Origin of the sequence: Acrocarpospora phusangensis (genome assembly GCF_016862995.1) — a bacterium.
Taxonomy (GTDB): Bacteria; Actinomycetota; Actinomycetes; order Streptosporangiales; family Streptosporangiaceae; genus Acrocarpospora; species Acrocarpospora phusangensis.
This window is the reverse complement of the sequence record NZ_BOOA01000015.1, coordinates 1-57,671: the sequence shown is the minus strand read 5'-3', so window position 1 is coordinate 57,671 and position 57,671 is coordinate 1. Positions and strand designations below refer to the sequence as shown.

The 57,671-nt window shown below is 70.4% G+C and carries 40 protein-coding genes and 1 pseudogene; 18 read left to right on the top strand and 23 right to left on the bottom strand.

Translation table 11 applies throughout. The annotated features are described in order from the left end of the window. Positions 1-435: 435 nt before the first annotated feature. Both Aph01nite_RS11620 and Aph01nite_RS11615 read left to right on the top strand, forming a co-directional pair. A complete protein-coding gene (locus tag Aph01nite_RS11620; protein WP_239161595.1) occupies positions 436-3,483 on the top strand; it encodes a coiled-coil domain-containing protein in 3,048 nt (1,015 codons plus the stop codon). 42 nt (positions 3,484-3,525) lie between these two features. Then, a complete protein-coding gene (locus Aph01nite_RS11615) occupies positions 3,526-4,692 on the top strand; it encodes a helix-turn-helix domain-containing protein (RefSeq protein WP_204040830.1) in 1,167 nt (388 codons plus the stop codon). A gap of 754 nt (positions 4,693-5,446) precedes the next feature. Here the strand turns inward: Aph01nite_RS11615 and Aph01nite_RS11610 are convergent. Both Aph01nite_RS11610 and Aph01nite_RS41345 read right to left on the bottom strand, forming a co-directional pair. Further along, entirely contained in the window at positions 5,447-5,824 is a 378-nt protein-coding gene (locus tag Aph01nite_RS11610) for a nuclear transport factor 2 family protein (protein WP_204040829.1), read from the bottom strand. Positions 5,825-5,843: 19 nt separating this feature from the next. Then, positions 5,844-8,912 (bottom strand): SbcC/MukB-like Walker B domain-containing protein, encoded by a 3,069-nt coding sequence (locus Aph01nite_RS41345; RefSeq protein ID WP_507762530.1) that lies wholly within the window; start codon positions 8,910-8,912, stop codon positions 5,844-5,846. Between the two features lie 291 nt (positions 8,913-9,203). Here Aph01nite_RS41345 and Aph01nite_RS41340 point away from each other — a divergent pair, with 291 nt between their 5' ends. Beyond that, a complete protein-coding gene (locus Aph01nite_RS41340) occupies positions 9,204-9,668 on the top strand; it encodes a hypothetical protein (protein WP_239161608.1) in 465 nt (154 codons plus the stop codon). 168 nt (positions 9,669-9,836) lie between these two features. On the opposite strand, the pseudogene Aph01nite_RS41335 reads toward Aph01nite_RS41340, so the two are convergent. Continuing rightward, positions 9,837-10,313 (bottom strand): annotated as a pseudogene (locus tag Aph01nite_RS41335) (AAA family ATPase); the annotation flags it as partial. Positions 10,314-10,405: 92 nt separating this feature from the next. Further along, entirely contained in the window at positions 10,406-11,497 is a 1,092-nt protein-coding gene (locus Aph01nite_RS11600; protein ID WP_204040827.1) for an exonuclease SbcCD subunit D, read from the bottom strand. 147 nt (positions 11,498-11,644) lie between these two features. Here Aph01nite_RS11600 and Aph01nite_RS11595 point away from each other — a divergent pair, with 147 nt between their 5' ends. Continuing rightward, entirely contained in the window at positions 11,645-13,123 is a 1,479-nt protein-coding gene (locus Aph01nite_RS11595; RefSeq protein WP_204040826.1) for an alpha/beta hydrolase family protein, read from the top strand. Positions 13,124-13,296: 173 nt separating this feature from the next. After that, the gene (locus Aph01nite_RS11590) at positions 13,297-14,682 is read left to right on the top strand and encodes an LCP family protein (RefSeq protein ID WP_239161594.1); all 1,386 of its coding nucleotides are present in this window, start codon (positions 13,297-13,299) and stop codon (positions 14,680-14,682) included. Between the two features lie 5 nt (positions 14,683-14,687). On the opposite strand, the gene Aph01nite_RS11585 is transcribed toward Aph01nite_RS11590, so the two are convergent. From Aph01nite_RS11585 to Aph01nite_RS11555, 7 genes are all read right to left on the bottom strand, one after another. After that, the gene (locus tag Aph01nite_RS11585; protein ID WP_204040824.1) at positions 14,688-15,695 is read right to left on the bottom strand and encodes an enolase C-terminal domain-like protein; all 1,008 of its coding nucleotides are present in this window, start codon (positions 15,693-15,695) and stop codon (positions 14,688-14,690) included. Positions 15,696-15,710: 15 nt separating this feature from the next. Further along, positions 15,711-17,033, bottom strand: a complete 1,323-nt coding sequence (locus tag Aph01nite_RS11580) for an MFS transporter (RefSeq protein WP_204040823.1) — start codon at positions 17,031-17,033, stop codon at positions 15,711-15,713. Between the two features lie 99 nt (positions 17,034-17,132). After that, on the bottom strand, positions 17,133-18,290 hold the full coding sequence (locus tag Aph01nite_RS11575; protein ID WP_204040822.1) for a VWA domain-containing protein: 1,158 nt from the start codon (positions 18,288-18,290) through the stop codon (positions 17,133-17,135). Continuing rightward, positions 18,290-20,860, bottom strand: a complete 2,571-nt coding sequence (locus Aph01nite_RS41330) for a DUF5682 family protein (protein WP_239161593.1) — start codon at positions 20,858-20,860, stop codon at positions 18,290-18,292. The genes Aph01nite_RS11575 and Aph01nite_RS41330 overlap by 1 nt, the downstream gene beginning before the upstream one ends. Before the next feature lie 253 nt (positions 20,861-21,113). Further along, positions 21,114-22,193 (bottom strand): ATP-binding protein, encoded by a 1,080-nt coding sequence (locus Aph01nite_RS11565; protein WP_204040821.1) that lies wholly within the window; start codon positions 22,191-22,193, stop codon positions 21,114-21,116. After that, positions 22,190-23,761 carry a DUF5691 domain-containing protein gene (locus tag Aph01nite_RS11560; protein WP_204040820.1) on the bottom strand — a complete coding sequence of 524 codons (1,572 nt, stop codon included), beginning with the start codon at positions 23,759-23,761 and terminating at the stop codon, positions 22,190-22,192. Before Aph01nite_RS11560 ends, Aph01nite_RS11565 begins: the two co-directional genes overlap by 4 nt. Continuing rightward, positions 23,758-25,356, bottom strand: coding sequence for an SWIM zinc finger family protein (locus Aph01nite_RS11555; protein WP_239161592.1), 1,599 nt, complete (start codon positions 25,354-25,356; stop codon positions 23,758-23,760). The genes Aph01nite_RS11560 and Aph01nite_RS11555 overlap by 4 nt, the downstream gene beginning before the upstream one ends. 157 nt (positions 25,357-25,513) lie before the next feature. Here Aph01nite_RS11555 and Aph01nite_RS42115 point away from each other — a divergent pair, with 157 nt between their 5' ends. Both Aph01nite_RS42115 and Aph01nite_RS11545 read left to right on the top strand, forming a co-directional pair. Next, positions 25,514-28,399 carry a helix-turn-helix transcriptional regulator gene (locus Aph01nite_RS42115; protein WP_204040819.1) on the top strand — a complete coding sequence of 962 codons (2,886 nt, stop codon included), beginning with the start codon at positions 25,514-25,516 and terminating at the stop codon, positions 28,397-28,399. Positions 28,400-28,452: 53 nt separating this feature from the next. Further along, positions 28,453-29,988, top strand: coding sequence for an aldehyde dehydrogenase family protein (locus Aph01nite_RS11545; protein WP_204040818.1), 1,536 nt, complete (start codon positions 28,453-28,455; stop codon positions 29,986-29,988). Between the two features lie 466 nt (positions 29,989-30,454). On the opposite strand, the gene Aph01nite_RS11540 is transcribed toward Aph01nite_RS11545, so the two are convergent. The 5 genes from Aph01nite_RS11540 to Aph01nite_RS11520 form a co-directional block, all read right to left on the bottom strand. Next, entirely contained in the window at positions 30,455-31,882 is a 1,428-nt protein-coding gene (locus tag Aph01nite_RS11540; protein ID WP_239161591.1) for a S8 family peptidase, read from the bottom strand. A gap of 252 nt (positions 31,883-32,134) precedes the next feature. Next, on the bottom strand, positions 32,135-32,563 hold the full coding sequence (locus Aph01nite_RS11535; protein WP_204040816.1) for a hypothetical protein: 429 nt from the start codon (positions 32,561-32,563) through the stop codon (positions 32,135-32,137). A 36-nt stretch (positions 32,564-32,599) separates the two neighbouring features. Then, on the bottom strand, positions 32,600-34,420 hold the full coding sequence (locus Aph01nite_RS11530; RefSeq protein ID WP_204040815.1) for a M14 family metallopeptidase: 1,821 nt from the start codon (positions 34,418-34,420) through the stop codon (positions 32,600-32,602). A gap of 222 nt (positions 34,421-34,642) precedes the next feature. Beyond that, positions 34,643-37,663 (bottom strand): AAA family ATPase, encoded by a 3,021-nt coding sequence (locus Aph01nite_RS11525; RefSeq protein WP_204040814.1) that lies wholly within the window; start codon positions 37,661-37,663, stop codon positions 34,643-34,645. 47 nt (positions 37,664-37,710) lie between these two features. After that, a complete protein-coding gene (locus Aph01nite_RS11520; protein ID WP_204040813.1) occupies positions 37,711-38,373 on the bottom strand; it encodes a hypothetical protein in 663 nt (220 codons plus the stop codon). A gap of 295 nt (positions 38,374-38,668) precedes the next feature. Here Aph01nite_RS11520 and Aph01nite_RS11515 point away from each other — a divergent pair, with 295 nt between their 5' ends. Continuing rightward, on the top strand, positions 38,669-39,061 hold the full coding sequence (locus Aph01nite_RS11515; protein ID WP_204040812.1) for a carboxymuconolactone decarboxylase family protein: 393 nt from the start codon (positions 38,669-38,671) through the stop codon (positions 39,059-39,061). 16 nt (positions 39,062-39,077) lie between these two features. Next, positions 39,078-39,836 carry an SDR family NAD(P)-dependent oxidoreductase gene (locus tag Aph01nite_RS11510; protein ID WP_204040811.1) on the top strand — a complete coding sequence of 253 codons (759 nt, stop codon included), beginning with the start codon at positions 39,078-39,080 and terminating at the stop codon, positions 39,834-39,836. Positions 39,837-39,891: 55 nt separating this feature from the next. On the opposite strand, the gene Aph01nite_RS11505 is transcribed toward Aph01nite_RS11510, so the two are convergent. The 5 genes from Aph01nite_RS11505 to Aph01nite_RS11485 all read right to left on the bottom strand — a co-directional run bounded on the left by Aph01nite_RS11505 (position 39,892) and on the right by Aph01nite_RS11485 (position 46,487). Next, positions 39,892-41,607, bottom strand: a complete 1,716-nt coding sequence (locus tag Aph01nite_RS11505) for an L-type lectin family protein (RefSeq protein WP_204040810.1) — start codon at positions 41,605-41,607, stop codon at positions 39,892-39,894. 205 nt (positions 41,608-41,812) lie between these two features. Then, the gene (locus Aph01nite_RS11500; RefSeq protein WP_204040809.1) at positions 41,813-43,060 is read right to left on the bottom strand and encodes a nucleotide sugar dehydrogenase; all 1,248 of its coding nucleotides are present in this window, start codon (positions 43,058-43,060) and stop codon (positions 41,813-41,815) included. 1 nt (position 43,061) lies between these two features. Further along, a complete protein-coding gene (locus tag Aph01nite_RS11495) occupies positions 43,062-44,009 on the bottom strand; it encodes an NAD-dependent epimerase/dehydratase family protein (RefSeq protein ID WP_204040808.1) in 948 nt (315 codons plus the stop codon). A 107-nt stretch (positions 44,010-44,116) separates the two neighbouring features. Then, positions 44,117-45,250, bottom strand: a complete 1,134-nt coding sequence (locus Aph01nite_RS11490) for a glycosyltransferase (protein ID WP_239161590.1) — start codon at positions 45,248-45,250, stop codon at positions 44,117-44,119. Between the two features lie 13 nt (positions 45,251-45,263). Then, the gene (locus tag Aph01nite_RS11485) at positions 45,264-46,487 is read right to left on the bottom strand and encodes a hypothetical protein (protein WP_204040806.1); all 1,224 of its coding nucleotides are present in this window, start codon (positions 46,485-46,487) and stop codon (positions 45,264-45,266) included. A gap of 44 nt (positions 46,488-46,531) precedes the next feature. On the opposite strand from Aph01nite_RS11485, the gene Aph01nite_RS11480 reads away from it, so the two are divergent. From Aph01nite_RS11480 to Aph01nite_RS11450, 7 genes are all read left to right on the top strand, one after another. Beyond that, positions 46,532-47,665, top strand: coding sequence for a glycosyltransferase (locus tag Aph01nite_RS11480; protein WP_204040805.1), 1,134 nt, complete (start codon positions 46,532-46,534; stop codon positions 47,663-47,665). 47 nt (positions 47,666-47,712) lie between these two features. Further along, positions 47,713-48,849: a glycosyltransferase gene (locus Aph01nite_RS11475; RefSeq protein ID WP_204040804.1), complete on the top strand. Its 1,137-nt coding sequence runs from the start codon at positions 47,713-47,715 to the stop codon at positions 48,847-48,849. Further along, a complete protein-coding gene (gene asnB / locus Aph01nite_RS11470; RefSeq protein ID WP_204040803.1) occupies positions 48,837-50,705 on the top strand; it encodes an asparagine synthase (glutamine-hydrolyzing) in 1,869 nt (622 codons plus the stop codon). Before Aph01nite_RS11475 ends, asnB begins: the two co-directional genes overlap by 13 nt. Continuing rightward, positions 50,702-51,979 (top strand): lipopolysaccharide biosynthesis protein, encoded by a 1,278-nt coding sequence (locus tag Aph01nite_RS11465; protein ID WP_204040802.1) that lies wholly within the window; start codon positions 50,702-50,704, stop codon positions 51,977-51,979. Before asnB ends, Aph01nite_RS11465 begins: the two co-directional genes overlap by 4 nt. Before the next feature lie 157 nt (positions 51,980-52,136). Next, on the top strand, positions 52,137-53,144 hold the full coding sequence (locus Aph01nite_RS11460; protein ID WP_204040801.1) for an NAD-dependent epimerase/dehydratase family protein: 1,008 nt from the start codon (positions 52,137-52,139) through the stop codon (positions 53,142-53,144). Continuing rightward, positions 53,141-54,154 (top strand): glycosyltransferase family 4 protein, encoded by a 1,014-nt coding sequence (locus Aph01nite_RS11455; RefSeq protein WP_204040800.1) that lies wholly within the window; start codon positions 53,141-53,143, stop codon positions 54,152-54,154. The genes Aph01nite_RS11460 and Aph01nite_RS11455 overlap by 4 nt, the downstream gene beginning before the upstream one ends. Positions 54,155-54,158: 4 nt before the next feature. Further along, the gene (locus Aph01nite_RS11450; RefSeq protein WP_204040799.1) at positions 54,159-55,526 is read left to right on the top strand and encodes a tyrosine-protein kinase domain-containing protein; all 1,368 of its coding nucleotides are present in this window, start codon (positions 54,159-54,161) and stop codon (positions 55,524-55,526) included. Here the strand turns inward: Aph01nite_RS11450 and Aph01nite_RS11445 are convergent. Next, complete coding sequence (locus Aph01nite_RS11445; protein WP_204040798.1) at positions 55,523-56,104, bottom strand: arsenate reductase/protein-tyrosine-phosphatase family protein; 582 nt, start codon at positions 56,102-56,104, stop codon at positions 55,523-55,525. The two genes, Aph01nite_RS11450 and Aph01nite_RS11445, sit on opposite strands and share 4 nt — an antisense overlap. Positions 56,105-56,201: 97 nt before the next feature. On the opposite strand from Aph01nite_RS11445, the gene Aph01nite_RS11440 reads away from it, so the two are divergent. Both Aph01nite_RS11440 and Aph01nite_RS11435 read left to right on the top strand, forming a co-directional pair. Next, a complete protein-coding gene (locus Aph01nite_RS11440; RefSeq protein WP_204040797.1) occupies positions 56,202-56,579 on the top strand; it encodes a hypothetical protein in 378 nt (125 codons plus the stop codon). Then, entirely contained in the window at positions 56,576-57,004 is a 429-nt protein-coding gene (locus Aph01nite_RS11435) for a GNAT family N-acetyltransferase (RefSeq protein WP_204040796.1), read from the top strand. The genes Aph01nite_RS11440 and Aph01nite_RS11435 overlap by 4 nt, the downstream gene beginning before the upstream one ends. A 4-nt stretch (positions 57,005-57,008) precedes the next feature. Here the strand turns inward: Aph01nite_RS11435 and Aph01nite_RS11430 are convergent, their stop codons facing one another. After that, complete coding sequence (locus Aph01nite_RS11430) at positions 57,009-57,575, bottom strand: GNAT family N-acetyltransferase (protein ID WP_204040795.1); 567 nt, start codon at positions 57,573-57,575, stop codon at positions 57,009-57,011. Positions 57,576-57,671 lie beyond the last annotated feature (96 nt).

Below are 57,671 nucleotides of genomic sequence, written 5' to 3'. Positions count from 1 at the left end.
GCGACCCCCATCGGACAAGACATCACCCCCGCGAACAACGCGACCATGACCGGACAGGACACCACCGCCCCGAGCAAGAGAACCACGGTCGAACTGAGTACCGCCGCGGCCAAGGAAACCGCAGCCGACCAGAGCGACACCGCCACAGGCGAGACGGACACGGTCAAACTGAGCACCACCGCGACCAAGGAAACCGCAGCCGACCAGAGCGACATCGCCACAGGCAAGACGGATACCGTCGAGCTGAGCACCACCGGGACCGAGGAAGTCTCGGTTAACCAGGGCGCTACCGCCGTCGGCGAGGCGGACGCGGTTGAGCGGGAGAGCATCCCTGCGAAGGAAGTAAATGCGTCGCGGGGTAGTGGGGCAGTCGTTCCTGCCCGAACCATGGCTGCGGGGAGCACACGGGCGGTTTCCTCCGTTCTCACTCCTCAGGTGACGGAGAACGTGGTCGGGGACCGGGTGCTGGTCGCCGTCCAGGCGATCAACATTTCGCGGTTGTCGACGCATCCGGTGCCCACGGTGCCGGGGACGTTGATCGTGGTGGCGGGGGCGGGGCCCAAGGACTCGAACGGCGCGGGGAAGTCGTCGTTCATCGCGGCGATCACGGCCTTGCTCGGAGACGAGCAGTGGCGGTTCGCGTCGGGCGCCAAAGCCGTCTCCGAGCTGTTGTTCAACGCCGAACTGGCGGCACAGGGCGACCAGCAGTGGGCCAGCGCCGATCACGGCTACATCATCGGCGTCTTCGACGTGCCCTCGGCCGGTCTGCCCATCACGGTCTGGGTACGTGTGAACCAGGAGGCTCCCCATCTCGAAGTCCGCTGGACGGATGGCGTATGCCTCGCAAGGGCCGCATCCGAGGCCGACCGAGTCAGCCGAGCCGACGAACTCTGGGCGGAACTGCCGAAGAGCGCGGGCCGCCGCGACGTCGTCGCCCGGGACCTCACCCGGGTGCTCTACGGCGACCGCGTCCGCTGCGTGTCGTTCCTCTCCACCTCCGTACGGAGCAAGGTCGCCACGAACCTCCTCTCCCAACCCCTGAACGAGATCTCCCCAGAACGCATCTTCGAGGCCATCGCCGCCCTGACCGGCCTGGACGCGGAACTCGACCAGGAACGCGAAGCCCGCCGCGACGAACACGCCAAACGGGTACGCGCCGCCCAGGCCGAGGAACGCCTGCGCGAATTCGAATCCGACTCGGCGGCCCTGCTCACCACGTTCGACCGCCGCGACCAGGCCAGAGACCGTCTGGCCGAAGCGCTGCGCTTCTGGCGCGGCAGACTCGCCCGCCGCCTGGTCGACGCCGCGGACCGAGACGCCGACCTCGCCACGGAACTCGCGGCCCACCAGGACACCGCCGACACCACCGCCGACGCCATCGCGGCCGTCAGAACCGAGATCAGCGGCCTGAAGGACGACTCGCTCGACCGAGCCCTGGCCTCCGCCCGCCGCGAACTCGCCTCAACCCAAGTCCGCGCGAACAAGCTCGAAACCGAACGCGCCGTCATCCAGAACACCGCCGACGAACTACGCGCCCAGATCCCGGCACTCGAAGACCTGCAACGACAGGCCGACGGCCTCGACGTCCCGACCGCCAACGCCGAACTCGCCGACGCCCGGCGTGTCCTCAACGAGGCGCTCAAAGCGCAGGGCGTGGCCGACCGAGAAGCCCAGACCGCCGAGACCGCCCTCCAGGAAGCCGAGAGCGGCCCCGCCTCCGCCCAGCTCAACGCCCTGGCCGCCGCCGGTCTCCCGGCAGCCGGCCTCCTCGACGCGCTGGACGTCGCCGAACATGCCCACGACACGCTGGCGACCCCCGGCGGCTGGCCACACGACCTCGCCGTGATCGTCGACTCCGGCGACATGCGCGCCGCCGCCCACGCCCTCGCGGACCTGCCCGGCTCAGTCCTGGTCAGTTCGGCGGGCGTGACGGTCGTGGGAGCCTTCGAAGAGGCGGTGACCGGCCGTGACGCCCGCATCAAGGCCGCCGAGCAACGCCTGGTCCGCGCCCGCGACACCCAGGAACGCGCCCTCCGCACCGTACGCCAAGCCGAGGACGGCGTGGCCGCAGCCGAGCGCCGAGTAGAAGGCGCCGACGCGGCCGTCCGCCTCGCCGAAATCCACCAGCGCCTGACGAACCAACGCGACCAGCTCACCATCCTGCAAACCACGATCACCGAACTCACCCCCGCCCTCGACACCGCCGAGCAGGAGGTGAGCGCGCTCGACTTCCGCGCCAGAACCCGCAACATGGAGGTCGAACGCCTCGACGGCCGCCGCCAGCGCCTCGAATCCGAACGCGACCAGGCCAGAACCCGAGCCGCCCAGGTAACCGCCGAACGCCAAGCCCTCGACCTACCGGCCCTGGCCAGCGAATGGTCCGCCCACTGGCCGCCCATGTCACCCAACAGGCTGGGCAACCCTCCCGCTCCGAAGGCGGCTGCAACCTCGGCGAACCCCGTCGGATCGCATACCCCGGCGTCCCACGTCCCCGTATCCCTCACTCCGGAGACCCACGCTCTGGAGGCCCACGCTCTGGAGAAGGCACGCGCCTGGCTGGCCGACGCCGACCACCTGACCGCCGACGAATGGTGGCGGGCCGCCGAGCGCCATCTCGACGCCGCTCTTCGCGCCACCTTCTCCGAAACCGACGAAACCCCCGAGGAACTCGACTTCCTCATCAAGGAGCGCCGAAGCGGCCGATCGGCGCAGGAACTGGCGACGTTTCCCGCCCTCTGCGCCTCACTCGCGTCGTACCTCCGCAGCCAGGAAGAATTCGAACGCCACCAGCGCCACCAGATCGAATCCCAGGTGACCTCCCGCCGCCGCGACCTCTCGGCCGCGACCAAAGGCGCCGAAGAGGCCGCCCAGTCCACCGCTGTCCACCGCGCCGCCCTGACCGAGGCGATCAAAGCCAGACTCACCCGCGTGGCCGAGGAGTTCGGCAAGCTGGACACCGGCTACGGCGGCTACGGCGCCACCCTCGACTTCCCCGTCCCCGCCGCCCCCGCCGACCCGGAACAGCGCTGGTCCTGGCGCGTGATCCCCAAATGGCGCCGCGGCGAAGCCCAGACCTACGTCCCGTACAACCGCCGCGCCAACACCGCCCTGATGGACGAAAAGGCCGTGAAACTCGTCTGCGCGGCCGCCATCGCCTCCTCCGGCGGCACCCACCTGACCCTCGTCCTGGACGAACTCGGCCGCAACCTGGGCAAAGAACACCGCCGAGAAGCCGTCTCCCTATTCCGCCGAATAGGCGAAACCCACGGCATCACCGTAATCGGCGCCCTCCAGGACGACATGGAGCCCTACGCCATCGACGCCTGCGGCCAATACATCAAACTCCGCCGCTCCTCCGACGCAACCCCGTACAACGACCCCCCGATCATCATCGCCCACGACCGCCACCCCGAACGCGTCCACACCCTCGCTCCCTGGATAACCCGCCCAACCCCCGACCAGGCCGCGGGAAACCCCGCATAATCCTAGTTGCCAAATTAGAAACTATCAGGCAGAGTCAGTTGCATGGAGGAGGAGTCGATAGGTGCGCGTATCGCGGCGTTGCGGGCGGTGCGAGGCATCACGGGAGGGGAGCTGGGCCAGGCACTTGGGCTGACGAAGTCCCAAGTGTCGAAGATCGAGAATGGCACCCGGAAGCTCGATGTCAGCGAGGTGGCACTCGTCGCCGAGATACTCGGCGTCACATTGGCGGAGGTACTCGGCGTAACTCGTAAGGGCACCCTGGCACTTGCCGCACGCGTGATGAGCGCGCCGGGCCAGGACGAGACCCGTCCGGCTCGGCGCCGCGTCAGGCAACTCCTGGAGTCCGAGGCCGCACTGAGCGACGCCGTCGGCCTGCGGCCGGCTTCACTGTCGGCAGCCGGCGCCGCCGTCATGCGCCGGGCCGGAGCCGAACTTCCAGCGGAGGGTTCGCCGGTACGTGCGGGGACCGACCTCGCAGCCATCGTCCGTGAAGAGCTTGGCCTGGGTCGCGCGCCGATCGCGGACCTGTCCGCCCTCTGCGAGCGACACTTCGGGTTGAACGCAGTGGTTTGGCCGATAGGCAAGGCGGTCAGCGGCCTCTGCGCACACGGCGCAGATATCGCGATCATGTTGGTGAGTTCTTCGTATCCGCGAGGACACCAGCGTTTCACCGGCGCGCACGAGCTCGCTCATCACATCCTTGGCGACCCTCGTGAGGTCATCGTCGAAGCTGACGTGTTCATGGTGAAATCCCCCGCGGAGCAGCGCGCGAACGCCTTCGCTGCCGCATTGCTCATGCCCTCCGACGGGCTCCAGGAGGTAGTCGCCGGGCGCCCACTCGACGAGTACGTGCTCGGTGAACTCATACGGGAGTTCGATGTCAGCTATCGTGCGCTGATCTACCGGCTCGCCGACCGTTCCGTCCGTCTGCTCAGCGACACTCAGCGAGACGCCTGGCTGGCGCAGACTCCTACGAATGTGCTCCGCGCCGCAGGCGACCTCACCCCACATGATCTGACCGACCCCGACGAGACCCGACGCCTTCCACCCCGCCTGTGGATGGCCGCCCAGCATGGCTACCAGAACGGCCGCGTGGGGCTCGGGGTGCTCAGCTCATTGCTCGACGAGGATCCGGACATTCTTTTCTCGCATCTCGCCGACGCCGGCATAAAACCTCCTGCCGTTCAGGACGACCTGGCTGACCTATGACCCGGACTTCGGCGGCCTTCCTCTTCGACACTTGCGCGATCATCAATCTGTCGTACTGCGCACCGGTCGCCACGCTGTTCAGAGAACGGTACGCCGGACGCGGCGCGTGGACGCGTGCGGTACAGACAGAACTGACCAGGCAGCGCACGCGGAAGCCTCCCCATCCGCAGGCGGGGCGTACATGCAACTAGGCGATAGCTTGGCTGGGCCAGCCGATCGAGATCACTGACGAAGCCGACCATGTCGCGATCGAGAGTATTCGTGCCGCGATCGCTGTCGGCTGCGATGACGACAGCCTCGACCATCTCGGGGAGGCTGCAAGCATCCACCTGCTGACTCAGGTCGGCAGCGGCCGACTCATCAGCGACGACCACGGTGCCCGAGCGGTCGCCCGTGACCGCCGATACAACATGCGCGACTCCTCCACGGTCGGGGTTCTCGGCGAACTGCTAGCCCGTGGTGTCTCCAGCTCAGAGAGCGTCGATCACTACCCTGACACGTTGCGTGCTCACAATCGCATGCGCGTGAAACTCACCTCGGCCGATCTGCTTGCCGGCGATCTCGGCCCCTGGTCCTAACGGAAACCGACGTTCCACGACCGCCTGCCCCCGCGAAGCACGACGGGTGGCCACGCCGTGGCCTAGGTCGTACACCGGCAACTTCGAGCCCGGCCTCAGCCTCTAAACGAATGGCTGGACAAGGTTTACGGCATCGCACCGGGCATGAGCGGCAGCCAACCCCGGCCAGAACCGGGTCAGGCGGGGCTGGCGTGGGCCGCTATTACGCGCCAGCCGGAGTCCGGGGTGTAGAGCCAGGTTCGGGTGAAGTTGAGGCGGGCGGAGAACGGGGTGCCGGCGAAGGTGCCCTGGAGGGTGCCGAGGAACCAGGTGACGCCGGTGTGGCCTTCGACGAAGACGATGAGGTCTTCCTCTTCGACCTTGGTGAGGCGTTGTCTGCGGGATCGCTGGATTTCTAGGTCGTCCTGTTTGGTGTAGCGGGCGCCGTCGGGTCCGCCGGTGTAGATGAGGCGGTCGTCGAGCAGGTCGTCGAGGGCGTCGGCGTCGCCGGCGAGTTGGGCTGCTTGGAGGCGGCGTTCAGCCTCGCGTAGGGAGGTGGTGAGTTCCTCGGTCATGTGTCCCTCGTCCGTGGGTTCATGATCTGCGGGTTTTGATCGTGGAGCCGGTGCGGGTCTTCTGGACGTGGAGCTGGGTGGGGATCCGGGTACGGAGCTCGGGGACGTGGCTGACGATGCCCACGGCTCGGCCGCCTTCGCGGAGGGAGTCGAGGATGTCCAGGACGTCGTCGAGAGTGTCCTCGTCGAGGGTGCCGAAGCCTTCGTCGACGAAGAGGGTGCCGATTTCGGTGCCGCCGGCTTCCGCGGTGACGACGTCGGCCAGGCCGAGGGCGAGGGCCAGCGAGGTGATGAAGGTTTCGCCGCCGGAGAGGGTGGCGGGGTCGCGGTCGATTCCGGTCCAGGCGTCGAGGACGCGGAGGCCCAGTCCGCCGCCGGATCGGGTTCGGGAGCCGGCGCTGCGGCGTTTGTCGTACTGGAGGAGGTAGCGGCCGTCGGACATGTGGGTGAGGCGCTCGTTGGCCGCGTCGACGACCTGGCGGAGACGCTCGCCCAGTACGTACGCGGAGAGGGCCATGTCCCACTGGTTGTCGGTGGATGTGCCGTTGGCGAGTTCGGCCATGCGGCGGGCGAGGCGGTGGGCCGCCTCGGCGGGGGCGCGGCGGGCCACCGCGGCGGAGAGGTCAGCGGAGAGCGCGGTGAGGTGGTCGTGGCGGTCGCGGGCCTGGTCGCGGGCGGAGATGCGGTCTTCGTGTTCGCGTTCGGCCTGATCACGTGCTTCGGTCAGGCCGGTGAGGTCGGGGGCGGGTTCCGCGGCGGCGGCGAGGAGTTCGGGGTCGGACAGGAGGGCGGCGACTGCGGCGTGCTCGTCGCGGAGGGCGTTCAGACGGGCGGTCAGAGTCGCTCTTTCGCCCTCGGTGCGAACGGCGGCGCGCGCGTCCTCGATGCCGCGGAATCCCGCGTCGAGCGCGGCGCGCATGGCGGCCTCGCGGGCGGTCTCCCGTTCCGCTTCGGCGGACGCGGCGGCGCGCTGAGCGTTCGACGCGTCGCGCAGAAGGTCGGCCTCGGCGGTGAGGCGGGCGGCGCGCGCGTCCAAATTCGGGTCGTCGCCGCAGGCCGCCGCGATGACCCGGGCCAGCCGGTTCTCGTCCTCCGCCAACTGCTCCGCTCTGGTACGGGCTGACGCCAGATCGACGGCGTTCTGCCGCGCCTGTTCGCCGAGTTCCGATAATTCGGCGGTCAGCCGGGCGACCTCGAGTGCGTCCGCCGGTTCGCGCGAGGCGGTCATGCGAAGCTGCGCCAGTTCGGCCCCTGCCTCCGCACGCGCCTGTACGGCGGCCGCCTCCGTGAGCTCCTCGGGAACCGTGTCACGGACGGCGACATATTCGGCCCGAGCACCGGCGACTTCCACGACGGCTCTCGCCGCGGCAGCGATCAGGTCGGCTTCGCGGACGATCCGGGCTCGCCGGTCGGACACGGAGGCGTCGTCGCCGCTGGCCTCGCCGAGCCGTGCGACGATGCGTGCCTGTTCGGCAAGGAGTGCGCTCTCCTCGGCTCGGAGCTCCGCGAGCGCCCGGCCCGACGATTCCGCCCGCTCACGGGCCGAGTCCAGTTCAGCCCGCAGCGTGTCGACCCGGGCCGTCAAGTCGCCTTCCGTGGCGGCCAGGGTCCGCAACTCCGTGAGCGTCTCTTCTTCCGCGGTCCAGGTCGCTTCCGCGTCTCCAACGGATATCCCATCCGCGAGATCGGCCGCCGACTCCAGCCGCGAAGCGACAGCGGCCACCTGGGATTCCGCAGCCTCCCGTGCGCTCTGGGCGCGATCCGAATCCGCCTGGGCAGCCTCTTCGTCCTCTGCGTCATGGGCGTCCTCGGCGGGTTCCGCCGGATCTGGATGCGTCTCGGACCCGCAGACCGCACAGGCTTCCCCCGCGACCAATCCGGCCGCGAGCTCTGCCGCCATACCGTCGATACGCGCCTGCCGGACCGCCAGCAACCGGTCCAGCGTCACTTGCGCCTCGTCGGTCGCGGCCCGGCGGACCTCCTCCGCCTCGGCCAGCTCCGCCGCGAGCTCATCCCGCCGCAGCGCCGCCTCGAACCGGCCCTTCGCCGCCCGGCTCCGCGCCTCGACTGCGGGAATCTCCGCCACCTGAGCCCGTAACTCGTCGAACTCGGCCGTCACCCGCGCGAGCTCCCCGGGCAACTCGGCCAGCACCACCCCGACCTCGGCCCCAGCGCCCTCGCAACGCTCGACCTCGCTTCGCAACCGCCACAGCTCATCTCGTACCACCCCCAGCCGGGCCTCCTCGGCACCCAGCTCCAGCAATCGGGCTGCCTCCTCCCGGCAACTCCTCTCCCACGCGGCGAGAGTCCTTTCCCCCGGCCACATCTCGTGCCCAAGACCGGGAGAGGACAGCCCACCCGACTCCCCAGCGATACCCCGAATATCCAGTTCATCCCCAACAGGGGATCTATCCGACACCCCCTCCTGGTCTCCCACATTCCGAGGGAAAGCACCTCCGCTTCGACCTTCCGGCTCACTCTGGACCGGAGTAGAAGGCCCACCCGACATGCCTGCCGGACCCGCACCTTCCGACTCACCCCGAACAACGGCAGGAAGCCCAGCGGGCCCTCTGGCCTCATCCCGGCCTTCCGGACCGTCTTGCACGGATCGAGAAGGTCCAGCCAGTCCCTCCCACACATCCCGAACGGGGGCAGAAAGCCCGCCGGGCGCTCCGGCCTCATCTCGGCCTTCCGAACTGTCTTGCACGGATTGAGAAGGTCCAGCCAGGCTTTCCCGCTCATCCCGAATAGGGGCAGAAAGCCCGCCCGGTACTCCGGCCTCATCCCGACTTTCCAAACCTTCTTGCACAGATGGAAAAGGTCCAGTCAGGCCCTCCCGCACATCCCGAACGGGGGCAGAAAGCCCGCCGGGCGCTCCGGCCTCATCCCGGCCTTCCGGACCGTCTTGCACGGATTGAGAAGGACCAGCCAGTCCCTCCCACACATCCCGAACGGGGGCAGAAAGCTCACCCTTTGTTGGGGCGGGTGAGGTCGGAGTGCGATTCGCCTCGTCGTTGAAGGAGTGGGCGGGCTGACCGTTTGGGGTGTCGGTGAAGAGGTGGGGGGCCGTTTGTTTGAGGGTGGTCAGGAGGGTGTGGCGGGTTGTCTGGGCTTGGGCGAGGGCTTGGGCGAGGGAGTCGCGGCGGCGGACGGTGGTGAGGGTGGATTCGGCTGCTTGGTGGGTGGATTCGGCGAGGGGGAGGGTGGTTGTGGCGTGGCGGGAGGTGGTGAGGCGGTGGGTGGCCTCCTGGAGGTCGTCGGGGAGGACGGCCAGGCGGTCGGCGATCTCCTGGTCCGTCTTCTCGAGGGTGAGGAGTTCCTGGGCGGACTCGGCCTGAGTGACGCGTAGCACGATTAGGCGGGTTTCGTCTGGTTTTAGTTGGTCGAGGCGGACGAGTTCGTTTCGGTGGGTCTGTTCGAGGACGGCCAGCTGGTCCGGGGGGACGTCGGCGACTTGGCCGAGAGCGGCTTCGAGGCGGGTTGCGGCAGCGTGAGCCAGGGTGGTGCGCTGGTCGTGCTGGAGGATCAGAGGGAGGACGCGGTCGGCGGCGGTTGCCTCGGCGAGCAGGGTTTCCAGGTCGGCGCGTTCCTCCGCGGTGGATTCGAGTTCGTCGCGGCGGAGCAGGGCGTCGGCGTGCCGGCCGCGTCGCTCCGCCAGGGTGCGCGCCTGGTCGAGGCGCGCACGGGCGGAAGCGAGGATGGATTCGCTCGCCAAACTGCCGGCGGCGCTCGAGCGGGCGGCGGAATCGGCAGCAGCGAGGAGGGCGGCGCTCCACTCCAGGGGGTCGGATTCGGGGTCGAGGGAGGTCTCGGCGAGGAGGGTGGCACCGGCCGCGCCGCGTAGCTGGTTGACGGCGGCGTGCACCTGGGCACGCAGGGACTCCTCCTGGCGGCCGGTTTCGCGGCGGCGTTCGGCGAGCCATTTCTCGACTTCGGTGAAGAGACGTACCGAGAAGAGGCGTTCCAGGAGTTTGCGGCGGTCTTCGCCGTCGGCGCGCAGGAAGCGGGCGAACTCGCCCTGGGGCAGCATGGCGACCTGGGCGAACTGGTCGAGGTTCATGCCGAGCAGGCCGCCGATGAGGTCTCCGGCCTCGTCGAGACGTGTGGTGAGAGCGACCCAATCGCCCTTGAGCTCTTCGACGACGACTTTGGCGTTCTCGGTCACCAGGCCCTGACCGCGGAGTTTGGGCCGCAGCCACGCGGGCGAACGGCGGATGCGCAGCCGCCTCCCCCGGATCGTCACCTCCAGCAGGACCTCGGGACCCCGATCCGGCGGAGCGTGGTCGCACCGCAACGTACGGGCGCTGTTGCGCAAGCCGGGGACCATTCCGTACAGAGCGCAGCAGACGGCGTCGAGGACGGTGGTCTTGCCCGCGCCGGTGGGACCGTGGATGAGGAACAGGCCCGCCTCACCGAGGGTGTCGAAATCGACCTCCTCGACGCCGGGAAACGACCCGAAGGCCGAAATGCGCAGCCGGTGCAGCCTCATCTACGCGTTGTCTCCTCGATCCACGCCAACCCTGTCCGGGACTCCCTGCCGGGCCGGCCTTCCTCGATCCGGCCGACCATATCCGCTACCTCCTACGCACTCGCCTCCTTGATCCGGTAAGCCGTGATCGCGTCCTGCAGCAGCCGGCGTTCGTCGGCGTCGGCGGGCTCGCCCCGGACCTCGCGGACGAAGTCGAGGGCCACGTCGATCTCCGGACGGCCGGAGATGCGGGCGACGCGGGCGATCGGCTCGATTCCGCCTTCCGGGTCGAAATGCAGGTCCACCGTATGGGGGAACCGGGCGCGGAGTCGTTCCATCGCGGCCTTGGGCCGTACCGGATCGGTGAGGGTGGCTTGGATCCAGTGGTCGGAGGGGTCGAGGGTGAGCAGGTCGGCGAGGTGGCCGCGGAGTTTGCGGAGGGGGCGGGGCACGGGGGCCGGGATGAACTCGGTGGTGCCGGTGTCGAGGTCGATCAGCCAGGAGCCTTTGACGTGGTCGGTCTCGGAGAAGGAGTAGGCGATGGGGGAACCGGAGTAACGGACGGTGTCGCTCATGCGCTGACGGCCGTGCAGGTGGCCTAGGGCGACGTAGTCGACGCCGTCGAACGCCGCCAGCGGCACATGAGCGACGCCGCCGACGGTGATGTCGCGCTCGCTGTCGCTGGCCGCGCCGCCGGCCACGAACGCGTGCGCCAGCACCACCTTGCGCCGGGCCTGATCGGCGCGGATCCGGTCCATGGCATGGGTGATGGCCGCGGTATGGGTACGCTCCGCCAGCTCCCAAAGCCCCTTGACCAGCTCGGGCTCCAAGTACGGAATGCCGAAAAATCCGACATCGTTGATAAGCACCGGAACCCAGGACCGCCCCGGATCGGTACGCAGATGCACCCGATCCATCAGATCCGCCCCGAACCCGAGCCGCACCGGAGAGTCGTGGTTGCCGCTGATCAGCACCGTGTGCACACCGAGGTCGCGTAACCTGGCCAGAGCCTCGCCGCACAGGGCCACCGCGTCCACCGGCGGAAGGGCGCGATCGTACACATCCCCCGACACGAGCACCACGTCCACCCGCTCCTCGCGGACCGTGGTCACGAGGTGGTCGACGAAGGCCTCCTGCGCGCGCAGCAGGCTCTCCCGGTGGAACGACCGGCCCAGATGCCAGTCCGACGTGTGCAGCAAGCGCATGTCGCGAGAAGTTAACAGGTCCCTCCGACAATTGCGGGCCCCCTGCCACGCCGGTAGCAACACGTAATGTCTTAATCTTGTGATCAGTGGGCAAGTAAGGAGGAGGGCACGGCTCGGAATGTGGATAGTCCCTCGGGGAGCGGCCTGATGATGGTTGGCCGAGGCACGGTCAGTGTCGTGGCGGGCGTGTTTGTGGCCACGCTCGCGATACTGGGCTACCTGCTGCCGCCGCCCGCCTTCGATCCGCCTCCGCTGGCCAACCGGCCCGCGTTCCAGGAGCTGCCCGCGCAGCCCGCCGCCGAGTACGGTGCGGTCGACACCAGCGCGCCCTTCCAGGTGCAGCGGGTCGCCGTACAGGCGCGGGGTGAAGTGCTGAACGCCACGATCCGCTCCCCCAAGACGCCGGGCCGGCACCCGGCCATGGTCTTCGTGCAGGGCTCCGGATCGGGCTCCGGCGACGAGTTCACCTCACAGGCCGAATGGCTGGCCAAATCCGGCATCGTCACGCTCGCGTACGACAAGCGCACGATCGGGTACTCCTTCCGGAGCCGCGACTTCGGCCTGCTGGCCGAGGACGCGCTGCACATGATCGACGTGCTGCGCGCCCGTCCCGACGTGAACCCGGCCAAAACCGGTCTGTGGGGGGTGAGCGAGGGCGGCTGGGTGGTGCCGATCGCCGCCGCCAAGAGCCGCGACGTCGCCTATGCCGTGCTCGTCTCCTCGCCCAACGTCTCGCCCATGCGGCAGGTCGCGTTCGCGCTGAACGAGCAACTGGAGCGCCTGCACGCGCCGACCGGCGTACGCGACCTGCTCACCCGCGCGATGGGCGGCGTCGGCTTCGACTTCCTGCGGTACGACAGCGTCCCCGCGCTCAGCAAGATCACCCAGCCCACGCTGGCCCTGTACGGCACGATGGACCCCTCCATCCCCTTCGTGCAGAGCACCGAGACGCTGATCAACTCCCTGCCCACCAGCGACTACACGATCCGCTTCCTGGCCGGCGCCGACCACGCCATGCGCATCAACGGCGGCCGGTTCGTGCCCGGCTACCTGCCGACGCTGGCGAACTGGATCCAGGGCCTGCCCCACCTGCCGCAGCTGAAGATGGCGGGCGCCACGCCGGTGCAGCGTTTCCAGGCCAGCGACGTGCCGGCCGCGCCCTGGTACGGCGGCTCCACCTTCCTCACCCTCACCCTCATGCTGGCGGCGGTCGGCTACGTGGCCGCGCCCGTGACCGAGATGGTGGTCCGGCTGCGCGGCCGTGACCTGCGCCATCAGACGAACACGCAGCTGTGGCCGGTGCTCAGGCGCAGGCTCAGGCGGATGGCCTGGACCGGGCTCGGCCTGCTGGCCGCGGTGCTGGCGTTCATCACGCTGATCGTGCTGTTCTCGGTCAACCAGGCGGGGGCGTGGCCTGCCGTACAGTCCGGGTGGCTGGTGATCCGGCTGCTGGCGGTACTGATCCTCGCGCAGGAGGTCGGCGCGGCCGGGGCGCTGATCGTCGGGCTGCGGAACGGGTGGCGGCCGTCCCGGTGGCAGCAGATCACGCTGATCGGCGTGCTGGGCGGCACCGGGCTGCTGCTGGTGACGGCCGCCTACTACGGCCTGTTCGCCTTCCCCTGGTAGGGAAATGCCCCGATTAGGGGGCATCGGCGTGGTCAAACCTGCCGATGAACTCGCCATGCATCGCACATGCATCGCAAAGGCAAAGGCGTGACGGCCCATCCCGCGCTTCAATGTAATCGTGACGACACCGTGCGTCACGGTCGGCGCAATCCATGATTCCAGTCGGGGTGGACGTGAAGAAGCCAGCGGGAGTGATCGGGTGGCTCGCGCTCTCCGCCGTGCTGCCCGGCGCGGCCCATCTGCGGGCGGGGTGGACCCGTACCGGACTGGCCCTGCTGGGGACGTACCTGGGCATCGTGCTCACGGGCCTGGCGATCGTGACGCGGGCGGACGCGGGGCTGGCCGGGCGCGCGCTGAGCTGGCTGACGGCCATCAGCGTGGTCGCGTGGGCCGCCGCGCTGGCCTGGTTCGCGCTGATCGTGCACTCGTTCGTGGTGCTGAAGCCGTGGCGGCTGCCGATGCGGTGGCAGATCGTCACGGGGGCGACGGCCGGATTCCTGGCCATCGTGACGGCGCTGCCGTTCGCGGTGACGGCGCAGTACGCGTCGGTCTCGCAGCGTACGCTCGAACGGGTGTTCGGCATTTCGTCGGGGCCGATCGGGGACCCGTGGGCCGGGCGCGACCGGGTGAACGTGCTCCTGCTCGGCGGGGACTGGGACCAGAACCGGATCGGGATCAGGACCGACAGTGTGAACGTGGCGAGCGTGAACGTGAAGACCGGCGACACGGTCCTGTTCAGCCTGCCGAGGAACCTCGAGGACGTGCGCTTCCCGCCCGGAACCCCGATGCACTCGCGTTTTCCCGACGGGTTCCGGCTGCCGGTCGGGCCCGGCGGCGCGCGGGAGGACCTGCTCTTCTCCGTCTGGGAGTACGCGAACCAGCATCCCGAGCTGTTCGGCGGCCGGCAGAACATGGGCGCCCAGACGCTCAAGGAGACCGTCGGCTACACGCTCGGATTGAAGATTGACTGGTACACGCTGGTGAACATCTGGGGATTCGCCCGGATCATCGACGCCCTGGGCGGCCTGGTGATCACGGTCGACCGGGACGTCGTCTTCGGCCGCTACAACGAAGGACTGGTACGCGCGGGCACCCGGCGGCTCGACGGCGCGCAGGCCCTGTGGTTCGCGCGTTCGCGGACGTTCAGCGATGACTTCACCCGGATGCGCCGGCAGCGGTGCGTCTTCAACGCGCTGATCAGCCAGACCGACCCGGCGAAGGTGCTGACAAGGTTCAACCGGATCGCGCAGGCCACCGAGGGCATGATCCAGACGGATGTACCGCGCGGGATGCTGGAGCACCTGGTGCCGCTGGCGGCGAAGGCGAAGAACGCACAGTTGACGAGTGTGCAGTTCATTCCCCCGCTGATCCACACGGGCTATCCGGACTGGGATCTGATCCGGGATGTGGCCGCGCGGGCGCTGAAGAAATCAGGACAGCCCCCGGCGAAAACCCCCAAGCCCACCGTAACGGCCGTGGCCACTCCGACCATGCCCGCCACGCCTGCGGCGACCCCCACCGGGCCCGAGCAGCTCAAAGAGGGCTGCGACGGTATCTGAGGCCGTCAGCGCAGGAGGAAGGTGTCCAAGGCCATGCGCCGCACCCGGTCCTCGTCGATGTTGTGGCCGAGTCCTGGCTGGGTGAGCGGGACAGCGACGACGCCGCCGGACGCGCCCACCGGCGGGTCGACGATCTGGGCGTTCCGCGGCGGTTCGGTGACGTCGCTGGGCAGGGTGCAGCCGGGCAGGCTGGCGACCGCGACCGTGGCGGCCCTGGCCAGACCGGCGCCCCGGCCGTCCGCGCAGGTGATGTCCCAGCCCGCTTCGACGGCGCGGTCGTGCGCTCGCCGGACCGCGCCGAGGGAGCCGAACAGGGAAGGCCGCAGCAGCAGCGCGCCGCCGGCGTGCATGGCGATCGCCTCGTCCAGCTCCTGGACGGAGGCGGCCTCGACCGCGACCGGGCACGACACCCGTGCCTGCAGCTCGGCGCTGGTGACCAGGTCGGCGAAGGGCCGCTCGATCCCGGCCAGGCCGTAGGAGTCCAGGGCTTCCAGCTGGGCGATCTCGGTGTACTCGCCGCGCCCGTCCACCGCGAGGGCCAGTGCCGGATAGGCCGATCGGACGGCGCGCACCGGCTCCACGTCCCAGCCCGGATGCACGTCGAGCGTGACATGCCCGTATCCGGCGCCGACGTGCCGGTTGACGCGGGTGACCATGTTCTCCAGTGATCGGTCCGCGCTCAGCCGCACGGTCGCCATCAGCGAGGTACGGCTCCCGCCCAGCGCATGGGCCAGCGGCACACCGATCAGCCGCGTCCACAGATCCCAGCACGCCATGTCGGCGGCCGACCCGCCGGGAACGCCGCCCAGCTCCCCCGGATGCTCCCAGTCCACCCCGAGCAGGGCCGGACCGAGGGTCTCCTCCAGAGCCGTCCACGTCTTCGGACCCGGATGCACGACTTCGCCCCATCCGGTCATGCCGCCGTAGTCGGTCAACTTGACCAGGATGCTCTCCGGCCGCCGCCCATAGGGCAGGACCAGCCGGAACACCTCGATCTCGCGGACACGCGGCACGTGATTCCCCCTCGCTCAGACTTCCATGGTGACACGTCCCGCGAGCAGAACTCCGGCCGCGGCCATGGTCACGAGCAGCGCGAAGCACAGCGCGTACGCGGCGGACACGGTGAAAATCGCGCCGGTGACGGCGATCGCGACAATGGTCAGCACCGACTCGCCGACGGCCAGCGACGCGCTGTTCTTGCCCTGCTCCCCCGGTGCCGACAGCTCCAGCACCAGGACCGACAGCACGGGATAGACCACACCGATTCCAAGCCCCGCCACCGACCAGCCCACGAACGCCAGCCACACCGGCGCCTCCGGCACGACGATCGGCGCGGTCACCGCCATCCCCAGCGCGATCAGCCCGCATCCCCACGCCAGCAAGCTCTTCCGCCGGTACGGCTTGCGCCCCTGGATCCACGACCCCAGCGACCAGAACAGCGCTCCCCCGGTGAGCGCGATGCCGCCCTGGTCCGGGGAGAGCCCGCGCACGTCGAACAGCACCAGGGGAACCAGCACCTCGGCGGCGAGGAAGGAGCCGGCGGCGATGCCGCGCAGCGCCACGACCGAGGGCAGTCCACGCGCCGCGCGCATCGTGCCCGGCGGGAGCAGCCGGGGCAGCGATGCCGCCAGCACCACGAGCCCGGCCGCGATCAGGACGAAGTTCTCGGATCCGCTGCCGTACTGGAGCAGGCCCGCGCCGATCGCGGCCAGGACCCCCATGGCCACGCGCAGCCGGAACCCTCCGTCGGTGGTGTCGGCGGGTTCCTCCGTCACCGCTTCCTGCTGCTGTCCCGCGGTCCCGGCGAGCCCGCGCCAGAGGGCGAACACCGCCGGGGCGGCCAGGATCGGGACCGCGAGGAACACCCACCGCCAGCTGAAATGCTCGGTCACGAACCCGGTGATGGCCGGGCCGACCACCGAGGGCAGCACCCAGGCGGCGGCCAGCAGCGAGAACACCCGGGGATGCATCGCCGCCGGATATATCCGGCCGACCAGGACGTAGATCGCGACGTCGAACATGCCGCCGCCGAAGCCCTGCAGGAAACGCCCGAGCAGGAAGACTTCCATGACGGGCGCGGCCCCCGCCAAGGTCAGGCCCGCCAGGAAGGCGACCAGACCCGTCCACAGCGGCGCTCCCGGCCCCCGCACATCACCCCACCTGCCGCCCAGCACGGTGGCGATCAGGGCGGCCGCGACGCCGCCGCTGAAGGCCAGGCTGTACAGGTGGTTGCCGTTGAGCTCCGCCGCGACCGCCGGCATGGCCGTCGCCACGGCGAGATACTCGAACGCCACCAGCATGAACAGGGCGACCATGCCGATGCTGAGCGCCCGGTACCGCTGGTCGAACATCTGCGTTCGTTCCGTCGAAGACACCACTGAAGTCACATCCGAACCGTACAAAACCGCCCACACCCCCGGAAATGAGCATTTCGACGTAGGACCTCCGGCTTAGCGGGTGGCTAAGTTGCGTTCGGCCCAGGCGGCGATGTCCCTTCTCTCGATCGCGGTGGCCATCAGGCCGGGGAAGGCGTCGGGGGTGCAGGCGAAGGCGGGGACGCCGAGTGCGGCCAGGGCGGCGGCGTTCTCGTGGTCGTAGGACGGAGTGCCCTCGTCGGACAGGGCCAGGAGCACGATGACCTGGACTCCGGCGGCGGTCATGGCGGCCACCCTGCGGAGCATCTCGTCGCGGACGCCGCCCTCGTACAGGTCGCTGATCAGGATGAAAATGGAGTCGTTCGGGCGGGTGATCAGGCCCTGCGAGTACGCGATGGCCCGGTTGATGTCGGTGCCGCCGCCGAGCTGCGTGCCGAAGAGCAGTTCGACCGGGTCGTGCAGCTGGTCGGTGAGGTCGACCACGGCCGTGTCGAAGACGACCAGGCTGGTGCGAAGCGAGCGCATCGAGGCCAGGACCGCGCCGAAGACGCTCGAATAGACGACCGAGGCCGCCATCGAGCCGCTCTGGTCGATGCAGAGCACGACCTCACGCTGCACCGCCTGCTGCTTGCGGGCGTACCCGACCAGGCGAGAAGGCACGACGGTGTTCCGGTCGGGCAGGTAGTTCTTGAGGTTGGCGCGGATCGTGCGATCCCAGTCGATGTCGGCGGTGCGCCGGGGACGGTTGGTTCGGGCTGCCCGGTCCAGGGCGCCGGTGACGGCTGCCCTGGTGCGCTGGACCAGTCGCCGCTCCAGTTCGGCGACCACCTTGCGGACCACGGCCCGCGCCGATTCGCGGGCCTGTTCGGGCATCACTCGGTTGAGTGACAGCAGCGTGCCGACCAGGTGCACGTCCGCTTCGACCGCGTCCAGCATTTCGGGTTCGAGCAGGAGCCGGCTCAGGTTGAGGCGTTCGATGGCGTCCTTCTGCATGACCTGGACGACGGTGGACGGGAAGTACGTCCTGATGTCTCCCAGCCACCGCGTCACCTTGGGCGCCGACGATCCGAGCCCGGCGCTTCGCGATCCGTCCGTGCCGCCCTGGTCGTACAGCGCGGCCAGAGCCGCGTCCATCCCGGCGTCTCCCGCGCTCAGGTCTCCGGACGCGCAGCCCGGCATGCCGTCCGCCTCGCCGCCCAGCACCAGCCGCCAGCGGCGCAACCGCTCGTCCATCAGGCCCTCCCCAGAATCGCCAGCACGGTCTGTACGGCACCGGCGGCCTGACCGGCGTCATAAGTGATCTCAGTGGGCACCGTGGCCCCGGCAGCCACCCTGGACCCGATCGCCCGGCGCTCCGGCGGCGCGAAAGCGCCGAACGTACGCCGGAGCAGGGGCAGCACATCGACGAAGGCGTCCCCGCGCAGCCCGGTCAGCCAGCCGTCCACCATGGCCAGCAGCCGCGCGTCGTGCACGAGCATCAGCCCTCCGCCGGACAGGAACCCTTCGATCCAGGCCGCGACCCGCACCGGCGGATGCCCCAGCGACATCGCCCGCGCCATCCTGTCGTCCGCGTCGTCGATGATCTCCGCGTCGAACAGAATCCGCACCACGCGCCCCTCGATCACGCCAGGCGCGTCAGCCCGATCGGCGACCCCCCGCAACGCGGCCAGCCACCTGCTCTTCGGCGTCACGGCAGAGACGTATTCGCCGACGGACGCCGCGTCATATTCGGAGGCTGATTGAACAGCGCTTCCGGTGGCAGGTTCGGGCACGGTGCCGGGCACGGGCTCGGCAGTTGCCGCCTCTCTCGCGGCGTGCTCGGCTCCCGCACCGAGCCCGCGCGAGGCTCCGACATCGGGTCCCGCTCCAGAGTCGGCCGAAGTTCCGGCGGTGGCCCCAGGGATTGGGTCGGGGGGTGGGTCGTCCAGGAGGGTGACGGCGGTGGTGACGGCGTCGATCTGGGCGACCATTTCGCGGGCGGTGTCGTCGTCCAGGCCGGTGACGGCCGGGGAGAGTCCGGCGCAGCTGCGGGCGAGGAGCGAGGTGACGATGGAGCCGAGTCCTTCGGCGGGGGTGCCGCGGACGTCGCCGTAACGCTGGGCGCGGACGAGGGCGGGAAGGGCGGACATGAGGTGGCGGACGTCGTGGTCGAGGGCGGCTCTGTCGCCGATCGCCGTCAGGACGTGTGGGAGGGCGTCCGGCAGGTCGGCGAGGAGGCACTGTTCGACGAGGCCGGTGAGGTCGGCGAGGGAGACGGAGCCGGCTTCACCGGTCGGCGCGCCTGGGAGGCCCGGAGAGCGGGTGTCAGCGGGTCCGGCCACTTCCTGGATCTTCGTGGTGGCGGCGGCCGGGACGGTGACGCCGCAGGCGGCTGCTTCGATCAGGGTGATGTCGTATTCGGGGTGCCATTCGAGGGTCCACGACTCCTTGAAGGTGCCCTTGCCCCGGGTCTCCCGGGGGACGCCCCACGGGACGCCGAGAACGCGCAAACGGTGCAGGAGTTTGCTGCGATCGAGGTCGAGAGGTTTGCGCAGGTCCAGGTCGTAGTCGCGGGAGAGTGCCTCCGGCTTGAGGCGCAGGCGGCGCTGTTCGTCCCGCAGGTGCCGTTGCAGCGGGACCATGGGTGTGGCGTCGGGGACGTGGCCCAGGCTCTCCCCGACGACGAGCTGCCGCTGGATCAGTTCGACCGGGAGTTCGTCGCCCTCGCAGAGCACCGCCCTGGCCGCTTCCGTGACCTCGGCCAGTCCTGCGAGTGGCCGTCCGCGCAGGACGGCGAGGCTGTTCGCCAGCCGGACCGATTCGATGACATGCGCGGAGGAGACGGGCAAACCCTCCTCGCGGAGCACACGCGCGGCCTTGGTCAGCCACCGTTCGATCGGCTGGACCGGGTTCTCGAACAGGTGGTGGTACCAGCCGGGGGACGTGATGCCGGCGCCGTAGCCGCTCCAGCTGGCCAGCCGCCCGTGCGTCCACGGCACCCAGGTCATCTCGGCTTTGACCTTGGGCATTCCCTTGAGCACGCGGTCATCGGCGACCGCCGTGCTGGCTTGGGTCAGGGCCGGGACGTGCCATGCGCCGCACACGACGACGATGTCGGTGAAGCCTTCCTTGACCGCCGCCCGGATCGTCCGCCGCATGTACGCCTCACGCCGGGCCTCGTACTCGTCGGGCGTGTATCCCTCCCGGACGGCCGCCATCGCCTCGGCGATCACCTCGAAGGGCGTGTCCCCCCGATGCTCGACCGCGTCCTCCCACCAGCGTTCCGGATCGTCGTACCCGGCCGCGGCCGCCAGCGCCCCGATCGGATCCCCCCGGAAACCGGCCCGGGCGGCTTCCCCAGACGGATTTGGCCCGCCCGGCGATTCGGGACCGTCCGGAGACGCACCGGAACCGGTGCCCGGCCTGTTTCCGGAGGGACCGGACCCAAGACCCTGTTCGTCGCTGGAAGAGCCTGAATCACGATCCGGCTCGTCACCTGCGGGATCCGCACCGGGAGCCGGGCCGTCTTCGAGGTCGGCCGGGTCGTCCTGTTCGGAACGCATGGCCAGTGAGTGCGCCGCCGGCAGGTCGCAGAAGCGGGCCGGGATACCGGCCTGGGCCGCGTACCGGAGGGCCTGCCATTCCGGGGAGAAGGTGGCGAAGGGCCAGAACGCGGCCTTCGTGGGGTCTCCCGGGACGTGCGCCAGCAGTGCGACCGGCGGCTCCATGTCCGGGTCCGCGGCCAGGCCGACCAGGGCGTCGGCCTCCGGAGGACCCTCGATCAGGACGATGCCCGGCGACAGCCGCTCAAGTTCCGCGCGCACCGCACGAGCCGAACCGGGCCCGTGATGGCGCACCCCCAGGACGGTCAGACGCGGTTCGGCACGGCCCGCGGCCGCGCGAGATCCCGTGGCACGCGACTCGGCACTCCCCACGCCGACGCGACGTGCGATCTGCCCCTCAGCGTCGCGAAGTTCCGCGCCGGGCGCTTCGGCGTATCCCGCAGCGGTGCGCAATGCCGTGACAAACGGCTCGGCGCGCCCCGCAGTGACACGGGAACCGTCGGTGGTACGGGGTTCAGCTCGCATCGCGGCAGGCCCGGTAGAAGTCACGCCAGTCCTTCCGTTCCCGTACGACGGTCTCGAGGTACTCCTGCCACACCACCCGGTCGGACACCGGGTCCTGGATGACGGCGCCGACGATGCCGGCCGCGACGTCGGCGGGACGCAGCACGCCGTCGCCGAAGTGGGCCGCGAGGGCGATGCCGCTGGTGAGGACGGAGATGGCCTCGGCGGTGCTCAACGTGCCGCTCGGCGATTTCACCTTGGTACGGCCGTCGCTGGTCACCCCGGACCGCAACTCGCGGAAGACGGTCACCACCCGGCGGATCTCCTCCAGACCGGCCGGGGTGTCGGGCAACTCCAGGCTGCGGCCGAGCTGGCTGACCCGGCGGGAGACGATGTCGACCTCCTCGTCGGGGGTCGCGGGTGTCGGCAGGACCACCGTGTTGAAGCGCCGTCTCAGCGCGCTGGACAGCTCGTTCACGCCCCGGTCGCGGTCGTTGGCGGTGGCGATCACGTTGAAGCCCTTGGCCGCCTGGACCTCTTCGTTCAGTTCCGGAATCGGCAGCGTCTTCTCGGACAGGACGGTGATCAGAGCGTCCTGCACGTCGGACGGCATGCGGGTCAGCTCCTCGACCCGCGCCAGCCGCCCTTCCGCCATCGCCCGCATCACCGGGCTCGGGGTCAGCGCCTCCCGGGAGGGCCCTTCGGCGAGCAGCCGCGCGTAGTTCCAGCCGTAGCGGATGGCCTCTTCGGCAGTACCGGCGGTGCCCTGCACGAGCAGGGTGGAGTCACCGCTCACGGCGGCGGCGAGATGCTCCGACAGCCAGGTCTTGGCCGTCCCGGGTACGCCGAGCAGAAGCAGCGCCCGGTCGGTCGCCAGGGTGGCGACGGCCACCTCGACGATGCGGCGCGGGCCGATGTACTTCGGCGTGATCGGACCGCCCGGGTACGCGTCGTCGCCGAGCAGGTACGTGGTCACCGCCCAGGGCGACAGCTTCCAGCCGGGCGGGCGGGGGCGGTCGTCGGACTTGGCCAGGATCGCCAGCTCGTCCGCGTACTGATCTTCCGCGTGGGGGCGCAATACCGTGGTCACGAGAACTCCTTGGTCAAGTCGAATCGGAAACGCAGCGTGCTCGGGAGCACGTGCAGGTTTTCGGGTAGGTGTCCCAGCTGGTCGTGCATGGCCGGGTCGAGGCGTTCGGCGGCGAGCTTGGCCAGTTCGCCGGCGTTCCAGGGCTGGCTGGCGGCCACTTCGACCACCCGTTCCAGGACGGCGGCGGCGAGCGGGCCGCTCCATGGCCCGGCGACACCGCCGAGCATCATGATCAGCTGGCCGTTGACGCTCTTGGCGCGGACGAGTTCTGCGGCCCGCTCCGACTGCTCCTCGGCGGGCAGGACGGCCAGCAGGTCGGTGAGCGGCTCCTGATCGAACAGGGCCCGGGCCCAGGCGGCGTCGTGCTGGAGGATCGCCGCCCTGGTCCAGCCCATCAGGATCTCGCGTCCGAAGTCCGCGATCTTCAGGCGGGTGATCTCTTCGGGAGGTAGGCCGAAGTGCCTGGTCCAGAAGTCGAGCGGGGTGTGCGCCACCAGCTGCTGGAGCCACCAGCTCTTGCGGCCGCCGCTCCGGCCGGCGGGTAGCTCGCTTCTGATGCCGTCCCGTTCCATCGCGCTGTCGCACTGGTCGGGCAGGTCGACGGTCAGCGTGTCTCCCGCCCTGATCAGCGATCGGGCGGCCCGCTCCGCCATGCGCCGGCCGAGCCGGGAACCCGGCAGCCGGGTCAGCAGGTCGGCGGCGGCGCGGCGGACCTCGCGGCGGCGGTCGTCGAGCGCGGCTTCGAGGAACGGTTCGTCGGCCATGCTGAGGCCGTCCGCGAAGGTCGCGAGGAAGGCGGCGCGTTCGGCGGGCGGCTCCTTCTCCCAGCCGACCGCGAGCAGTTCCCGGGCATCACCCGGCGAAACGGCCCGAAGCCGCTCCAGGAACTCACGGCGATCTCCGCTGCTCCCGAACTCCCAAACCCCATGATCGAGAATCCCGTGCAGCCTGTGATCGTGAACGCCCGGGTCAGTGGTTCCCTCCCCGAGATCCCTCCGACCGAGAACGCCCTGGTCAGAAGCCCCTTGGCCGGAATCTCCCTGGCTGAGGGCACCCTGTCCCGAAGAAGCCTGGCCGGAAGCCGTCTGGGCGAGAGCTCTCTGGCCGAGCAGGCTCGCCCCGGACGATTCCTGGAGCACGTAGGACCAAGCGGGGTTGAGTTCAGCCAGCCACCGTCCCCGAGCGCCGGCCAACACACCGAGGTGTCCACGGATGGACCGATCGCGCGCCCCCAGGTCGAGCAACTGCGGGATGAGCCGTGCCGGAACCCGGACGCCATGCTCCACCGCCAGCCCCAGCCACTCTTCGATCAGGCGTGGGTGCTCCCCCGCCAGCATCCGGGCCAGCCGATCGGCGGCCTTGGACGGCGCCAGCGGCAGCACTTCGGCCGGAGCAGCCGCCACCGGCTGGGCCTTCACCGGCGTCTGGCCGGCGCGTTGCCCCACCACCGCCACAGCTGCCTGTTCCAACACCCCTGCCGCGCTCGCACCGGCACCCCGGTCGCTTCCCATCAACGCGGCGGAAACCAGCTGCTCCCACCCGGCGCCGCCGATCGTGTGGCCGTTCACAGCACCACCACCTGTCCTTGTTCATCCCAGGTACTCAGGAGGCGGAGACCATCGGGAGTCCACTCGGCGGCGACGGTCACCGGCTGCCCACCGGACACGGCGGCCAGCCGCCATGGATCCCCCACGGACGGCAATATCGGCAACGCATTCCCCTCCTCGTCGCCACTACCGGCGCGCTCGTGATCGGCGTTGTCACGGCCAGCACGGTCGTGGCCAGAAAGATCAGCATGATCACGGTCGCGATCGGCATGGCCTGGGCTGGCACAATCACGATCATGGCCGGCATGGCCCGGGCTGGCATGATCAGCACGATCATGGTCGAGGTCGGCATGGTCTCGGCCGGCCTGCCCGGTGCCGTTGCGGCCGGCACCGTCATAACCGGCGGAATCGCCGTGGGCGTAGTCGGCCAGGTGCCAGCCAGTGTCCGCTTTCGCGAGGACGACGTCGCTCAGGATGACCGGCCACGAGTCGGTCCAGGGGTCGCACGTGAGGATGTCCGCGATCAGTCGGGGCACTGACGCGGCCCGTACGCCACGAGGGGGCATCGGGCTGGGGTCGGCGGCCGAGTGGCGGGCGGCGACGAGTGCCCGGAGCGGAGCCGAGCCCGGATAGAAGCAGACATCGGCGTCGACGGTCGTGCCGAGGACCAGGGAACTGTCCAAGGGCTGGCCGAGCGGCGCGAAGGAAAGGATCAGCGCGGTACGGCCGGTGGCGCGGCCGTGCAGCCACACGCGGCGGGAGAGCAGCCGGTCGCGTTCCTCGTCCCGGGTGCCGATGACCTGCCAGTGGTCACGGACCGGCGGGCGAGCCAGCACGTTCTCCTTGGGCATGGTGAAGCCCACCCGGGACCTGACCGTGTCCCGGAGTTCGCGGGGCAGTTCGGCGGAGCGCCGGTGGGCGACCGCGAGCAGGTGGGCCAGTGCGTACTCCGAGAGGAGGCGGGCCGGCCAGTCCTCGTGCCGGAAGACCCGGCTGAGGCCCGTCATGAGACCGGCGACGCCTGGGGCCTGCGCGTCGACGAGGCGTTTGGACAGTTCGTCCCAGTCGGCCAGGGCGCTCTGCCGGGCGTTGGCGATGCCGTGCGCGATCTGATCGCCCAGCCAGCGCTCCAGGTCGGCGAGGCCGGCGTCGACCCGCTCCTCCCGCTGCCGCGCCCGCCGATCGTCAGCCCCAGAGCCAGGAGACGCGTCAGAACCTCCCGCGGCTTCCTCCGCCACGATGGCGGCGACCTTCTCCGCGAGTTTGGCCGTCTGCTTGGCGGCACGTTCGCGGCGCTGATCCAGCCATTCCTCGACCCAGTCCGCCGGCTCCTCGGCGCCGGGCACCCCGTCCGCCGACCAGAGCAGAAGCAGCCCGAGCGCGTGCTTGCAGGGAAACTTCCTGCTGGGGCAGCTGCACCGGTACGCGGGCTCCTGAAGATCCACACACGCCCGGTACGGCTTGGCGCCGCTCCCCTTGCACTCCCCCCACAACGCTTCGCGCGCCACTCCGGCGCTCGACCATTTCGCGGGCGAACTCACACCCGCCGCCGCCTTCTGCGACGATGCGTCCGGCGCGAGCGCCAGCACCTGATCCCGACTCCAGCGTTCGATCACGCGCCGCACCATATCCACCTCCGCCGACAATTCAATGCCGCCCAGCTCAGGCCCGCGTTCTGTCGGACCCGCGTGAAATACTCACTCCGTGATGGCGCGAAACAGGCAACCCGGCCAAGAGCCGCAGAGCGCCCGTGCGACATCAAGCGGTCAGCGGATGATCGGGCGGAAGGCCGAGCTCGGGCGGCTGGTCCGGGTGCTCGACGAGGCCGCCGGCGGGCTGGCGGGGGTCGCGCTGGTCGGCGGGGACGCGGGGATCGGGAAGACGCGGCTCATCCGGGAGCTGATCGAGCGGGCCAGGCGGCGCGATTTCGTGGTGCTGGTGGGTCAGTGCGCCGAGCTGGGCGACGCGTTGCCGTATCTGCCGCTTACCGACGCGTTGCGGGGGGCCGCGGGTGAGCCGGGGGGTCCGGTGGCGGTGGGGCTGGCGGCGCGGCCGGTGCTGACGCGGCTGCTCCCGGATTCGGACGCCGGGCCTGCCGACGCGGCGACGGGGGCGCTGGCGCAGCAGCGGCTGTTCGGGTCCACGCTGAGCCTGCTGTCGGAGGTGGCCGAACAGCGGCCGGTGCTGTTCGTGCTGGAGGATCTGCACTGGGCCGACCGGTCGACCCGGGACCTGGTCGTGTTCCTGACCCGGATGTTGCAGCGGGAACGGGTGTGCCTGGTAGGGACGTACCGGACGGATGATCTGCACAGGCGGCATCCGCTGCGGCCGGTGCTGGCCGAGCTGCAGCGGTTGCCGCTGGTCACCGGGGTGGAAGTGCCGCCGCTCGCGGACGAGGCGATGGCGACGCATCTGACCGGGCTCGGCGCCGGGGACAGTCACGCGATCGACGGGGTGGTGCGCAGGGCGGGCGGGAATCCGTTCTTCGCCGAGGAGTTGTTCGCCGCCACGGCCGGGTCGGAACGGCTGCCGGGCACGCTGGCGGACGTGTTGATGGCGCGTGTGGAAGGGCTGTCGGACACGGCGCAGCAGGTGCTCAGGGTGGCGGCCGTGGCGGGCCGGCGAGTGGATCACGAGGTGCTGCGGGCAGCCGCTGGGCTGGCTGACGGGCCGCTGGAAGAAGCGCTGCGGGAGATCGTTTCGCGGGGGCTGCTGGCGGTGGGGCGGCAGATCGGTTACGAGTTCCGGCACGCGCTGCTGCAGGAGGCCGTTTACGACGATCTGCTGCCGGGCGAGCGGACGCGGCTGCATCTCACGTTCGCGGGGCTGCTGACCGAGCGTGGCGGTTCCGCGGCCGAGCTGGCGCACCATTATTCGGCGGCGCATGATCTGCGGGGCGCGCTGACCGCCTCCGTCGAGGCCGGGCGGCGGGCCATCGAACTGGGGGCGCCCGCAGAGGCGCACCAGCACTTCGACCGGGCGCTGGCGGACTGGGCGCACGTCCCGGACGCCGAGCAGCTGACCGGGACGGACCGGGTCAGGCTCACCTTGGACAGTGCCGCCGCGGCGGCCGACAGCGGGGACTATCATCGGGCGATCTCCCAGCTCAAGCGGCTGCGGCAGCTGGTGGGGACGGCCGAGCTGGTGGCCGAGATCAACGAGCGCCTGGCGTACTACCAGGCGGACGCGGACGAGACGGCCGGGATGCTGGAGGCGGCCCACACCGCCGTGGCGGCGCTCGCCGACGAAGGGGAGAGCCCGCTGCTGGCCCGGGCGCTGGCGACCTACGCGCGCACCTTGTGGATCAACGAACGACCGCAGGAGGCGTCCGCGACGGCCGTCCGGGCGCTGGAGGTGGCGCGGCGGACCGGCGCGGTCGACGCGGAGACCGCCGCGCTGGTCTCACTGGCGTTGATCGAGGAGGTCACCGGGGCGGCGGAACGCGCGGAGGAGTTGCTGTTCGGGGCCGCCGCGCAGACGTCCGCCAACCTGTCCATCAATCTGCGGGCACGGTTCAACCACGCCAGAGTGCAGTACGAACGGGGCAACCTGGCAGCCGCCGGGAAGTCCGCGGAGGAAGGGGTCAGACTCGCACGCGAGACCGGCCTCACCTGGAGCATCTACGGCACCGACCTGCGGTTCCTGCAATATCTCGTGCACTACGTGGACGGCGACTGGACGACGGCCGAGACGCTGGCCAACGGGTTCGGCGTCCGCGTCGGCACCATCGCGGAAGCCGTTCTGTCGTCGTTCGCGCTGTTCGTCGAGGTCGGGCAGGGGCGGCCCGCCGCCGTCGAGCGGCTGCGCTGGCTGGAGCCGTTCTGGTCGCAGGACGAGCTGGTGGTCTACATGGCGCGCGGGCTGGCCGCCGAGCAGGCGATGTGGCAGGGCGATCCCGCGACCGCCTGGACCCACGCGCAGGCGGTGATCGACACGCTCAAGCCGTTCGACGCCGGGCTGATCCGGATCGCCGCGACCGGCTTGGGGGCGCTGGCCGAGCTGGCCGCGGATCCTCATGTCGGCGCGGAGCAGCTCCGGGTTCTGCGGCAGCGCGCCGACGACACCCTCGCCCTGGGGCGATACGCGGCGGCCAACGGCATGTCCGGAGCACGTGGCGAGCTCGGTCCGGAGGGCCGGGGGTGGGCGGCCCGCGCCGAAGCCGAGTGGCATCGTGTGCACGGCACGGCGACGCCGGAGGTGTGGCGGGCAGCGGTCGAGGGATTCTCGTTCGGGTTCTGCTACGAGGACGCGCGGTCTCGCTGGCGGCTGGCCGAGATCCTTTTGGAGACCGGGGACCGGGAGGCCGCGCAGGCCGAGTGGGCGATCGCCACGGAGATCGCCGGGCGGTTGCGGGCCGCGCCGCTCGGGCAGGTGCTCGCCGAGCTGGGACGGCGGGCGCGGTTCTCGATCGACGCTGGTGGCGATGAGCGCGCCCCGGATGAACGGAACGTGCTGGCTTCGCTGACCGGGCGGGAGCGGGAGGTGCTCGCGCTGGTCACGGCGGGCAAGTCGAACCGGGAGATCGGGGAGCGGCTGTTCATCTCGCAGAAGACCGCCAGTGTGCACGTGTCGAACATCCTCGCCAAGCTCGGGGCTGCCACCCGGACGGAGGCGGCGGCGATCGCGTACCGGGAAGGTCTCGCGCAGTCGTCGGGATGACGGAAATAATCTGTAGGCAACAGGCCCTTCGCGAAGGATTTTGGAGGTCAACGGTGACCCGCCACATCGTCTCCGTCATCGGTGGTAAGGACGGCCAGGCTGTCCGGTCGTACCGGTCGATCAATCCGGCCCGGGTGGAGCAGGTCGTGGCGGAGGTGGGGCTCGCGGACGCGGAGACGTTCGCGGGGGCCTGCCGGGTCGCGGCGGAGGCGCAGCGGGAGTGGGCGAAGGTGCCCGCGCCGGTGCGAGGGCGGGTGATCGCGTCCATCGGGCGGCTGGTCGAGGAGAACGCGGAGACGCTGGCCCGGCTGGTGACCGAGGAGATCGGCAAGCCGTACGCGGAGGCGCTGGGCGAGGTGCGGGAGATCGTGGACACCTGCGATTTCTTCCTCGGGGAAGGGCGCCGGCTGTATGGGCAGACGGTGCCGTCGGAGATGCCGGACAAGAGTCTGTTCACCTTCCGGGTGCCGGTGGGGGTGGCGGCGATCGTCACGGCGGGGAACTTCCCGGTGGCGGTGCCGTCGTGGTATCTCGTTCCGGCGCTGTTGTGCGGGAACGCGGTGGTCTGGAAGCCGGCCGAGTACGCCGCCGCTTCCGCGCACGCGCTTTATCGGCTGTTCGCGGCGGCGGGGTTGCCGGATGGGGTGCTCAACATCGTGTTCGCGGATGGGGAGGCGACGTTCGCGGGGTTGGATCTGGCGTTGGGGGCCGGGTCGGTGCAGAAGGTCGGGTTCACCGGGTCTTCCGCGGTGGGGCGCAAGATCGGTGAGCTGTGTGGGCGGCATCTGCAGGCGCCGTGTCTGGAACTCGGTGGCAAGAATCCCATGGTGATCATGCCGGACGCGGATCTTGATCTCGCCGTCGAAGGTGCGCTATTCGCCGGGTTCGGTACGGCGGGGCAGCGTTGCACCTCGCTCGGTACGGTGATCGTGCACGAGTCCATCCACGATGAGTTCGTGGCCCGGTATACGGCCGCCGTTCATGGGTCGGTGATCGGGGATCCGGCTGGGGATGTGATCTGCGGGCCGCTGCTCGATCACAAGTTCGCTGAGCGGTTCGAGGACTATCTGGGGTGGGTCCAGCCTCACCATCGGGTGGTCACTGGGGCCACCGGAAGGATCAGCGAGAGCAGTCCTCGTGGTGAGTTCACCGGTGAAGGTGGCCTTTACTACCATCCGGTCGTCGTGGACGGCGTACGCCCCGATGACCAAATCTTCCTCGAAGAGACCTTCGGGCCGATCGTCGGTGTGACGACCTTCCAGACTCTGGACGAGGCCATCGGACTCGCCAACAAGCCCGGGTACGGACTCTCGTCGTCGATCTACACCAATGATCCGCACGCCGCGTTCCGGTTCCGGGAGGCGGTCTCCGCTGGAATGCTCAGCGTCAACAACTCCACCTCGGGTGCCGAAGCTCATCTGCCCTTCGGGGGTAACGGCAAGTCCGGCAACGGCAGCCGTCAGTCCGGTGTGTGGGTGCTCGATCAGTTCACGCGCTGGCAGGCCATGAACTGGGACTACTCCGGCCGCCTCCAGAAAGCCCAGATGGACGTAGCCGAGATCGTCCCCGACCGCGATTTCCGCCTCTAATCGCTGTATCCGGATGGGCCAGCCGCCAAGTCCTCGCCGTCATCCGGCGCCGTTAACGCAGGCGACACTCCCCACCGCACCGGCGCCAAGAGCGGCCGGTCCATCCCGATGAACACCCATCAGAACGAGCTGGACAGCCGAGTCCTCGCCATCATCCGGCGCCGTTAACGCAGGCGACGCTCCCCGCCGCACCGGCGCCAAGAACGGCCGGTCCATCCCGATGAACACCCATCAGAACGAACTGGACAGCCGAGTCCTCGCCGTCATCCGGCGCCGTTAACGCAGGTGATGCTGCTCGCCGCGTCGGCGCCAAAGCTGTCGGTCAGTTCGGTAAGGCTCCGAGCCTCGGTTGAGGGTTCGAAGCGCGACAGGGTTGTAGCGGACCGAGGCTTGAGTTCGGGGTTCTTGTGCGTGGTTGAGATGGGTGCGTGCCGCGCGGCATTGGGCGGCACGCGGTTGGGCGGGGTCAGGTGCAGGTGGGGACCTGGGTCCAGTAGCCGGGGCGGGTTTGGCGGAGGGAGGTGGTGGTGCCGGTGGTGCCTAGGTATTGGCCGGAGCCGGTGGCGTAGGCGAGGAAGAAGAAGCGCACGGTGGCACGGCCTGCGGCTGCGTGGGCGCTGTTCACCGCTCGGAAGCAGGGTTGCGGTGTCGGGGTGGGTGTCACGGAAGGACGGGGGGTCGCGGAAGCGGTCGGCGTCGCGGAAGGAGTCGGGGTCGTGGAGCGGGTGGGCGTCACCGAGGGGCTGGGGGTTGCGGAAGGAGACGGTGTCGCTGAGGCGGTGGGGGTCGTGGAAGGGGTCGGGGGTGTGGTGCCCGTGGTGGTTTGGAGCAGCGTGTTGGGGGAGCCGTTGCCGGGGGATGTGACCTTGCCCGGGATGGCGGCGGTCACCAGGGCGTCGCGGATTTGCTGTGGGGTGGCGGTGGGGGTGACCGACAGGATGAGGGCTGCGGCTCCGACGACGTGAGGGGTGGCCATGGAGGTGCCGCTGATGGTGTTCTTGGCGGTCGCGGAGGTGTGCCAGGCGGAGGTGATGTCGGTGCCGGGGGCGAAGATGTCGAGGCAGGAGCCGTAGTTGGAGTAGGTGGCGCGGGCGTCCGTGCGGGTCGTCGCGCCGACCGTGATTCCGGCGGGTACGCGGGCCGGGGACGAGTTGCACGCGTTGGCGTTGCTGTTGCCGGCGGCGAGGCCGTACACGACGCCGGAGTTGATGGAGTTGGTGACGGCGGTGTCGAGGGCCTGGCTGGCGGAGCCGCCGAGGCTCATGTTGGCGACCGCGGGTTTGGTGGCGTTCTGGGTCACCCAGTCGATGCCCGCGATGACGCCCGAGGTGGTGCCCCGGCCGCTGCAGTCCAGGACGCGTACGCCGACCAGGCGCACTCCCTTGGCCACGCCGTAGGTGGAACCGCCGACGGTGCCGGCGACGTGCGTGCCGTGGCCGTTGCAGTCGGTGGCGTCGGCGTCGTTGTCGACCAGGTCGCGGCCGGAGACGGCGCGCCCGCCGAAGTCCTGGTGGGTGGTGCGGATGCCGGTGTCGACGATGTACGCGGTGACGCCGCCCCCCGTGGCCGTGTACGAGTAGCGGTTGTTGAGCGGCAGGGCGGGCTGGTCGACCCGGTCGAGGCCCCAGGAGGGCGGGTTGGGCTGGTCGGTGTGGAGCGTGATCACCTGGTCCCGCTCGACGTACGCGACGTCGGGGTCGGCCGCGAGCCGCCGCGCCTGGGCGGCGCTGGCCCGCAACGAGAAGCCCTTGAGCGCCCGCTGGTAGACATTCTTGACCTGCCCGCCGTTCTCGGCCACAAGGTCACGCGACTGAGCCCGCACGTCCCCTTCGCGCGGATCCTTCAGCACCACGATGTAACTCCCGGCGACCGCATCCGGCGACTCTGCGCCCAAGACGACTCCCCCGGATACGGCATCGCGTCCGGAGCCACCAGCACCTTCAGCAACCGCTGCGGCCCCCGAAACCGGGAAGGCCACACTCGCGAACACGGCGACGAGCAGGAGGGCCGCGACCCGCGACCTCCCGCGACGGAACCCGCTCGGAGAGGCGGGGCCAAGGGCTCGGGGGGAAGAGGGCATTGGGGGTCCTTTCCTGGAGGCAAGGTCCGAGCTTCCAGGAAATTTCCGGTCGAATGAGGTCGTATGTCATTTTCGATCTGACGAGCGGAGGGCGCGGAGGACGGCGAGTACAGTCGGCAGTTCGTCGTCGGCCAGGGAGTCGATCAGCTCGCGGAGCTCCTTGCGGTGGGCGGCGGGGTCGTCGGTGAGCCACCGCCCGCGCGGCCGGCGCGGCCCCAGCAGGGTGACGAGCGAGTGCGCCGGCAGCCCGAGGATCACCTCCAGCTCCCCCACCGCGGCCAGCGACGCCGACCGCTCGGGCCGGGACCGCCCGCGCTGCCAGTTGCTCAGGCTGGCCAGGCTGACCTGCGCGCCGCGTTCGGCGAGCCGTACGTGGAGGCGTTCGAGGGAGAGGCCCCGGGCCGCGATGGCGGCCCGGAGCGCCCGTTCGAACGGACCGGTCCGGAGGAGTACGGCGAGTTCCCGTTCTGTCCCACGCACCCGGTCAGCTGCCACATATTTCACATTTCCACCGCACGGCGGTGGCGTCCATCACTGCTGCGTGATCTTCACATCATCTATTCCGGCCTCGACCAGTGAGGCGGTCGAGGCGTCGGCGGCCTGGATCGTGATCTGCACGGACTGCCCCGCGAAGGCGGAGAGGTTCGCGGTGGCCGTCGTCCACGCGCCGTTGCGGTTGCTGGCCGCCCCGAGCTGCTGGAACACCTGCGTGCCGTTGACGAACACGCGCAGGTAGTCGGCGTTGGAGGAGTTGGACCCGTGCGCGAGGTACCACGAGAAGGACAGCGTGAGCGTGCCCGAGGCGGGCAGCGTGATCGACGGCGAGCGGATCGACGTCACCCCGCCGTCCACGTCGAAGTCGCCTGCGGAGGCCCCGGCCGAGGCTCCGGTGACCAGGTCGAACGTGCCGCTCACCGTGGTGCCGAGCTGCTTGGCCCCGCTGGAGGTGGTGGCGGCGGGATCGGCCCGCTGCCACTGGCCCGACGTGGCCGTGTCGGTGCCGAGCGGGTTGACCGTCCAGCCGGTGGCCGTCTCGAAGGTGTCGCTGTAGACGGAGGTCGGCGGGGTGGCGTTGCAGTACTGCACGTCCTTGCCGATGATCCGGTAGACGCAGTCGGAGTATTCGAGGAAGCGGAGCACGGCTTCGCGGTTGCGGGTGGTCTGGGTGACGATCTGCTCGTCCGGCGGGTAGAAGCCCGGGTTCGAGCTGACCGGATACATCTCGAAGGTGTACGAGAAGATCTTGTAGACGCCCCACATCCAGTCGTCGATGGAGCCGTCGGTGATGTAGAGGTCGCTGGCCTGTTCGGGCGTGTAGCCGTTGGTGGAGGCCATGTTCTGCCCGAGCGCCGCGTGTGCGTCCCGGTCGTCCTGGGTCAGCCCGGGGGCGGTGTTCGCGGTGGTGTACCCGTACGGCCAGAGGATCAGTTCGCCGTAGGTGTGCCAGTCGATGGTCGACTTGATCTGCTGTACGCCGCCGACGACCCGGCTTCTGACGAAGTCGGCGACAGCCCTGACCTCGGGGGCGGATTCGGCGGAGGGACCGCGGTAGGTCTCACTGGAGGTGCTGCCGGACGAGCCGCCGCAGCAGCCCCACTGGTAGCCCCAGTTGCGGTTGAGGTCGGTGCCGACGGCCGAGGATCCGCTGTTGGGCTGGCGGTTCTTCCGCCAGGAGCGGTAGGAGCCGGTGGCGATGTCGTACTCGCCGCCGTCGGGGTTGAGGTCGGGCATGATCCAGATCTCCCGGCCGTTCACGATGTTGGTGATCCGGGAGTCGGTGCCGTAGTTGTCGGTCAGGAGGTTGAGCAGGTAGATCGACATTTCGACGGTCATGTGCTCGCGGGCGTGCTGGTGCGCGGTGAACAGCACCTCGGGCTCGTTCTCGTCGGTCGCCACGTTGTCACTGATCTTGATGGCCATCAGGTCGCGGCCCTGGTACGACGTGCCGTAGCTGATCTTCCTGGCGATGCCGGGATGGTCGGCGACCACCTGGTTCACCACCGCCGTCATCTCGGCGTAGTTGTGGTACGCGCTGTCGGCCGCAGGGAAGTCCTGCAGCTTCGGCACGCTGGGGGCGAGCTGTTTGGGAATCACGGTGACGGTGTAGCCGAGCTGCCTGATCGCCGCGACCTCGTCCTCGGTGGCGGTCACGACGACCGAGGACGCCGCCACTTCGTCGATGGCCGCGCCGGTTGCGGCGATGTCGCTGCGCTGGGGCTGCGTACTGGCCCCTTCGACCCGGTACTGACGGTTCGGCAACGGTTCCGCCGCTGACTGGGACGCGCTCGCGCCGGTGAATCCCCAGGCGCAGAACAGCACGAACAGTGCGAACCCCGTTAAGACGCGTTTCACCCTTTTTGACCTCCATCAGCAGACTTGTCCACAACGTGAGTTGGCGACATGCCTGGTTCAAGGGCGTCACACGCGCGAAGGTCAAGAGAGTTAAGCCACAGAGTCAGATCGCTGCGCTTCTCACCAATACTGTGATTTTTCAGCATTTACAAAGCGCGAGTGCGGGAGAAGACGAAGGCCCGGCCTCCCGAAAAGGAGACCGGGCCCGCGAAAAGAAACGGATCAGACCGGCTTGTCCCGCCCGTCGTACCCGAGCAGCCGCATCGCCACGTCCGGCTCCATCGCGGCGGCCAGCAACTGGGCCCGCTCATTGGCCCGGTCCCTGGCCTCCTCGGCCCGCTTGCGGGTCGCCTGCTGCGACCGCAGCAGCGCGATCATGGCGCCCACGATCCCCACGATCACGAGGAATCCGGCGAGGATGGCGATCATGGTGCCCATGCCGAGCCCGCCGCCCGCGGCAACCGTGTCCGCCGACTCCGGCGTCATGCCGCCGCCGAAGGTCACGGCCAGCACGACCACGAACACGGCCAGCGCCAGCGACGCCCCGAGCAGCGCCCACAGCATGCCGCGCGACTTCGGCTTCTCCTCCACCGGCTGGTACGGCTGCGCGTAGGCCGGCGGCGGAGGCGCGTACGCCTGCGAGTACCCGGGCGGAGGCGGCGGAGCGGGCTGCCCCCCGCCGTTCCACGGCACGAAGTCCGGCTGCGCCACCTCGGCGACCGCCCCGTTGTTGCCGTTGACCGGGACGATCTCCGCGGACGGGGCGAAGTTCGGCGGCGCGCCGAACCCGGGCGCCCCGAAACCGGGAGTGCCCAGACCCGGACCCGACGTGATCGCCGCCTGCACCGGCTCCAGCTGGAGCGTCGGGCGCGCCACCGGCAGCGGCAGCATCGACTGGCCGTGCTCCAGGTGCGCCTGCAGCGCCGCCTGGTGATAGGCCTCGATCTCCTCGATGAACTGCACGTCCTTGTAGACCGCGCCGTTCACGACCGTGCCCTGCACGCCGTCCATGACCGCCTTGACGTCGTCGCCGCTGAGCGTCTTGTAGGTCTCCAGGGCGTGCGCGACCGCGAGCACCTCCTCCCGGTTCTCCCGGAGGATGTCCTCGGCCTTCTCCAGCAGCCGGCTGAGCGCGAACTCGATCCGCCGGCCCAGCTCGTCGGGGACGATGCGGTCGTTCTTGCCGATGCCGGGCTTGTCGGCCAGGAAGCCGATGCCCGGCGGGCCGCCCCGCTTGCGCTGGTCCGGCGCGCCCGGCATGATCCCCATCTGCTGCAGCGCGGGCAGCGAGGCGATGCCCGCGCCCATGCCCCAGTGGGACTCCATGTGGCCGGCCACCAGGGTGGCGCTGGCCAGGTCGCCGGAGACGCCGGAGGAGTTGTCGTCGCCGAAGAACAGGCGCTCGCCCGCCAGCGAGGCGAGGGAGACGAGGATGTCCGCCTCGTAGGTGGAGCGCCATTCGGTGAACTGGTCCTCGACCGGGATCTGGGACACCATGCCGAGGTAGTACGAGCCCTTCTCGATGGTGGCCAGGTCGATCTCCAGGTTGTGCTGGACCCGGACGGCCATGACCGCGTGGCAGGCCTCGTGCACGGCGGTGGCGTGCCGCTCGCGCTCGACGTACTCGACGCCTTCGGGCGGGCCGAGCTTCTTGAGGTGCTTGGCCTTGATGACGTCCTGCCAGGTGATGACCTCGCGGCCGTCCCGGATGGCGGTGATCAGGGACTCGTTGACCAGGTCCTTGATCGTCGCGCCGGTGCCGTACGGCGTGATGACGGCCAGCTTCTCCATCTGGGCGTCGGTCAGCTCGTGGTTGACCTTGCCGAAGTAGCCCTGGTACGTGCGGAGCCGGCCCGCCTTGGACGGGTAGCCGACCTTGTAGATGCGGTCGATACGGCCCGGCCGCAGCAGCGCCTCGTCCAGCGCGTTGGGCATGTTGGTGGCCATCATGACGAGGATGCGGTACTTCGGCGGGGGCTTGGGGCGCATGCCGAGCAGCCGCCGTACGTGCCGGTTGATGATGCCGCGGGGTTTCTTCAGGCCGGACAGCTCGGTGAGCAGGGCCTGGAGGGTGCCCATGTCACCGCCGCCGTTGCCCATGCCGCCCATCATGAAGAAGTTGCGGCGGGTCTTCGGCTCCTCCGGCGGGGAGAAGGTGCTGGACATGCTGGACAGCGTCTCCCGGGACAGGTAGGAGAAGCCGTTGCACTCGCCCTTCCCGAACGCGCCGGTCATGCCGGGCCCGGTCTGCGGGCCCTGCTGGGCCAGCGAGCCGCGGCGCCCGAGCGAGTCCGCCTCGTCGAAGAAGACGATCACGCCGCCGTACCGCAGGGCCAGCTTGCGCAGCTTGCGGAAGAGCGACTTGACCTTGAGGATGCCGATGCCCATGAACATGTTCACGAACGCGCCCGGATCCACGAACACGTACGGCTTGCCGGTCTCGCCCGCGACCGCCTCGGCCATCAGGGTCTTGCCGGTGCCGGGCGGCCCCCACAGCAGCAGGCCGCTGGGCACGTAGCCGCCGCGGTCCTCGATCTCGTCGGGCCGCTCCAGGAAGACGATGTTCTCCTTGACCCGCTCGACGACGTGGTCCTGGCCCCAGACGTCGGCGAACCGGGTCTTGATGTCGTCGGGGAAGTAGGTCTCCATCCCGCCCCGGGACAGGAACCAGAAGATCAGTACGAACTGGAGCACCACGAAGACCAGCAGCATGCTGTACTGGATGATCATGGGGAGCCAGGACCAGACCAGCGCGGGGGCCTGGAACAGGGCCTGGATCGGCGTCGGGTCGTTGGGCAGCAGCTCGGCCAGGATGAAGGCGAGCAGGGTGATCCAGAACGCCCACTTGATCGCCCGGGCCAGGCGGAACCGGCCCCAGTCGCTGAAGCTGCGGTGGGTCCACCGCTCGAACCCGCCGAACACGCCCTTGGTCCAGAACCGGTGGTATCCGGCGGACCTCTCACTGATCAGGAAGTGCACCTGGCGGAGCACGTCCAGGCCGATCAGCCAGAGGATCCACGGGGTGGCCGCGGCCTGTTCGTAGAGGGCGTCCTGGAAGGTCATGATGCCCTCGTACTCGCCGAGGGTCTTCATGGTGAGCAGCAGGAACGCCACTCCCAGGAAAATGATGATCTTCGAGCGGTCCCAGAAGGCCATCTTCTTCCTGGTCTTCGGATCCCGGTCGTCGGGTCCTGAGCCCGGGGGGCGGAGCCCTTCGTACTGGGGTCGGGTGGCCGACTTCATGGCAGCGTCACCACCCGGGATTCTGATCTATGGACAAGGGGGGCTCCTTACCCGAGCGTCTTCCTGATCTTGAATGACTGGGTGATCCCGTCGAGCTCGGCGGCACGCTGGCGGTAGCAGGTGGCCGAGCAGCGTACGAGCAGGACCGAGACCTTGGTGCTGCCCGCGTTGAGATATCCGGTGAGGTCGAAGGTGTGCGTCTCGCCCGTCGCCCCGAGCTGGTAGTTGAAGCGCACGTGCACGCCGCTGGCGCCCTCACCGGGATCGAGCACCTCGTCGGCGAGCAGCTCGAAGTTCTGCAGCGGGAACTGCGGGTTCGCCTGCGTGACCTGATCGCGGAACGTCTTGGTCACCGGCCACACCCAGTTGCGCAGCGTGTTGAGCGACATGGTGTCGCGCTGCTCCTCGGTGAGCGGCTGGACCACCGAGTACACGAACGGCTCGTCGGCCTTGACGCCGAGGGGGATGAAATGTTCAGCCCCCGGGCTCTTGGAATCGCCGTCGAAGGCTGCCGTCCAGACGAACTGGGCCCGCATGCGGGCGGTCTCCGAGTTGGGATCCTCGCCGGTGAGGATCTGCTGGATGGGTTTGTGATCGACCTTTTGCCAGGACGCCGGAACCTTGAAATAGGTTTCGCCCTCATTGTCCCGGACATACGTGAACTGGGAGCCACCACATCCGGCGAGTCCCGCGACGAGTGCGCCCGCCACGAGGGTTGCCAAACTAGCGATACGCACCCGTGATCTTTTCACCTGGGCCATACCTCCGCTTTGCGGGTCTACGAGGTAGTAGTGCCCGTTTTCCAAGTATCCATCTCACCGTGACCGTGTTACATCTTGGAAAACTTGACCAAATCTTGCCCAGATCTTAGCTCGACTTGTTACATGATCACAGCACGCGTAAATCCGGGTTTACTTGAAGTATAAACCTCTCTTCCGCCTGTCCACGGCGTGCGATCTGGCTGAGGATGGAAAGGAAAACCACTGCGCGGACCGGGAGTCTGAGATGAGCGAACACGAGGTCGGCGGGGTCGGGCAAGACCTGGGCGACCCGCGGACGCGCGGACTGGAGATCATGAAACAGGTCTACGGCTGGGAGCACGTCGGCGACGCGCCCGGCGACTTCTTCGCCATGACGGTCGAGCACCTCTTCGCGCGGGTCTGGGGGCGGGGCGTGCTGTCGATGCGGGACCGGCGGCTGCTGCTGATCGCCCTGCTCGCCGGGCAGGGCCTGGACGACGCCCTCGGCGTGCAGCTCGACGCCGCGCTCCGGGCCGGCGAGCTCACCGCGGACGAGCTGCGGGAACTGGTCGTCTTCCTCACCCACTACGCCGGCTGGACCCGCGGCGCGAAGCTGAACGACCAGGTCGAGGAGATCATCGCGCGCACCCTGGGGTGAGCTCTAGGCTGCCTGCATGCCTACCGCACTCATCACCGGCGCGACCGCGGGAATCGGCGCGGCCTACACCCGCCGCCTGGCCGGCGACGGTTTCTCCCTGGTGCTGGTCGCGCGCGACCACGACCGGCTCGCCGCCGACGCGGAGACCCTCCACCGGCGGTACGGCGTCGCGGTCGAGGCCCTCCCCGCCGACCTGTCCACCGAGGCCGGCCTGGCCGCCGTCGAGGATCGGCTGGGCGCGGGGGTGGACCTGCTGGTCAACAACGCCGGGTTCGGCCAGCCCGGCGAGTTCCTCAAGGTCCCGGTGGAAGCCGAGCTGACCATGCTCAAGGTGCACTGCGAGGCGGTGCTCCGGCTCACCTACGCCGCCCTGCCCGCCATGACCGCGAAAGGCCGGGGCGGGATCGTCAACGTCGCCTCGGTGGCGGCCTTCTTCTCGCGGGGCACGTACAGCGCGAGCAAGGCGTGGGTGGTCAACTTCAGCGGCGCGGTGGCGGCCGAGGTGGCCGGCTCCGGGGTGCGGGTCATGGCCCTGTGCCCCGGTCTCGTCAGGACCGAGTTCCACCAGCGGGCCGGGATGGACGTCTCCGGCATCCCCGGCTTCCTCTGGCTGTCGGCCGACGACGTGGTGGGGGCGTCCATGCGCGACCTGGCGCTGGGCAAGGTGGTCAGCGTGCCGAGCCTGCGGTACAAGGCGATCGTGGGGATCGGGCGGCTGCTGCCGCGGAACCAGGTGGCCAGGATCTCCGGCCGGGTGAACCGCCGGTTCCGCTGACGGACGCGGCCACCACGACGGTGGCCACGCCCGAAACCGGCTATGGACCAAGGGGCTACGGCAGGCCAGGTCTGTTCGTCTCGGCGGCGACGCACGGCTTCTGGTCCGTGCAGCCGCTGCCCGGCGCCACCAGCGCGATCGAGGCGGTGAACGACGCGGTCACGCCCACGGGGATCTGGCAGTCCTGGGTGTAGGTGAGCGCGGCGCCGATGGGCAGGTCGGCGGTGGCGGCCACGTCGCCCGTGCCCTCCGCCGCCGGGCAGACGGCGCCGCCCGAAGCCGTGCACCTCCACTTGAGCGGCTTGAACGCGGGCGGCCAGGTGACCGCGATCCTGGCTCCGGTCAGCGGGCCGGGGCCGGGGTTGGCGGCGGAGGCGGTGTAGTTGAACCGGCCGCCGGCCGCGTACGGGTTCGGGCTGGACGCGATCTTCACGACGGCCTTGGTCGCGGCCGGCTTGACGGTGAGCGCGCCAACCACGGCGGCCGTGGGCGCCCCGGTGAGCGAGGCGGTGACCGGCACGCTGCCGAGCACGGCCCCCAGCCCGGCGGTCACGTCGAGCGCGATCGGCGGGTACGCGGCGCCCGGCGGCAGCGGGTCGCTCCGGGTGCAGGAGACCTTCTGCCCGCCGGTGGTGCAGATCCACCCGGGACCGGCGGCCCTGGTGACGGTCAGGCCGGCGCCGACGTCGTACCCGACGGTGACCGGTCCGGTGCTGATGCCGGCGTTGAGCGCGTTGGTGGCGGTCAGCGTGACGCTGCCCCCGACGCCCGCGGTGAGCTCCCTGTCGCCGCCCACCGTCAGCCTGATGTCGGCGTCCAGCGTACGGGCGGTGAAGCCGCCGATCTCGTGCACCGCGGCCGCGTTGCCGGTGGCGGCGGCCCAGCCGACCTTCAGCGTCTTGGGCAGCGGCTCCTGGCCGGGCAGCCGGTCCAGGTCCAGGTCGACGACGACCGGCTGCGGACCCTTGCCGTCCTGGAAGTCGACGGTGACGTTCATGATGTTGTCAGAGTTGATGCCGACGCTGACACGGCGTCTGGCGTCGGCCCGCCGGGTGGCCGCGTCGACGGCGATCGGGTGGGTGACCGGGTCGAGCGACTTGCCGAACAGATACTTGTAGCCGGCCGAGGCCGAGCCGCGGACGGCGACGGTGTTGGGCTTGAGACCGGGGCCGCCGGGACCGCCGGGGGTGCTGGAGAAGTTGCCGAACTCGTCGAAGCCGATGCCGACGAACGCGCCCGTCAGGCCGTTGTAGCCGAGGCCGCCGCCGGCCGCGCCGGGGTCGACCTTGGTCCGGGAACCGTCCACGATCCAGAAGGCGATGCCGTCCGCGCCGCGTTTGCCGTACTTGTCGGTGGTCGGCTTGCCTTTGTACTGGTACATGTCGAATTCGAGGGTGACGCCGCGATCGGCCCTGATCGGCTTGTCGAACAGCAGCGAACCCGCGTTGAAGGAGCTGTTGTCGGTGAGGCGGAACGCGCCGCCGCCGTCCGGGTCCGCCTTCGCCTTCCCGGCCACGACCTCCCGGCAGGCCGGCAGCAGGCCGGGCGTGCTGGCGGTGGCGGCCGTGGCGCACGGGTAGTCGACGCCCTTGGGGCTGCCGATCACCCAGCCGCCGGCCGGGATCCTGGCTCCGGCGAAGCTCTCGGAACTGAGCGTCTCCGCCAACGCGGGCAGGGTCGTGACGATGAGGCTGAGGCCGGCGAGCGCGGTGGTGACCGCGATGCGGCCCACCACCTGCGCTCTCCGCGGACGCAGGCGTCCGATATTCATGGCTTTCCCCCGATTTCAACGAATCCGCACGCCGGCCGCGCGCACTCCTCGAATCGGCGGAAATTCGCTCAGAAAGCCGATGTCGGGCACAGACCGCAAGGCCAGGCGTTCACGACATGTATCGGCAGTTCCGACCCAAAGGAAACATCAGCCAAATAGGTATAAATGGCGCTATATCCGCTTCACTTTGGGAACTCTTGAATCGCTACAGCAGCTCCACGTTCTCCCCCTCGCACCGGCGGCGGGTGTCGAAGATGTAGGAGGCGTGCTCCTGCACCAGCGCGTAGTCGAACACGTCGTGGTCGGTCAGCAGCACCACCGCGTCGGCCCGGCGCAGCTCCTCCGGGGTCAGGTCGACCGGCTCCACCCCGGCCGGCGGCGCCGCGAACGGGTCCACGGCCGCGACGTCCGCGCCGAGCCGCCGCAGCCGCTTGGCCACCTCGGCCGCGGGCGACTCCCGCGCGTCGCCGGTGTTCTTCTTGTACGCCATGCCGAGCAGCAGCACCCTGCTCCCCCGCACCGGCAGCCCCCGCTGGTTGAGCCCCAGCATCAACCGGTGCGCCACATAGTCGGGCATGTGCTCGTTGACGTCGTTGGCCAGCTCCACGAACCGGAAGTTGTGCCCCAGCGACCGCTTCACCTTCCACGACAGGTACGACGGGTCGATCGGCAGGCAGTGCCCGCCCACCCCCGGCCCCGGCACGAACCGCAGGTACCCGAACGGCTTGGTGGACGCCGCGTCGATGGACTCCCACACGTCGATGCCGAGCTCGGCGGCGAACACCGCCAGCTCGTTCACCAGGGCGATGTTGACGTGCCTGAAGGTGTTCTCCAGCAGCTTGGACAGCTCGGCCACCCGGGTGCCCGACACCGGGACGACCCGCTCCACGATGTCGGAGTAGAAGTCCGCCACGGCCCGCAGCGAGGACTCCGACACGCCCGACACGATCTTCGGCGTGTTGGCCAGCCCCCAGCGCGGGTTGCCCGGGTCGATGCGCTCCGGGCTGTAGCCGAGGTGGAAGTCCTCGGGCGCGCGCAGCCCGCTGCCGTCCTCCAGGATCTCCTGGAGCAGTTCCTCGGTGGTGCCCGGGTAGGTGGTGGACTCCAGGACCACGGTCTGGCCCCGCCGCAGCAGCGGCGCGATGGACTCGCCCGCCGAGACGATGTGGCTGAGGTCGGGCGCGCCGTCCCGCAGCGGCGTGGGCACCGTGATCACGCAGACGTCGAAGGCGGGCGACTCGGCCGGGTCCAGCACGGCGCGGTAGCGCCCGGCCAGCAGGGCCGCCTCCAGCCGGGCCGAGCTCACGTCCTCGACGAAGGACTCGCCCGCGTTGAGGAGCTTGACCCGGCAGACGTCGACGTCCACGCCCGTCACGTCGTAGCCGGCCTCGGCGGCCTCCACGGCGAGCGGCAGGCCGACGTACCCCTGGCCGATGACCATGAGTTTGCGCATGTCAGACCGTCCCGGCGCTGGTGAGGGTGCGTTCGAACCAGGCCACGGTGTGCTTGAGCCCGTCCCCGAGCGGGACCGGGTCGACGGTCGGGAAGAGGCGGCCGAGCCGGTCGCAGGCGGCCTGCGAGTGGCGCACGTCCCCGACCCGGGCGGGCACGTGCCGGACGGCCGGTGCCTTGCCCAGGATCTCGCCGATCATCGTGATCAGCCGGTTGACCGGCACCCGGGTGCCGAAGGCCAGGTTGACCGGGGTGTCGCCGGTGACCCGGCGCAGGGCCGCGTCGGCCAGCAGCCGGACGACCGTGCCGACGTAGGTGAAGTCCCTGGTCTGCTCCCCGTCGCCGTGCACGGTGACCGGCTCGCCGCGCAGCGCCGCGTCCACGAAGGCGGGGATCACGGCGGCGTACGCGTGCCCGGCGGCCTGGAGCGGGCCGTACACGTTGAAGAAGCGCAGCGGCAGCACCGGGAGCCCGAAGGACTTGCCGTAGGCCAGCGCGTACGCCTCGGCCGCCAGTTTGCTCGCGCCGTACGGGCTGAGCGGGCGGGTGGCCAGGTCCTCGTGCTTGGGCGAGACCTCGGTGTCGCCGTAGACGGAGGACGAGGAGGCGAGGATCAAGTGGGCCCCGCTCTTCCGGCAGGCCTCCAGCACGTTCACCGTGCCGGTCGCGTTCACGTCGTGGCTGGCCACCGGGTCGGCCAGCGATCTGGGCACGGAGGGCCTGGCGGCCAGGTGCACCACCGTGTCGGCGGCGGCGGCCAACCCGTCCAGCAGGGGCCGGTCCAGGATCGAGCCCTCGACGAGTTCGGCCGAGGCGCCCTCCAGGTTGGCGGCGCTCCCCGTGCTCAGATCGTCCAGCGCGACCACTCCGCGTACCCCGGGAAATCCCGTCAGAAAAGCGCAGAGATTCGCCCCGATGAATCCCGCGCCACCGGTGATCAGCAATCGCATATCCCACCCCAATGGCATGTGATCGATATTCGAGATCACTTTAGGACCGGGGTCGCGGAAATGCGTGTACCGAGATTTCCGTGTCGCCTGGCGGTTTAAATTGCCATTCACCGTCCGCCGGAAATATCCGCCAGAACCGGGTTGTGCTGATAAAGGTCCTCATACAGCGCGCGCACGTCGTCCACGAAACGCGGGATGCCGAACAGCTGCTCGGCCCGCGCGGCGGCGGCCCGGCCCATCCGCCCGGCCAGCGCCGGGTCGGTCAGCAGCAGGATCGCCGCGGCCGCCAGCTCACGGCTGTCGCAGCGGGCCAGCAGGCCGGTGTAGCCGTCCGCGACCACCTCGGGCACGCTGCCGACCCGGGTCGCCACGCAGGGCAGGCCGGACAGCCCGGCCTCGATCAGCGACAGCGGGGTGCCCTCGTTGTCGGAGGTGAGCAGCACCAGGTCGGCGGCGGCGTGCACGGTCTCCAGGTCCGGCCGCCAGCCGAGCAGATGCAGGCCCGGCTCGTCGCGCAGGGTCTCGGCCAGGTCGCCGTCGCCGCACACGGCGAAACGCGTGTCCGGCACCGCGCCGCGGATCAGCCGGGCCGCCGCCAGGAAGCGGTCGGGGCGTTTCACCTGGGTGATCCGGCCGATGTAGGCGACCACGGGCACCTCCTGCGGGAGGCCGAGCTTGGCGCGGGCCGCCTCCCTGGCCGGCAGCGGCGGCACCCGCGTGCCCGGGGGCAGCACCACGTATTTCTCCGGCCGGCCGATGCCGGCCGCCAGCAGGTCGTCCCGGACCTGCTCGCCGACCGCCACCAGGCGGTGGCTCAGCCGGGCCAGGCCGCGCTCGGTCGCGATCATCGCCGCCCGTTTGGCCCCGGTGAAGTAGCCGTGCAGCAGATGCCCGTGGAAGGTGTGCACCCGGGCCGGCACCCGGGCGATCGTGGCGGCCACCCGGCCGAGCGCGCCGGCCTTGGCGGTGTGGGTGTGCACGATGTGCGGCCGGAACTCGCGCATCTCCCTGACCAGCCGGGCCAGCGCGCGGACGTCGTCGCGCGGGCCGATCGAGCGGCCGAGGCCCGGCACCCGGATCGCGGTCGCGCCCTGCCCGCGCAGGTCGAGGTAGTCGCCCTCGCCCGCGGCCAGCGCGCCGGTGTAGATGCGCTGGTCGAACCGGTCCCGGTCGAGGTGCTCGAGGAGCGTGACCGCCTGGAGCGCGGGCCCGCCCACGTTCATCCGCGCGATCACCCTCATGACCCTGATTCGCTCACCCATGCACGGCCCCCGTGTGTTCTCTGGTGGTGTCGTTCTCTTCGGCAGCCGGTTGCGGCTCGGCCGGAAGTTTGGTCCACGCGAGTGCCGACAGCAGGGTCGTGACCATGACGATTGGCATGCGCTGGCGAAGGATTAGGCCCACGTTTGCCATCGTCGTCGCGTACGCGAGGGTCGCCGGAAGCAGGAAGAGTGCCAGGATGAGCAGCAATCGCGGGTCCCGCCGCCACAGCCGCCGGGCCCCGATGGCGGCCATGACGAGCAGCACGTACCAGATCAGGGTCTCGATCTTGCCCAGCTGGAAGACGAGGCTGCCGTCCGCCCACGGGAACGGCGAGAAGACGGTGTAGAGCACCTTCGGGCCGAGGGCCGCCCAGGGATCGCCGCCGTCGGCGAAGACCACCCCGGACCCGCCGGCCGCGTTGGCGCCGCGCACCATCGCGGACTGCCCGCGGTCGAGTTGCTCCCGCATCACGTCCAGCGGCAGGTCCTGCAGCATGAGCAGCGCGGCCACCGCCGCCACCGCGCCGACGCCCATGACCCACTTCGAGCGCAGCAGCCCGACCGCCAGCGGCAGCGCGCACATGAACACCATGTACGGCCGCACATGCCAGAGCGCCCACAGCAGCGGCGCCAGCAGCAGCAGCTTGCGTACGTCGAAGCGGCGCAGATACGAGAGGATCAGATACAGACAGGACACCACGAGAAACGCGTTGATCCCGTCCTTGAACGTGTCAGACGTATGGAACAGGAACGACGGCATGTACGCGGTGAGCACCAGCAGCCGGAACGCCGCCCGCTCGTCCGCCCCCACCAGCCGCGCCGCCCGGTAGAGCACCACGCACAGCGCGCACGCCACCAGCCCGACCACGGCCGTGCAGGCCAGCGGCGCCGGGCCGCCGCAGACCATCATGACCAGGGCGAACAGGTTGCACGGCACGGCCACCGCGTGGAGCCTGCTCATCTCGGCCGCGGTGATGAAATGGAAGTCCGACAGCGACCAGTACTGGGCGATCTCGCCGGCCCAGGCCTCGTAGGTGAGGTTGTCGCCGCCGTACCCGAGCAGGTCGGTTCTGATCACCAGGACGTGCACGAGCAGCCGTACGGCCAGCGCCACCAGCAGGACCGGCAGCGCCCGCGCCGCCACCCGGCCCGGGAGGGCGGCCCTGACCAGCCAGGCGACCGCCACCGCCGCAATCAAGACGACCAGGAACTCCACGCGACCTCCTTGCACCGATGATCACGCTGAGTACTATCACGGTCATGCTCCGTAACACTTCGCGCCGTCCCGGGATGGTGGTGCAGCTCATCGGCCACCTCGGCCTGGGCGGGGCGGAACACCAGGTCGTCTTACTGGCCAGAGAGCTGAAGGCCAGGGGGGTGCGCACCGAGGTCCTGGTGATGTTCGGCGGCGGGCCCCGCGAGGCGCACCTGCGCTCGGCCGGCATCCCGGTGGTGGACCTGGGTTTCCGCACGTTCCTGCGGGACGGGTGGCGCGCGGTGCCGGCCCTGGTGCGGGGCAGCGCCCGGATGGTGCGGTACCTGCGGCGGACCCGCCCGGACGTGCTGCACGCGCATCTGTTCCAGTGCTACGTGGCCGCCGCCGCGCTGGCCCGGCCGGCCGGGGTGCGGGTGCTGGTGGCCGGCCGCCACACCGCGCCGGACCAGCACCGGCTGTCCGCGGCGATGCGCCTGCTGGACCGGCGGGCGAGCCGGCGGGCCGACTATCTGATCGCGGTCAGCCAGGAGCTGGCCCGGCAGGTCAGGACGGTGACGAGGACGCCCGCCGCCAAGATCGGAGTGGCCTACAACGGGCTGACGGCCGGAGCCTTCGCCCGGCACCAGCCCGCCGCCCTGGCCACCGAGCGGCCGGTGATCCTGGCGATCGGGAACCTGCACCGCTGGAAGGGCCACAGCGTGCTGGTCGGCGCGGCCGCCCTGCTGCGGCAGCGCGGCCTGGACTGCACGCTGGTGGTGCTCGGCGAGGGCCCGGAGCGGGAGTCGCTGACCCGGCAGGCGCGGGCGTTCGGCCTGGACCTGCGACTGCCCGGCTCCCGGCCCGACGTGGGCCGCTGGCTGGCCAGGGCCGACGTGGTCGCCCATCCGTCGCTGTCGGAGCCGCTCGGGATCGCCGTCATGGAGGCCATGGCGGCCGGGGTGCCGGTGGCGGCCAGCGCGGTCGGCGGCATCCCGGAACTCCTGACGGGACGCGGCCTGCTGGTGCCGCCCGGCGACGCGGAGGCGCTGGCCGCGGCCCTGGAACGCCTGCTGCGCGACCCCGCGCGGGCCGGTGAACTGGCCGCCGCCGCGCGGGCCTGGAGCGTGGAGCACCTGCACGCCGGGGTGACCGTGGACCGGCATTTGAGCATCTATGGACAACTGCTGTCCGGCAGATAGAAAACACGATCATTGCGGTGCGCGGCCGGTCCACTACCCTGCGCGATATGCCGATCTTGACCAGGGCTCCGGCCCGTGTCCGCCGGGTCTGCCTCCTCATCGACCAGCTCGGGCGCGGCGGAACCGAGAAACAGCTGGTCCTGCTCGCCGGCGGCCTGAGTGAGCAGGGCGTCGACGTCACCGTGCTGGTCCTGTTCGAAGGCGGGCCGCGCGGGCGGGAGCTCCGCGACGCGGGCGTCCGGGTGCTCCGGCTCGGCCTGCGGCGGGTGGGCCGCGCGGCGGGGGCGCCGTGGGCGGCGGCGGGGAACGCGTGGGCGCTCGGGCGGCTGGTGGCGATGCTCCGCCGGGAGACCCCTGACGTGCTGCACACCTTTCTGACCAGGGGTTATCTGCTGGGGGTGCCCGCCGGGCGGCTGGCCGGGGTGCCGGTCGTGGTGTCCGGCCGCCGGAGTGCGGCCGTCCCCGCCGGGTTGCTGCGGAAGGCCGCCGTACGGGGGGTCAACCGGATGACGGACCTGGTCATCGCCAACGCGTACGCGGTGGCCAACCGGACGGCGCAGGCCGAGTCGCTGTCCTTGGGCAAGCTGGCCGTGGTCTACAACGGGCTGCCGGCCGCCGCCTTCGAACGGGTACGGCCGCTCCCGCTGGACGCCCCCGGGCCGGTGCTGGCGTGTGTGGCCAACCTGCGGCCGGAGAAGGGGCAGCGGGATCTGCTGGCGGCGGTGAGCCGTACGGGCGGGACGGTCGTGCTGGCCGGAGAGGGGCCCGAGCGGGAGGCGCTGGCGCGCGAGGCCGACCGGCTGGGGGTGGACTGCCGGTTCCTCGGCGCGATCGACGACGTGCGGCCGCTGCTGTACCGGGCCGACGCCGTCGTGCTGCCGTCGCTGGTGGAGGGGCTGAGCAACGCGGTCATGGAGGCGATGGCGGCCGGGCGGCCGGTGATCGCCACCGCGGTCGGCGGCACGCCCGAGCTGCTCGGCGGCTCGCCCCGGCGCGGCCTGCTGGTGCCGCCGAAGACCCCGGGCGCGCTGGCCCGGGTGATCTCCGAGGTGCTCGGCGGAGCACATCCCGGGCTCGGTGCGAACGCGCGCGCCTGGGCCCTGTCCTCGCTCGGCACCGATCAGCTGGTGGCCGAGCACATTCGCCTGTACGGAGAGCAACTGGAGCGGCTATGTGCGGAATAGCGGGACACATCTCCCCCACCGGGGCGGACCACGCGCTGGTCCGGCGCATGTGTGACGCGCTCACCCATCGCGGGCCCGACGGGGACGGCTACCACCGGGGCGAGATCGCCGGCCTCGGCATGCGCCGCCTGGCGATCATGGACGTGGCCGGCGGCGGCCAGCCGGTCCGCAACGAGCGCGGCGACGTCACGGCGGTGTTCAACGGCGAGCTCTACAACTTCCCGGAGCTGCGGGCCGAACTGCTGGCCAAGGGCCACCGGCTGGCCAGCTCCTCGGACTCGGAGCTCATCCCCCACCTGTACGAGGAGCACGGCGACGACCTGGTGCACCGGCTGCGCGGCATGTTCGCCTTCGCGCTCTGGGACGACGCCCGGCAGCGGCTGCTGCTGGCCAGGGACCGGGTCGGCAAGAAGCCGCTCTACTACCGCGACCACGAGGCGGCCCTGACCTTCGCCTCCGAACTGAAGGCCATGGACGTGCCGCGGACGGTGGACCTGACCGCGCTGCACCACTATCTGACATACAGGTATGTGCCCGCGCCGTACTCGATCCTGGCCGGGGTGCGGAAGCTGCCGCCCGGGCACCTGCTGGTCTGGCGGGCGGGCCGGACGGAGGTGCGCGGCTACTGGCGGCTGGACGCCTCGCCCCGGCCGGTGGGCGACGAGGCGAGCGAGGCGGAGCGGCTGCGGGAGCTGCTCCTGGACGCGACCCGGCGGCGGCTGGCCGGGGAACGCCCGGTGGGCGCGTTCCTGTCCGGCGGGCTGGACTCGGCCGCGGTGGTCGCCGCCATGTGCCGGGTCGGCGACGCGCCGGTGCGCACGTTCACCATCGGCTTCACCGACCCCCGCTTCGACGAGCGCGGCGCCGCCCGCGCGGTCGCCGCCCGGTACGGCACCGACCACCGCGACTACGTCATCACCCCGTCGGCCACCGAGTCCATCGCCGAGGTGGCCCGCCGCTTCGACGAGCCGTTCGCGGACGCCTCGGCCATCCCCAGCCTGTACGTGGCCCAGATGAGCAGCGAGCACGTGACCGTGGTGCTCAACGGCGACGGCGGCGACGAGTGCTTCGCCGGCTACCGGCGCCACCTGCTGATGAAGCGGCTGGACCGGATGCGGGCCCCCGGCGGTCTCGGCCGCTGCCTGGCCGCCGCCGGCGCCGCGCTGATCTCCCGCGGCTCCCCCGGCACGCTGCCGCGCCGGGCCGGGTGGGCGCTGCGCACGCTCGGCGAGCCGCCCGCCCGCCGGTACGCGGGCCTGATGACCTGCTTCGGCCACGAGGCCAAGCTCGCGCTCTACACGCCCGAGGTGGCCGCCGCGCTGGCGGGGCTGGACAGCGCCCGCCTGCTGGACGAGGCGTTCGCGGCCTCCCGCGCGCAGACCACGCTGGGCCGGGCCGTGGACGCCGACATCTCCACCTACCTTCCCGGGGACCTCCTGGTGAAGGCGGACATCAGCACCATGGCCCACTCCGTGGAGGCGCGCTCGCCCTTCCTCGACCACCATCTGATGGAGTGGGCGGCCGGGCTGCCGGACCGGTTCCGGGTCGGGCACGGCAGGACCAAGCACCTGCTGCGCACCGCCGTCGCGCCCTGGCTGCCGGCCGAGACGCTGGCCATGCCCAAGAAGGGCTTCGCGGTGCCGCTGGCCTCGTGGCTGCGTACCTCGCTGCGCGAGGTGGCGCACGACACGCTGACCGACCAGACCGCCCGCTCCCGGGGGATCTTCCGGCCGGACCTGGTGTCCCGGCTGCTCGCCGAGCACATGGCGGGCCGCGACCACGCCACCCACCTGTGGACGCTGCTCCAGCTGGAGCTCTGGCACCGTTCCGCCGACCGGCCCGCCGTACCCGTATGAGCGGCGCCCGTACGAGCAGTGCCCGCTGGAGCAGCAGGCGCCGGGCGCTGGACACCGCCGCCTGCCAGCTCCTGCGGCTGGGCCTGGCGGCGGTGACAGGGGTGCTGCTCGCCCGCGCGCTGCAACCGGAGAGCCGCGGCATGTACGCGGTGGTCGCCACCACGGCCGGCATCACCATCGAGATCGGCCACCTGTCCCTGCAGCAGTCCCAGATCGCCTTCTGGCCCGACGTCGCCAAACGGCGCGCGCTGCTGGCCAACGGCCTCTTCCTGGGACTGCTGCTGGGGTTGGTCTGCGCCGCCGTCGCCTTCGCCGCCAACCTGATGCTGCCGCTCGCCTCGCCCGAGCTGCTCGCGCTGGCGCTGCTCGCGGTGCCGTTCGGGGTGGCCGGGGTCAACCTCAACGGGATCATGCTGCTGCGCGCGCGGCAGCGCCTGGTCAACCGTGCCTGGGTGCTGACCGGGCTGACCCAATGCGTGCCGCTGCTCATTCTGATCGCCCTGGGCAAGGCGTCGGTGACGGCCGTGATCGTCTGCTGGGCGCTGTCCACGGCCGCGCCGTTCCTGCTGTTCGCCGCCGCGATCAAGCTGCGCTCGCTGCGCGGCCGGATGTGCCTGGCCCGCCGCCAGCTCGCCCTGGCCGGGCGCTACCACATCGGCCGTACGGCCTTCTATCTGCTGCTCACCGTGGACGTGCTGCTGCTCAGCGCCCTGGCCTCCCCGCGCGAGGCGGGCCTGTACACGGTCGCGGTGGCCGTGCTCTCGCTGGCCGCCGCCCCGGCGGAGGCCGTACGCCAGCTGAGCCTGGCGCGGCAGGCCGACGCGGACGGCGACGGCGCCCGCCTGGCCACCACCCGCGCCCTGCGCCTCAACCTGTTCGCCGTCACCGCCGTCGTCGCCGTCCTGGCCGCCGCCGCCCCGATCCTCATCCCCCTCGTGTACGGCCCCGCCTACGCGCCCAGCGTCGCCCCCCTGCTCGCGCTCGCCCCGGGCGCGATCATGCTCGCCCTGCTCAAACCGGTCGAACAGTTCCTGGTACGGCTCTCCCGCCCGATGACCATGACCGCCGTCGCGATCATCGGCCTGGGCGTGAACCTGGTGCTCAACGGGGTGCTGATCCCGCACTGGGGAGCGGTCGGCGCGGCGCTGTCCTCGACGGCCGCGTACACGCTGATCGCCGTGATCGAACTGACCTGGTTCGTCCGGGCGTCCCGGACCGCGCCGCGGGAGCTGGTGCCCCGGCGCGCCGACCTCGTACCCGCCCGGTCCGGCTAAACCATTCGGTGCCGCCGATGAAAATGACGGCAAAAGGCGCCGCATGATCGCGCGTGGCGCCGGGGGCGTTCATTCCGCCATCTCTACCGTCTCACTGGCACAGATATGACACGTCGAGCGAGTGTTCGGCAGAGGAGTCACCTTGGCTGCTATTGGCATGAACTATCTGGTAACCGGCGGCAGTGGTTTCATCGGGTCGCATTTGACCGATGCCCTGCTGGAGCGGGGTGATTCGGTGACGGTGCTCGACAACCTGTCCACCGGTCGCGCCGAGAACCTGCGCCATTCGGCCGCGCATCCGGCGCTCCGGGTGATCAACGGCTCCGTCCTGGACGAACTTGTCGTGGACGAGCTGGTGCACCAGTGCGATGTGGTGGTGCACCTCGCCGCCGCCGTCGGGGTGCAGCTGATCGTGGACCAGCCGCTGCGGTCGCTCACCACCAACATCCGCGGCTCCGAGATCGTCATCGGGGCCGCGCACCGGTACCGCCGGAAGATCCTGGTGGCCAGCACCAGCGAGATCTACGGCAAGAACGCGGGCGGGCCGCTGGCCGAGGACGCCGACCGGATCCTGGGCAGCACCTCCGTCTCCCGCTGGTCGTACAGCACCGCGAAGGCCGTGGACGAGATCATGGCCAACGCGTACTACCGGGAACGCGGCCTGCCGACCGTGGTGACCCGCCTGTTCAACACCGTCGGGCCCCGGCAGAGCCCCGCCTACGGCATGGTCGTCCCGCGCCTGGTCCGCCAGGCCCTCACCGGCCGCCCCCTCACCGTGTACGGCGACGGCACGCAGTCCCGGTGCTTCGTGCACGTGCTCGACGTGGTCGACGCGCTGCTGCGCCTGCTGGACGAGCCGCTGGCGGTCGGGCAGACCTTCAACGTCGGCTCCTCCGACGAGGTCACCATCCTGGAGCTGGCCAAGACGGTCATCGAGCTGACCCGGAGCACCTCCGGGGTGGAGATGATCCCCTACCACGAGGCGTACCAGAAGGGCTTCGAGGACATGACCCGGCGGGTGCCGGACAGCTCGCGGCTGCGGGCGCTGACCGGCTGGCGGCCGCAGCGCAACCTGGACGACATCCTGCTCGACACCATCACGGAGACCATGCGGGAGATGTCCCGCGGGCGGCAGGCGCAAGAGACGGGGACCGACCACCGGTGAGCCTCGCTGCGATTCTGGGGACGGTGGTGACGGCGGCGGTCATCGGAGCAGCCGCCACCGTTCCGGTCCGGCGTTTCGCGCTGTGGACGCGACTGACCGACCAGCCCGGCGGCCGCAAGGCGCACCGCCGCACCACCCCTTTCCTGGGCGGACTGGCCATCCTGGTCGCCACCCTGCCGCCGGTCGCCTTCCAGGCCGGCGACCCCGCGGTACGCGCCGTCATCCTGGGCGCGGCGGTGCTCGCCCTGGTCGGGCTCGTCGACGACCTCCGCCCGCTCGGCCCGCTGCCCCGGCTGCTGGTGGAGACGCTCGCCGCCCTCGCCGTGGTGTTCAACGGGGTGCAGGCCCCGGTCACCGGCACCTGGCTGGACATCCCGCTGACCACGGTCTGGATCGTGGTCGTCACCAACTCCTACAACCTGCTCGACAACATGGACGGCGCGCTCAGCGCGATCGCCGTCGTCACCGGCGGCATGCTGGCCGTCGTCGCGTACCTCGCGGGCGCGCCCGCGGCCGCCGTCATCCCGCTGGCGCTGGCCGGCGCCTGCGGCGGATTCCTGGTGCACAACTGGACCCCGGCGCGGATCTTCATGGGCGACTGCGGGTCCCTGTTCATCGGCTTCGCCCTCGCGTGCTCCGCCGTGCTCGTCTTCGACACGCCGGGACAGGCGCCGGCGGGGCTGCTGCTGGTCACCTTCGTGGCCACCGTGGACACCTGCGTGGTGCTGATCTCCCGGCGCCGGGCGGGGCGCTCGCCGCTGTCCGGCGGCACCGACCACGTCTCCCACCGGCTGCGGCTGCTCGGCCTGACCGTCTCCGAGACGGTCCTCGCGCTCGCCGCGGTCACCGCACTGACCTGCGGCCTGGCCTGCGCGGTGGCCGCGCAGGCGCTGGCCCCCCTCATCGCCTTCGCCCTGGCCCTCGGCTCGGGCGTGACCATCGTCGTCCTGATGCAGCGTGTGGACGCCTATCCGGCCACCCGCCCCGCATTGCAACCCTCAAGGCGGTAACCCTTTGGAACTTCTCTCCTACCTGCGGCTGGCCCGCAGGAGCTGGTGGCTGATGGCCCTCGCGGCGGGCACGGGCGCCGGGGGCGCGATGCTCGTGACCCAGCAGATGCCCGAGCGGTACGCCGCCACGGTGTCGATGCTCGTGTCCGCCGAGGACGACGAATCCACCACGGCCGGGGCGTACCAGGCCAACCTGCTGTCGCAGCAGCGGGTCAAGTCGTACGCGAACCTGATCGGCAGCCGCCGGGTCGTCGCGGCCGTCGCGGAGCCGGAGGGGATCGCGGCCGACGTGCTGGCCAGGCACGTGAAGGCGGAGGCCGTACCCGACACGGTCCTGCTCAAGGCCACGGTGACGGACGGCGACCCGATCAGGGCCGCGCGCATGGCCAACGCGGTCGGGCAGGAGCTGACCGAGCTGATCGACGAGATCGAGCGCCCGGAGAAGGACGGCAAGTCCAGCATCAAGGTGACGATCGTCGACAAGGCGGTCACGCCGGACCGGCCGGTCAGCCCGCGCCCCCTGGTCAACCTGTCCATCGGCGTGCTGCTCAGCCTGCTCGCCTCCGGCTCGATGATCGTCCTGTACGACCGGCTCGACACCACCGTGAAGACCCCGGAAGATCTGCAGGACGCCACCCGGGGCCCGGTGCTCGGCGTGGTCGGCTTCGAGAAGGACGCCAAGCAGTACCCGCTGATCGTGCGGGAGAACGGCAACTCCACCCGGGCCGAGGCGTTCCGGGCGGTCCGCACCAACCTGCAGTTCGTCGGGATCGACGAGAAACCGCGCTCGCTGGTGGTCACCAGCTGCCTGCCGAGCGAGGGCAAGTCCTCCACCTCGGTCAACCTGGCCATCGCGCTGGCCCAGGCCGGGTGGCGGGTGCTGCTGGTGGACGCGGACCTGCGCCGCCCGAGCGTGCCCGACTACCTGGGCATCGAGGGCGCGATCGGGCTCACCAACGTGCTGATCGGCACCGCGACGGTGAGCGACGCCCTGCAGACCTGGGGCGAGGACCCGATCGACGTGCTGACCAGTGGCCCCATCCCGCCCAACCCGAGCGAACTGCTCAGCTCCTACCAGATGCGGCAGCTGCTCGCCGAGGTCCGCAAGTCCTACGACATGGTGATCGTCGACGCGCCGCCGCTGCTGCCCGTCACCGACGCCGCCACCCTGGCCGCCGTCGTGGACGGGGTGCTGCTGGTGGCCCGCAGCGCCAAGACCCAGCACGACCACCTGGTACGCGCCAGGACCCAGCTCGACTCGGTGAACGGCCACCTGATCGGGTCGATCCTCAACTTCACGCCCGTGAAGTCGGCCGGCGTCTACGGCTACGACTACAACTACGAACCGGTCCAGACGCCGGCGGGGGTCTAGCTCCGGTCCCCGCCGCTCTCCGTGCCGCCGGCCAGCAGGCGCAGCGGCACGGAGAGCTCGGCCGCGATCCGCCGGCCCACCGCGCGGTAGACCCTGCCCGACCGCCCGATCGGATCGATCACGTCGGGGTCCGCCACCCGCACCACCCCCCGCCGCGCCGTCGCCTCGGCCAGCAGCGCCCGGCCGCGCTCCCCGACCTCCAGGAACCGTGTCACCAGCGCCTCCGGGACCGCCCGGACCAGCGCGCCGAACTCCCCGATGGTGAACACCCGGCCCATCGACGCGGGCACCCGCGTCACCACCTCGGCCCGGTGCCGCCGCGTCGCGGTCAGCACCAGATCGGCCTCCTCCACCATCTCCGCCCCGAGCGGGCGGGACACGAACTCCCCCGCCTCGGTGCCCAGCAGGCGCAGCACCTCCCGCGCGCCGGCGCTGATCGGCACCCCCGCCACCGTACGGGTGCCCGCGCTGCCCACCTCGACTCCCGGGACCGCCGCGAGGGCGGTGCGCGTCAGGCATTCCGCGATAGGCGAGCGGCAGATATTGCCCGTGCAGACGTACAGCACCCGAAACCCCATCCGAGAAGGTTATGGCTCGGCCCGGCCGCCGCCCGGTTCCCGACTCCGGGGTTTTACCTGCTCGTTTACGTGGGGGCTGGGGCCGTACGATTCCGGTGTGGGCTATTCGGTGTTTCTCCAGCGCTTTCGTGGCGGGGATGCGGCGCGGGTCGACGGCGCCAGGCTCTGGGAGTTATTACAGCCGTGCGTTTATGAGAAGAATGAGGATTCTGTTCGTATTCGCACGCCGGATGGCGGAGAAGCCGACATCCACGGGCGTACGGAGGGGCTCATGGTCACCCGCTTCTCCGCCGGAGAGGTCACCGACCTGCTGGTCCGCCTGGCCCACGAACTCGACTTGGTGATCATGCCGCAGGATCTCCCCGCCTTACTGGTCCGCGAGAGCCAGCGCAGGCACCTCCCCGAAGACCTCGCCGGCGACGCCCTCGTCATCGAGACGGGCGCCGACCTCACCGAAGCGCTCCCCCTCGCATGAACGACCTGACCGTCCGGCGCGCCACCCCGCTGGACGCGGACGCCCTGACCGCCCTCGACCCGGTCGCCGGACACGACGGCGGCGAGCGGCGAGCGAGCATCGGACGCTGGTGCCGCCGGGGATCGGCCCTCCTCGCGGAGACCGGAGCCGGACCGGCCGGCTACTGCGTCCTGGAGTACACCTTCTTCGAGCAGGGCTTCGTGACCATGCTCATGGTGGCCGAACCGGCCCGGGGCCGCGGCGTCGGCGCACGACTGCTGCGCGCGGCGGCGGACTCCTGCCGGACCCCGAAGCTGTTCACCTCGGCGAACCTCTCCAACCACCCCATGCAGCGGCTGCTCCAGCGGACCGGCTGGCAACCGGCGGGCCTGGTGCACGGCCTCGACGACGGCGACCCCGAGGTCTTCTACCTGCTGCCCCGCTGAACGCTCACGGCCGCCGCATGATCCACGTGGGCACGGGCTCCGCCAGGGTGCCCACGACCTCCCACCCGGCCCTGCGGTACACCTCCACGTTGCCGGGACTGCCGGTCTCCAGAACCGCCGGAAGTCCCTCCGCGGCGGCGCGGAGCAGTCCCTCCCGCATGACGGCATGCCCCCAGCGGCGGCCCGCGCTGTCCGGATGGGTGCCCAGAACCCCGAGGTACCAGAAGGGGACGGCAGGCAACGCGGCGTGCACGGCCTGGTCGTACGCGCGGACTCGTTCCAGCACGTCACCCGGGAGATGCGCGGCCAGATACCCGTCCGCCAGCCCATCCCCGTCCCCGGGAGGCTCCCACATCGCGACGGAGGCGCCGCCCTGAACCGTCCAGATCGTCTTCTTGTGTACGCGCTTGTCGAAGAGGTTCCCGAAGAAGACGGCGGCATACCGCGGAAAGCTCACCGGGTCGGGAAACAGGTGCCGCAGGGTGGGGTCCCCGGTGAACGCGGCCACCAGCGTACGGACGACCCGGGCCCGGTCCGCCGGGGAGGCGACGGTGATCTCAGGCGTTGTCACAGCATCTGACCGTATCGGACGGCAGTGTGAACGGAGAAAAGGGTGCCCCGCGACGGATCGCGGGGCACCCCAGGGTTGAGGACCGGAGTCCTCCTT

Bases quoted from the DNA above. Each gene is read 5' to 3' on its own strand.
- Aph01nite_RS11615 (WP_204040830.1), top strand. From the start codon at position 3,526: ATGGAGGAGGAGTCGATAGGTGCGCGTATCGCGGCGTTGCGGGCGGTG.
- Aph01nite_RS11610 (WP_204040829.1), bottom strand. From the start codon at position 5,824: ATGACCGAGGAACTCACCACCTCCCTACGCGAGGCTGAACGCCGCCTC.
- Aph01nite_RS11600 (WP_204040827.1), bottom strand. From the start codon at position 11,497: ATGCGCTTGCTGCACACGTCGGACTGGCATCTGGGCCGGTCGTTCCAC.
- Aph01nite_RS11595 (WP_204040826.1), top strand. From the start codon at position 11,645: ATGATGGTTGGCCGAGGCACGGTCAGTGTCGTGGCGGGCGTGTTTGTG.
- Aph01nite_RS11580 (WP_204040823.1), bottom strand. From the start codon at position 17,033: ATGTTCGACCAGCGGTACCGGGCGCTCAGCATCGGCATGGTCGCCCTG.
- Aph01nite_RS11575 (WP_204040822.1), bottom strand. From the start codon at position 18,290: ATGGACGAGCGGTTGCGCCGCTGGCGGCTGGTGCTGGGCGGCGAGGCG.
- Aph01nite_RS42115 (WP_204040819.1), top strand. From the start codon at position 25,514: ATGATCGGGCGGAAGGCCGAGCTCGGGCGGCTGGTCCGGGTGCTCGAC.
- Aph01nite_RS11525 (WP_204040814.1), bottom strand. From the start codon at position 37,663: ATGAAGTCGGCCACCCGACCCCAGTACGAAGGGCTCCGCCCCCCGGGC.
- Aph01nite_RS11515 (WP_204040812.1), top strand. From the start codon at position 38,669: ATGAGCGAACACGAGGTCGGCGGGGTCGGGCAAGACCTGGGCGACCCG.
- Aph01nite_RS11510 (WP_204040811.1), top strand. From the start codon at position 39,078: ATGCCTACCGCACTCATCACCGGCGCGACCGCGGGAATCGGCGCGGCC.
- Aph01nite_RS11505 (WP_204040810.1), bottom strand. From the start codon at position 41,607: ATGAATATCGGACGCCTGCGTCCGCGGAGAGCGCAGGTGGTGGGCCGC.
- Aph01nite_RS11500 (WP_204040809.1), bottom strand. From the start codon at position 43,060: ATGCGCAAACTCATGGTCATCGGCCAGGGGTACGTCGGCCTGCCGCTC.
- Aph01nite_RS11495 (WP_204040808.1), bottom strand. From the start codon at position 44,009: ATGCGATTGCTGATCACCGGTGGCGCGGGATTCATCGGGGCGAATCTC.
- Aph01nite_RS11490 (WP_239161590.1), bottom strand. From the start codon at position 45,250: ATGAGGGTGATCGCGCGGATGAACGTGGGCGGGCCCGCGCTCCAGGCG.
- Aph01nite_RS11480 (WP_204040805.1), top strand. From the start codon at position 46,532: ATGCTCCGTAACACTTCGCGCCGTCCCGGGATGGTGGTGCAGCTCATC.
- Aph01nite_RS11475 (WP_204040804.1), top strand. From the start codon at position 47,713: ATGCCGATCTTGACCAGGGCTCCGGCCCGTGTCCGCCGGGTCTGCCTC.
- asnB (WP_204040803.1), top strand. From the start codon at position 48,837: ATGTGCGGAATAGCGGGACACATCTCCCCCACCGGGGCGGACCACGCG.
- Aph01nite_RS11465 (WP_204040802.1), top strand. From the start codon at position 50,702: ATGAGCGGCGCCCGTACGAGCAGTGCCCGCTGGAGCAGCAGGCGCCGG.
- Aph01nite_RS11460 (WP_204040801.1), top strand. From the start codon at position 52,137: ATGAACTATCTGGTAACCGGCGGCAGTGGTTTCATCGGGTCGCATTTG.
- Aph01nite_RS11445 (WP_204040798.1), bottom strand. From the start codon at position 56,104: ATGGGGTTTCGGGTGCTGTACGTCTGCACGGGCAATATCTGCCGCTCG.
- Aph01nite_RS11435 (WP_204040796.1), top strand. From the start codon at position 56,576: ATGAACGACCTGACCGTCCGGCGCGCCACCCCGCTGGACGCGGACGCC.